We start from the raw sequence: 57,671 nt of genomic DNA, 5'->3' as shown, positions 1-57,671 counted from the left end.
ACCTGACGCAGGAGCGTTATCCTGACGTGGTGTTCCGCAAAACGCGCGAGCACTAATCCCTGATGAAGCGCGGCATAGCCCGCGCTTTTTTCTTTCCATGCTCGCGTTTCCCTCCTTCTGGAAAGTTCTTAAAACACCGCTAATTCGTCTGTTTTTTGTCCATATCATCCGCAACCCCTTCGTCTGTCTACTATATTTAATTCGTGATTTTAAAAATGCTGGCGTAATTCACTGCTTTCAGACGCCAGCGCTGGTGAAAAAACGAGGACATCACGATGACCAGACTAAAGAATGCCAATATGTTGCTGGCGCTCTTCTTAGGCTTAGCCGCGTTGAACGCCTCGGCAGAGACGGAAAAAACAACGGTAGACAGTGCGAAGTCGGCTGCCAGCAATGCGGGAGAGGCGGTAGACAATTCGATTAATAAAGTCGGCGATTTTATGGATGACAGCACCATTACCGCGCGGGTAAAAGCGGCGTTGATCGACCATAAAGATATTAACTCCGGCGATATTTCGGTGAAAACGGAGAATAAAGTGGTCACCCTCAGCGGCGACGTCACCAGTACTGAACAGAAAAGTCAGGCACTGAGCGTAGCGAAAGGGGTCGAAGGCGTCTCGCACGTTAACGACAAGCTGACGGTCCATCATAAATCATCGAGCGAGACGGCGACGCTGAAAGGCTATGCCGGGGATACCGCCATTACCAGCGAAGTGAAAGCCAAGCTGCTGGCGGATGACATTGTCCCTTCGCGCAATGTGAAAGTCGAAACCAACGCCGGCGCGGTGCATCTGACCGGTACGGTGGCTTCCGCGGCGCAGGCGGAGCGTGCGGCAGAGATTGCGAAAGCGGTCTCCGGCGTGAAAAGCGTCCGCAACGATCTTAGCGTTAAGTAAATCGAGTTATTAACAAAAGTGTTGTCTGGCCAAGGTTGCCGAACGAATAGCAGCATCCTCTGAGCGATGAGCTATACAGAAAGGGTGCGCAAACCGCTGTTCACCGTCCATTATGGTAAGGAGAAAAGTATGTTTCGATGGGGAATTATTTTTCTGGTCATTGCATTAATTGCTGCGGCCCTGGGCTTTGGTGGTCTGGCGGGTACTGCCGCTGGCGCCGCGAAAATCGTCTTTGTCGTCGGGATTATCCTGTTCCTGGTGAGCCTGTTTACAGGACGCAGACGTCCTTAGGTGGCCCGCGATGCGGGCGATGCTGAAGCCTGAGCATTTTTACTGACACGTCATCTTACACAAAGCCAGTCCTGCGGACTGGCTTTCGCGGTTTAAGCGATGGGCAAATTGCGTTACCTTGTCAGGAGAAGACCAATCGAACAGGAAAGCAGGGTGGGGCAACGCATTCCCGTCACGCTGGGCAATATCGCCCCGCTGGCGGTTAAACCCTTCCGACCAGGTAAGCTGGCGCTGGTATGCGAAGGCGGGGGACAGCGAGGGATTTTTACTGCCGGGGTGCTGGACGAATTTATGCGCGCCGGATTTAACCCCTTTGATCTGATGTTGGGGACCTCCGCCGGCGCGCAAAACCTCTCCGCCTACATGTGTAATCAGCAAGGCTATGCCCGCAAAGTTATCACCCGCTACACCACCTCACGCCAGTTTTTCGATCCGATGCGCTTTGTGCGCGGCGGCAACCTTATCGATCTCGACTGGCTGGTGGAGGCCACTTCGCAGCAGATGCCGCTGGCCATGAATTATGCTGAAGCGCAGTTCGCGTTGGGGAAAGAGCTGTGGCTGTGCGCCTGCCGCGGTGACGATTACTCTGCCAGCTATTTTTCGCCGACGCCGCAAACGTGGCTGGACCTGATCCGCGCCTCCAGCGCCATCCCCGGCTTTTATCGCAGCGGCGTGTTGCTCGACGGCGTCAGCTACCTTGACGGCGGCGTCAGCGATGCGATCCCGGTGCAGGAGGCGGCCCGCCGCGGCGCGCAGACCATCGTGGTGATCCGTACCGTCCCCTCGCAGATGTTTTATACCCCGCAGTGGTTTAAGCGGATGGAGCGCTGGCTGGGGGAGAGCAGCCTGCAGCCGCTGGTCAATCTGGTGCACCACCACGAAAACACTTACCGCGCTATCCAGCAGTTCATCGAGAAGCCACCCGGCAAGCTGCGGATCTTCGAAATCTACCCGCAGCGGCCATTGCGCAGTATGGCGCTTGGCAGTCGGCTGCCGGCGCTGCTGGAGGACTACAAAACCGGACGTCAGTGTGGCCGCTATTTCCTGGCGACGGTGGGTAAACTGCTGGCCGATCAGCCGCCGCTGCTGCGCCATGCGCCGCGTATTGCCCGGCCTGCGCCGGTGGTGGTGCCGCCCGTACCGGTGGCCAATGAAGCGCCTCAGGCGACTGTCATTCCTGCACCGCAGGCGAATGACGCCAGCTTTGATCATGAGGATCTGGCATGAGCCACCGTTTTATCGATACCCACTGCCACTTCGATTTTCCTCCCTTCGCCGAGGATGAAACCGCCAGCCTGGCGCGCGCGGCCCAGGCCGGTGTCGGGCAGATCATTGTCCCGGCCATCTCCGCTGCGCGTTTTAACCGGGTGCTGGCGCTGGCGGCGCAGCATGAGGCGCTGTACGCCGCGCTGGGCATGCATCCGATCGTCATTGAGCAGCATGCCGATGAGGGATTGGCGCAGCTGGAGAGGTGTCTGTCCCTGCGTCCGCCAAAACTGGTGGCGGTGGGGGAGATTGGCCTCGATCTCTATCGCGACGATCCGCAGTTTGACCGCCAGCAAGCGCTGCTGGAGGAGCAACTGAGGCTGGCGAAGCGTTACGATCTGCCGGTGATCCTCCACTCCCGACGTACCCACGATAAGCTGGCGATGCTACTGAAAAAACATGCCCTGCCGCGCACCGGCGTGGTACATGGCTTCGCCGGCAGCCTACAGCAGGCCGAGCGCTTCGTTCAGCTCGGCTATAAGATTGGCGTTGGCGGCACTATTACCTATCCGCGCGCCAGCAAAACCCGCGAAGTGATGGCGCGTCTGCCGCTTTCCGCGCTGCTGCTGGAGACCGATGCGCCGGATATGCCGCTGAATGGTTTTCAGGGTCAGCCGAACCGCCCTGAACAGGTGGCGCGCGTATTTGACGCGCTATGTGAACTGCGCGCGGAACCGGCACCGACGATTGAAGCCGCGGTGATGGCGAATACAAAAAGCCTCTTTTCCGCGCTCGCGGGCTAAGCCTCTCCTTTTCCGCCCGAGATGAAGCAGGCCTCGATTTTGGCCTGCTGTGATAATTCCATCATTTTTTGTCCATCTAAAATTCTTTATATCTCAATAATAAACTGTTGTTTATGGCGACGATGTGCACAAATTGTGCGCCATGGCGTCGAGAAACCTTAGTAGGATATGTTAGAATAATAACATCATCACTCACTGCGCTTTGCCGGTTATGCTTAAACAGGACGTAAAGGTAAGCGTCGCGATGATGGATGATTAATTGTGACTTACATCACATCACAGTAATGCAAATTAGTAAGTAGTTTTCATTAACTGTGATGAATGTCGAAGTGTAACAGCGAGTGGATGTTACAATAGTAACAGACTCGCAAGGTGAACAAACTATTGATCCGGCATGACGCCGGCGGAGTATGAAATGACTGATTTAAAAGCAAGCAGCCTGCGCGCGTTAAAACTGATGGACCTGACCACCCTGAATGACGACGACACCAATGAGAAAGTCATTGCCCTGTGTCATCAGGCGAAAACCCCGGTGGGTAACACTGCGGCGGTGTGTATCTACCCGCGCTTCATCCCGATTGCCCGTAAAACGCTGAACGAGCAAGGAACGCCGGATATTCGCATCGCCACGGTCACCAACTTCCCGCACGGTAATGACGATATCGACATTGCGCTGGCGGAAACCCGCGCAGCGATCGCTTACGGTGCCGATGAAGTGGACGTGGTCTTCCCGTACCGCGCGCTGATCGCCGGCAACGAGCAGGTCGGTTTCGAGCTGGTGAAAGCCTGTAAAGAGGCCTGCGCGGCGGCCAACGTGCTGCTGAAAGTGATCATCGAAACCGGTGAGCTGAAAGAAGAAGCGCTGATCCGCAAAGCGTCTGAAATCTCTATCAAGGCAGGCGCTGACTTTATCAAGACTTCGACCGGTAAAGTGCCGGTGAATGCCACGCCGGAAAGCGCGCGCATCATGATGGAAGTGATCCGCGATATGGGCGTTGAGAAAACCGTTGGCTTCAAGCCTGCCGGCGGCGTACGCAGCGCGGAAGATGCGCAGCAGTTCCTGGCGATCGCTGATGAACTGTTCGGCGCCGACTGGGCCGATTCTCGTCACTATCGTTTTGGCGCATCCAGCCTGCTGGCTAGCCTGTTGAAAGCGCTGGGTCACGGCGACGGCAAGAGCGCCAGCAGCTACTAATCCCTTGATTTGCCGGATGGCGCTGCGCTTATCCGGCCTACGAATGGATGCCTGTAGGCCGGATAAGGCGCTCGCGCCGTCATCCGGCAATTTATTCTCTTTGGGAGGTTACCGTGTTTCTCGCACAAGAAATTATTCGTAAAAAACGTGATGGTCATGCATTAAGCGATGAAGAGATCCGCTTTTTCATCAACGGCATCCGCGACAATACTATCTCAGAAGGGCAGATCGCCGCGCTGGCGATGACCATTTTCTTCCACGATATGTCCATGCCGGAGCGTGTTTCGCTGACCATGGCGATGCGGGATTCCGGCACCGTTCTCAACTGGAAAAGCCTTAACCTCAACGGCCCGATCGTCGATAAACACTCCACCGGCGGCGTGGGTGACGTGACCTCGCTGATGTTGGGGCCAATGGTGGCCGCCTGCGGCGGTTACGTACCGATGATCTCCGGGCGTGGCCTCGGCCATACCGGCGGTACGCTGGATAAACTGGAAGCGATCCCGGGTTTTGATATCTTCCCGGACGACGCGCGTTTCCGCGAAATTATTAAAGATGTCGGCGTGGCGATTATCGGGCAGACCAGCTCGCTCGCGCCGGCTGACAAACGTTTCTATGCCACCCGCGATATTACCGCGACGGTGGATTCCATCCCGCTGATTACCGCCTCGATTCTGGCCAAGAAACTGGCGGAAGGGCTGGACGCGCTGGTGATGGACGTCAAAGTCGGCAGCGGCGCCTTTATGCCGACTTATGAACTCTCTGCCGCGCTGGCCGAAGCGATCGTGGGTGTTGCCAACGGCGCCGGCGTGCGTACCACCGCGCTGCTGACCGATATGAATCAGGTGCTGGCATCCAGCGCCGGCAACGCCGTTGAAGTTCGCGAAGCGGTGCAGTTCCTGACCGGCGAATATCGCAACCCACGCCTGTTCGACGTGACGATGGCGCTGTGTGTGGAAATGCTGATCTCCGGCAAGCTGGCGGCGGATGACGCCGAGGCGCGCGCGAAGCTGCAGGCGGTGCTGGATAACGGTAAAGCGGCGGAAGTCTTTGGCCGCATGGTCGCGGCGCAGAAAGGGCCGACCGACTTTGTCGAGAATTATGATCATTATCTGCCGACGGCGATGCTGAGCAAAGCGGTCTATGCTGATACCGAAGGTTTTATCAGCGCGATGGATACTCGCGCGCTGGGAATGGCAGTGGTTTCTATGGGCGGCGGCCGCCGCCAGGCATCAGATACCATTGACTATAGCGTTGGCTTTACCGATATGGCGCGTCTGGGTGACCACGTTGACGGACAGCGTCCGCTGGCGGTGATCCATGCCAAAGACGAGAACAGCTGGCAGGAGGCCGCGAAAGCGGTCAAAGCGGCCATTAAACTGGACGATAAAGCCCCGGAAATTACACCGACAGTCTATCGCCGCATCACTGAATAGCGATATACTGATCTGATCGCTTTTTTGCAGCGCAAGATGTATGGAGAACAAGATGAAACGTGCATTTATCATGGTGCTGGACTCCTTTGGGATTGGTGCAACGGAAGACGCTGACCGCTTTGGCGACGTCGGCGCCGATACGCTGGGCCACATTGCGGAAGCCTGCGCCAAAGGCGAGGCTGACAATGGCCGCAAGGGCCCGCTGAATTTACCGAACCTGACCCGTCTGGGTCTGGTGAAAGCGCATGAAGGTTCTACCGGTAAAATTGCCGCCGGAATGGATGGCAATGCCGAAGTGATTGGTGCCTATGCCTGGGCGCATGAACTCTCTTCTGGTAAAGATACGCCGTCCGGTCACTGGGAAATCGCCGGTGTGCCGGTGCTGTTTGACTGGGGCTACTTTAGCGACCATGAAAACAGCTTCCCGCAGGAGCTGCTGGATAAGCTGGTGAAGCGTGCGAACCTGCCGGGCTACCTCGGCAACTGCCACTCCTCCGGGACGGTGATCCTCGATCAGCTCGGCGAAGAACATATGAAAACCGGGAAACCGATCTTCTATACCTCCGCTGACTCGGTGTTCCAGATCGCTTGTCACGAAGAGACCTTTGGCCTCGACAAGCTGTATGAGCTGTGCGAAATTGCGCGTGAAGAGCTGACCGAAGGCGGCTATAACATTGGCCGCGTCATCGCCCGTCCGTTTATCGGCGACAAAGCCGGTAACTTCCAGCGTACCGGCAACCGTCACGATCTGGCGGTCGAACCGCCGGCGCCGACCGTGCTGCAGAAGCTGGTTGACGAGAAGAACGGCCACGTGGTGTCCGTGGGTAAAATCGCCGACATCTACGCCAACTGCGGCATCACTAAGAAAGTGAAAGCCACCGGGCTGGACGCGCTGTTCGACGCGACCATCAAAGAGATGAAGGAAGCGGGCGACGAGACCATCGTCTTCACTAACTTCGTCGACTTTGACTCCTCCTGGGGCCACCGTCGCGATGTCGCCGGCTACGCGGCGGGTCTGGAGCTGTTTGACCGCCGTCTGCCGGAGCTGATGGAGCTGGTTGGCGAAGACGACATTCTGATCCTCACCGCCGACCACGGCTGTGACCCGACCTGGACCGGTACCGACCATACCCGCGAGCATATTCCGGTGCTGGTGTACGGCCCGAAAGTGAAACCGGGTTCGCTCGGTCACCGTGAAACCTTCGCGGATATCGGCCAGACTATTGCGAAATACTTTGGTACGTCTGACATGGAATATGGCAAAGCCATGTTCTGAGGTCATTGCCCGGTGGCGCACAGCGATCCGGGCCTACGATTTGTAGGCCGGGTAAGGCGTAGCCGCCACCCGGCAAAAACAACAATGTAAAAGGAACTGAAGATGGCAACTCCTCACATTAACGCAGAAATGGGCGATTTCGCTGACGTAGTTTTGATGCCGGGCGACCCGCTGCGCGCGAAGCACATTGCAGAAACCTTCCTTGAAGACGTGCGTGAAGTGAACAACGTGCGCGGCATGCTGGGCTTCACCGGTACTTATAAAGGCCGCAAAATCTCCGTGATGGGCCACGGGATGGGTATCCCGTCCTGCTCAATCTACACCAAAGAGCTGATCACCGATTTTGGCGTGAAGAAAATCATCCGCGTGGGCTCCTGCGGCGCGGTGCGTGAAGATGTCAAACTGCGTGACGTGGTGATCGGCATGGGCGCGTGTACCGACTCTAAAGTGAACCGTCTGCGTTTCAAAGACCATGATTTCGCGGCGATTGCCGATTTCGGCATGGTGCGTAACGCGGTAGACGCGGCGAAAGCGCTGGGCGTTGACGCGCGCGTGGGCAACATCTTCTCCGCTGACCTGTTCTACACGCCAGATCCGTCCATGTTCGACGTGATGGAAAAATACGGCATCCTGGGCGTGGAAATGGAAGCGGCCGGGATCTACGGCGTGGCGGCGGAGTTCGGCGCGAAAGCGCTGACCATCTGCACCGTCTCCGACCACATCCGTACCCACGAGCAGACCACTGCCGCTGAACGTCAGACGACCTTCAACGATATGATCAAAATCGCACTGGAATCGGTACTGCTGGGCGATAAAGAATAAGACCTGTTGTGCCGGGTGGCGGCTTCGCCTGACCCGGCCTACGGTTTTCCAGGCCCGCTAAGCGCAGCGGGCTTTTTTATTAGCGCACCGCGCCGGCTATCCACGCCGACAGTTCTTTGAGTTCCGCTTCCTGCTCCGGGAAATCGCCGACCAGCGCCTCACACTGCTGCTGCAAGACTTCCGCCCGATACTGACAGCCAACTAAGCGTGCCGCCAGGGCCTCCAGCGGCGCCGGGTTCAGGCTATCGGTAAAGGCTTGCGTGCGGGTGATATGGCCTTTCTCGACGTCAAAATGCAGCTCAACGCCGCCCCAGCGAAAGCGCTCGTCCAGCAGATGAGAGAAGGCCGGCGCCTGGCCGAAGTTCCACTCCCAACTGCTCTGGCGGGCGAAGGTCTCAGCAAAATTCGGCAGGTCCGGCGTGTTGTCCGGGGAGATCACCTCGGCGTCCACCCGTTCGCCGTAATGGTTGAAGAACGCCTCCTGAATCGCCTCGCAAATGTGCTGATGGGTAATGCCCGGCAGCAGCTCAACCAGGTTCGCCACGCGACCTCGCACCGAGGTAATGCCTTTGGCCTGTAGCTTTTTCTGGTCCGGGTTAAGGTAGTTAGCGAGGCGACTTAAATCGGCATTCAGCAGCAGGGTGCCGTGATGGAAACCGCGGTCGATGGTTTCGCGATAGGCGGAACCAGACACCTTGCGATCGCCGCTGTCGGTTTTGACCACCAGATCGTTGCGCCCGGAGGCTTCGGCGGTTACGCCGAGTGAATTGAGCGCCGCCAGCACGATAGCGGTGGAGACGGTTTTGTCGTACTCCGGTTTGCCTGCCATAAAGGTAAAGCAGGTATTGCCGAGGTCGTGGAACACCGCGCCGCCGCCGCTGCTGCGACGGGCCAGCCGCACGTGATCTTCCTCCATGCGGCGAGTATTACACTCCTTCCACGGATTCTGCGCGCGGCCGATGACCACGGTATCGGCATTGCGCCACAGGAACAGCACCCGCTGGGTGGCGGGCATCTGGCGGAAAATACACTCCTCGACCGCCAGGTTGAACCACGGGTCGTAAGAGTCAGAGAGCAGGAGGCGCAATGTGGACATTATAGATTTCCTTTCTTTTCATCGTCTTCATCCTCAACCGGCTTGTTGGCGGTGAGCAGGAAGGGCGATTGCTGCCAGCGGGTGCGTTTGCCCTGCAGCAGCGTGCGGGTTAGCACCACGCCGATAGCCAGGGACAGTAACAGCATCAGGCGTAATATATTGGTGGTATTATCCACCTGCTTCGCCTCGGTCGCCAGGGTATGAGTATCGAGGGTCAGACGCAGGTAGCCCAGCGGACCGTTTTTCCCTGGCACCGGCTCGACAATCTGTTGGTTGAAGTAGCCGCCGGCTTTTTTGCCGTCCAGCGCCAGCCGGTCGCGAACCTCGACGCTTTCGCCAGAGCGTGTCACCAGGTCGCCCTGTTCGTCATAAACGCCGGCGTCCAGTACGCGGCTGTTATGGGTCAGCTGCGTCAACAGTTGATTAATGCGCTTCTCGTCCGGTGTTTCGCTGCGCATCAGCGGCACGAGATTCAGTACCACCTGCTGCGCCAGCGTGCGGGCCAGCTCTTCCAGCTGCGGATTGCGTTGTTTCTGACTGTTCTGACTGAACCACGAGGCGCCCTGCATCAGTGCGACGAGCAGCGCCAGACAGATAAGGACAATGACCGCACGATGCAGCCGGAATTTCAGTTTTGCGCGAACCATATTCCACCTTTGAAAATTTGCAGCTTAATGTTGCCAGAAGCGCTGGTTACAAGGTAGCCTCATGCGTTATTTTCCTCGCCTGAATGAAGAGATGTGGAGCCGTAATGCCTAACAGTTTGACCTGGTGCGACCTGCCTGAAGACGTTTCCCTGTGGCCTGGGTTGCCGCTTTCCCTGAGCGGCGATGAGGTCATGCCGCTGGATTATCACGCCGGGCGCAGCGGCTGGCTGCTGTACGGGCGTGGGCTGAATAAGCGCCGTCTGACGGACTGGCAGCGCGAGCTGGGCGCCGCGTTAGTGATCGTTGCCTCCTGGGTGGTCGAGGATTACCAGGTGATCCGCCTGGCCGGTTCGCTGACTCCCCGTGCGACGCGACTGGCGCATGAGGCGGGGCTGGACGTCGCGCCATTGGGTAAAATCCCCCATCTGCGCACCCCGGGCCTGCTGGTGATGGACATGGACTCCACGGCGATCCAGATCGAATGCATCGATGAGATTGCGAAACTGGCTGGCACCGGCGAGCTGGTCTCGGAAGTGACCGAGCGGGCGATGCGTGGGGAGCTGGACTTCACCGCCAGCCTGCGCCAGCGCGTGGCGACGCTGAAAGATGCGGATGCCAGTATTTTGCTGCAGGTGCGCGACGCGCTGCCGCTGATGCCGGGCCTGGCACAGCTGGTGCTCAAGCTGGAAACGTTAGGCTGGAAAGTGGCGATCGCCTCCGGCGGCTTCACCTTCTTTGCCGAGTACCTGCGCGACAAGCTACATCTCGACGCGGTGTTCGCCAATGAACTGGAGATCCGCGACGGCAAGCTCACCGGCAACGTGCTCGGCGATATCGTCGATGCGAAATATAAAGCCAATACGCTGCGCAAGCTGGCGGAAAAGTATGAGATCCCAACGGCGCAAACCGTGGCTATCGGTGACGGCGCCAACGACCTGCCGATGATTAAGGCGGCAGGCCTCGGCATCGCCTATCACGCGAAGCCTAAAGTGAATGAACAGGCGGAAGTAACTATCCGCCACGCTGACCTGATGGGGGTATTCTGTATTCTCTCGGGCAGCATGAACCAAAAGTAAGAGGTAAACGTGGCGAAAGCTCCAAAACGCGCATTTGTCTGTAATGAATGTGGTGCGGATTATCCGCGCTGGCAGGGGCAGTGCAGCGCCTGCCATGCCTGGAACACCATCACCGAGATGCGCATCGCCGCGTCGCCGCAGGTGGCGAGAAACGAGCGTCTTTCAGGCTATGCCGGTAACGCCGGCGTGTCGAAGGTGCAGAAGCTGTCAGACATCAGCCTGGAGGCGCTGCCGCGTTTCTCCACCGGCTTTAAAGAGTTTGACCGCGTGCTGGGCGGCGGCGTAGTGCCGGGCAGCGCGATCCTGATTGGCGGCAACCCCGGCGCCGGGAAATCGACGCTGCTGCTGCAAACCCTCTGCAAACTTGCGGAGGGGATGAAAACCCTGTACGTCACCGGGGAGGAGTCCCTGCAACAGGTGGCGATGCGCGCCCATCGTCTCGGGTTGCCGACGGCCAACCTGAACATGCTCTCGGAAACCAGCATTGAGCAGATCTGTCAGATCGCCGATGAAGAAAAGCCGCAGCTGATGGTGATCGACTCCATCCAGGTGATGCATATGGCCGACGTGCAGTCGTCGCCGGGCAGTGTCGCCCAGGTACGTGAAACCGCGGCTTATTTGACGCGCTTTGCTAAAACTCGCGGCGTGGCGATTGTGATGGTCGGCCACGTCACCAAAGATGGCTCGCTGGCCGGTCCGAAGGTGCTGGAGCACTGTATCGACTGCTCGGTGCTGCTGGACGGCGATGCCGATTCCCGTTTCCGCACCCTGCGCAGCCACAAAAACCGCTTTGGCGCGGTCAATGAACTCGGCGTTTTCGCCATGACCGAGCAGGGCCTGCGCGAAGTCAGCAACCCCTCCGCTATCTTCCTTAGCCGGGGAGATGAAATCACCTCCGGCAGTTCGGTGATGGTGGTCTGGGAAGGGACCCGCCCGCTGCTGGTGGAGATCCAGGCGCTGGTGGATCACTCGATGATGTCCAACCCGCGCCGCGTGGCGGTGGGGCTGGAACAGAACCGTCTGGCGATCCTGCTGGCGGTGCTGCATCGTCACGGCGGCCTGCAGATGGCCGATCAGGACGTCTTCGTCAACGTGGTTGGCGGGGTGAAGGTCACCGAAACCAGCGCTGACCTGGCGCTGCTGCTGGCGATGGTTTCCAGCCTGCGCGATCGCCCGCTGCCGCAGGATCTGGTGGTCTTTGGCGAAGTCGGGCTGGCCGGGGAAATTCGCCCGGTGCCGAGCGGTCAGGAGCGTATATCCGAAGCGGCGAAGCATGGTTTCCGCCGCGCCATCGTCCCGGCGGCCAATGTGCCGAAAAAAGTACCGGAAGGTATGCAAATCTTTGGTGTGAAAAAGCTTTCAGACGCGCTAAGCGTTTTTGACGACTTATAATAAGTTAAAAGGAGATTAGCGATGTCGTCATTTGACTATTTAAAAAGCGCCATTAAGCAGAAAGGCTGTACCCTGCAGCAGGTGGCGGAAGCCAGCGGAATGACCAAGGGGTATCTCAGCCAGCTGCTGAATGCCAAAATCAAAAGCCCGAGCGCGCAGAAGCTTGAAGCGCTGCATCGTTTCCTCGGGCTGGAGTTTCCCCGCCGGCAGAAAAGCGTCGGGGTGGTGTTTGGTAAGTTTTACCCGCTGCATACCGGGCATATCTATCTGATACAGCGCGCCTGTAGCCAGGTCGATGAGCTGCATATCATCATGGGCTATGACGATACCCGCGACCGCGAGCTGTTTGAAGAGAGCGCCATGTCGCAGCAGCCGACGGTGCCTGACCGCCTGCGCTGGCTGCTGCAGACCTTTAAATATCAGAAGAATATTCGCATCCACGCCTTCAATGAAGAGGGGATGGAGCCCTATCCGCATGGCTGGGACGTCTGGAGCCATGGGATCCGCGCTTTTATGAGTGAAAAAGGGATCGAGCCGAACCGGATCTATACCTCGGAAGAGGCCGATGCGCCGCAGTACCTTGAGCATCTGGGGATCGAGACGGTGCTTATCGATCCTAAGCGGACCTTTATGAATATTAGCGGCGGGCAGATCCGCGAGAACCCGTTCCGCTACTGGGAATATATTCCGACGGAAGTGAAACCGTTCTTTGTGCGGACGGTGGCGATCCTCGGCGGCGAGTCGAGCGGTAAATCGACGCTGGTCAATAAGCTCGCCAATATCTTCAATACCACCAGCGCCTGGGAGTATGGTCGGGATTATGTCTTTTCGCATCTTGGCGGCGATGAGATGGCGCTCCAGTATTCGGATTACGATAAAATTGCCCTCGGACATGCGCAGTATATTGATTTTGCAGTGAAATACGCCAACAAGGTGGCGTTTATCGATACTGACTTCGTCAGCACTCAGGCCTTCTGCCTGAAGTACGAGGGGCGTGAGCACCCGTTCGTGCAGGCGCTGATTGATGAATACCGTTTCGACCTGGTGATCCTGCTGGAGAACAATACCCCGTGGGTGGCCGATGGGTTACGCAGCCTTGGGAGCTCGGTGGATCGTAAAGAGTTTCAGTCGCTGCTGGTGTCGCTGCTGAAAGAGAACGAGATCGAATTCGTCCATGTGAAGGAGTCGGACTACGATGCCCGGTTCCTGCGCTGCGTTGAGCTGGTGAAGCAGCTGATGGGCGAGCAGGGGTAGGTCCTCTGCGGGCTGTTGCCCTCACCCCAACCCTCTCCCGGTGGGAGAGGGAGCAAACCCTAAAAAAGGCAACTTGCGTTGCCTTTTTGCATTTACCTTGCCCTCACCCCAACCCTCTCCCAATGGGAGAGGGAGCAAACCCTAAAAAAGGCAACCGAAGTTGCCTTTTTGCGTTTTATTTCGCGATACGCTTGTACTTGATTCGCTTCGGCTCCAGCGCGTCGGCGCCGAGGGTGCGTTTCTTATACTCTTCGTATTCGGTAAAGTTACCTTCGAAGAACTCAACCTTACCTTCATCCTGGTAATCCAGAATGTGGGTGGCAATACGGTCAAGGAACCAGCGGTCGTGCGAGATAACCATCGCGCAGCCCGGGAACTCCAGCAGGGCGTTTTCCAGCGCGCGCAGGGTTTCGATATCCAGGTCGTTGGTTGGTTCATCGAGCAGCAGGACGTTACCGCCGACCTGCAGCAGTTTCGCCAGGTGCAGACGACCACGCTCACCGCCGGACAGCTCGCCAACGCGTTTACCCTGGTCGACGCCTTTGAAGTTAAAGCGGCCCACGTAGGCGCGGCTCGGCATCTCGGTGTTGCCGATCTTCATGATATCCAGGCCGCCGGATACTTCTTCCCACACGGTCTTGCTGTTGTCCATCGCGTCGCGGAACTGATCGACGGAGGCCAGCTTAACGGTTTCACCCAGGGTGATGGTGCCGGAATCTGGCTGCTCCTGGCCGGACATCATGCGGAACAGGGTGGATTTACCCGCGCCGTTCGGACCGATGATGCCGACGATAGCGCCTTTCGGTACCGAGAAGCTCAGATCGTCAATCAGCACGCGGTCGCCGTAGGATTTGCGCAGATGGCTGACTTCCAGAACTTTATCGCCCAGACGCGCGCCTGGCGGAATGAACAGTTCGTTAGTCTCGTTGCGTTTCTGGTATTCGACGTTGTTAAGCTCTTCAAAGCGCGCCAGACGGGCTTTGCCCTTAGACTGACGGCCTTTCGCGCCCTGGCGAACCCACTCGAGCTCTTTCTCGATGGATTTACGACGCGCCGCTTCCTGAGAAGCTTCCTGCGCCAGACGCTGATCTTTCTGCTCCAGCCAGGAGGAGTAGTTGCCTTCCCACGGAATACCTTCGCCGCGGTCAAGTTCGAGGATCCAGCCGGCGACATTGTCGAGGAAGTAACGGTCGTGGGTAATCGCCACCACGGTGCCTTCGAAATCGTGCAGGAAGCGTTCCAGCCAGGCGACGGACTCGGCGTCCAGGTGGTTAGTCGGTTCGTCGAGCAGCAGCATATCTGGTTTTTCCAGCAGCAGGCGGCACAGCGCGACGCGGCGGCGTTCACCACCGGAAAGATTCGCGATTTTCGCATCCCAGTCCGGCAGGCGCAGGGCATCGGCCGCGCGCTCCAGCTGCACGTTCAGGTTGTGGCCGTCGTGCGCCTGGATAATCTCTTCGAACTTGCCTTGCTGGGCGGCAAGCTTATCGAAGTCCGCATCCGGCTCAGCGTATTTGGCATACACTTCGTCCAGACCCTTCAGCGCGTTAACCACTTCGGCGACCGCTTCTTCAACGGACTCGCGCACGGTGTGCTCCGGGTTGAGCTGCGGCTCCTGCGGCAGGTAGCCGATTTTGATGCCAGGCTGCGGACGCGCTTCACCTTCGATCTCGGTGTCGATACCGGCCATGATGCGCAGCAGGGTAGACTTACCGGCGCCGTTCAGACCGAGCACACCGATTTTCGCGCCAGGGAAGAAGCTGAGGGAGATATTTTTCAAAATATGACGTTTCGGCGGAACCACTTTGCCGACACGATGCATGGTATAAACGAATTGAGCCACGTTGGACTTCGCCTCTTTCTATTTTGATAGATAGTTCAAAGCCGAAGTGTAGCCTTTTTCGCGCGCTAATCCCAGCGAGGCGACAGGATTCACAGAAGCGTAAAAAAATGTCCAGGACATGGCGCGTTTAGCGTTGTCTGATTAGCATAAGTAAAGCTGCCTGCCGAACCGGCGGGGGCTTTTAAGCGGCACGATGCTGCGAAAATGCACCGGAAAGAGGAAGAGCTTGTGGAAAAAGCCAAAAAAATGGCGTGGCGTCTTTTGGCTGCCAGCGTTGGTCTGTTGACGTTGAGTCAGCTGGCGCATGCGGATTCACTGGATGAACAGCGCAACCGCTACGCACAAATTAAGCAGGCGTGGGATAACCGGCAGATGGATGTAGTCGACCAGCTGATGCCCACGTTAAGCACCTATCCCCTGTACCCCTATTTGCAGTACCGGCAGATCACCGACGATCTGATGAACCAGCCGGCGCTGGTGGTGAAAAACTTTATTGACGCCAATCCGACGCTGCCCCCGGCGCGTTCCTTACGTTCGCGCTTCGTGAATGAGCTGGCCCGGCGCAGCGACTGGCGTGGCCTACTGGCGTTTAGTCCCGATAAGCCGACCAGCACCGAGGCACAGTGCAACTATTACTACGCCAAGCTGAGCGTGGGGCAGTCGCAGGAAGCCTGGAGCGGGGCGAAAGACCTGTGGCTGACGGGCAAGAACCAGCCTGGCGCCTGTGAGCCGCTGTTCAACGCCTGGCGCGACTCCGGACAGCAGGATCCGCTGGCCTATCTCGAACGGATCCGCCTGGCGATGAAGGCCGGCAATATCGGGCTGGTCAAATCGCTGGCTCAGCAAATGCCCGGCAACTATCAGAGCATCGCTTCCGCCGTCGTCGCCCTGGCTAACGATCCAAACAGTGTTCTGACCTTCGCCCGCACCACCGGGGCGACGGACTTTACCCGCCAGATGGCCGCCGTCGCCTTCGCCAGCGTCGCCCGTCAGGATGTGGAAAATGCCCGCCTGATGATCCCTTCGCTGGTGCAGGCTCAGCAGCTCAACGAGGATCAAACTCAGGAGCTACGTGATATTGTCGCCTGGCGCCTGATGGGTACCGATGTAACCGAAGAGCAGGCTATCTGGCGCGATGACGCGATTATGCGCTCACAGTCCACGCCGCTGGTGGAGCGGCGCGTGCGGATGGCGCTGGGAACGGGCGATCGCCATGGCCTGAACACCTGGTTGGCGCGCCTGCCGATGGAGGCGAAAGAGAAAGACGAATGGCGCTACTGGCAAGCGGATCTGCTGCTTGAGCGCGGCAGGGACGAGGAGGCGCAGGCGATCCTTCGCTCGTTGATGCAACAGCGAGGCTTCTATCCGATGGTCGCTGCGCAGCGACTTGGCGAGGAGTATACCTTCCGCATCGATAAAGCCTCGGGAACGATCGATCCGGCGCTGGCTTCCGGTCCGGAGATGGCGCGGGTACGCGAGCTGATGTACTGGAATATGGATAACACCGCGCGCACCGAATGGGCGAACCTCGTCACCAGCCGAACCAAATCCCAGCAGGCGCAGCTGGCGCGTTACGCTTTTGATCAGCACTGGTGGGATCTGAGCGTGCAGGCGACGATCGCCGGCAAACTGTGGGATCAGCTGGAGGAGCGCTTCCCGCTGGCGTATAACGATCTGTTCGCGCGTTACATCAGTGGCAAAGATATCCCGCAGAGCTATGCGATGGCGATTGCCCGTCAGGAGAGTGCCTGGAACCCGAAAGTGCGCTCGCCGGTTGGCGCCAGCGGACTGATGCAGATTATGCCGGGCACCGCGACGCATACCGTCAGCATGTTCAGCATTCCCGGCTACAGCGGCCCGTCGCAGCTGTTGGATCCGGAAACCAACATCAACATCGGCACCAGCTATCTGCAGTATGTCTACCAGCAGTTCGGCAATAACCGTATCTATGCCTCGGCGGCCTATAACGCCGGGCCGGGCCGGGTTCGTACCTGGCAGGGGAACAGCGCCGGACGGATCGATGCGGTGGCGTTTATCGAGAGTATTCCGTTCTCGGAAACCCGCGGCTACGTGAAGAATGTCCTCTCCTATGACGCCTACTATCGCTACTTTATGGGCCAGCAGGATAAGCTCTTCAGCGATGCGGAGTGGCGGCAGCGTTACTGATCGCCGGGAAGTATGTTATGCTTTGTACTCGTTGAAGAGTACATTCGACGGGCAGCGTAAGCTGCCCGTCTCAATATGGTGGCGCGATATGACCCAACAATCTCCTTATTCCGCGGCCGTTGCCGAACAACGTCATCAGGAGTGGCTGCGCTTTGTGGCGCTGTTACAACAGGCCTATGCTGAGGATCTGCATCTGCCATTGCTGCAGCTGATGCTGACGCCCGACGAGCGCGAAGCGCTGGGCACCCGGGTGCGCATTATTGAAGAGCTGCTGCGCGGCGAGATGAGCCAGCGCGAACTGAAAAATGAGCTCGGCGCCGGGATTGCGACCATTACCCGCGGGTCGAACAGCCTGAAATCAGCGCCGGCCGAACTGCGTCAGTGGCTGGAACAGACGCTGTTGGCTAGCGATAAATAGCGTTATGAAACGGGCTCAACGCCAGCACGACTGCCTGATGGTAAACGCTGCTGCGGGTTAATTTTCCACCGGTGAAAACCCCAATCGCTCCCTCTTTACGACCGATCTGGTCGATGCCGGTATACTGCGACATGACCGGTCCCAGGGCTTCACCAGCGCGAACCTGCTCAAGAATTACCTCAGGTAACGGCAGTGTGGCTGAGCGCGCTTCTCCGCGCCGATCAGCGCTTTCAATGACCACCCAGCTAAAGGTGCTGCCATCGTCGATACCGGCCTCAATGGCCACCCAGAAATCGGCACTGGGTTGGACAAGACGCGCATTGGCGACGCGATTTCGTGCGCCAGCGCGCGTTTCCTCGCTGCCGAAGGGCTGTTCCGGCACGCCGCTCTCGACGGAGACGGACTCAATATGGCAGGATCCTTCGCCGAAAATCTCGTTAAAAGCCTGCAGAATTGCCTGAATTTTGGCGGGATTAGTGGTCGCTGAGACAACATGGTGCATAATCAAAACAACTCAGAATAAACTAACGTCATCGCAGTATACTCTAAATCACCCTCAGGGCAGGCGGTAATGCCCAAACCCGGTTGATAACGAGTCCAGAACGGAAAAAAAGCATGTTACAGGTATACCTTGTTCGCCACGGTGAAACGCAGTGGAACGCCGAGCGACGTATTCAGGGTCAGTCCGATAGCCCGCTGACCGCACACGGTGAGCGCCAGGCCTGGCAGGTTGGCGAGCGCGCCAGAACGCTGGGGATCACCCATATTATTACCAGCGATCTGGGACGAACCCGCCGCACAGCAGAGATTATCGCCGAAGCCTGCGGCTGCAGCGTGATCGCCGATGCGCGTCTGCGCGAGCTGGATATGGGGGTGCTGGAGAAGCGCCATATCGACTCGCTCAGCGACGAAGAAGAGGGCTGGCGTCGCCAGCTGGTCAACGGCACGCCGGATGGCCGTATTCCGCAGGGCGAATCGATGCAGGAGCTTAGCGAGCGGATGCATGCGGCGCTGGCATCCTGTCTGGAATTACCGGCCGGTAGCCGACCGCTGCTGGTGAGTCATGGGATTGCGCTGGGCTGCCTGGTGAGCACGATTTTAGGGCTGCCGGCATACGCTGAGCGTCGTTTGCGACTGCGCAACTGCTCTATCTCGCGCGTTGACTATCAGCAAAGCCCGTGGCTGGCTTCCGGCTGGGTGGTGGAAACGGCGGGCGACGTCTCGCATCTTGACGCCCCCGCGATGGACGAGCTGCAGCGTTAACGACGAATCGGGATCAGATACTCGCAGCGTAACTGAATCGGCGTAGCCTGATCCCGGTTTTCATCTTCAGGGTAGAAGCGTTCAATATCCAGCCCCTTGCGACGGGTCAGGTTTAGCATCGGCATGCAGGTACCGTAGACCGTCAGGATGAATTCCTGCAGGCCGGTGCCCAGTCCTTCATACGTGAACATGACATACTCGCCGCCCTCCAGGGTGACCGGGTGGGCGTTCTGCAGATGACCATTAGCCATCTCCGGCGTCAACGCGGTGGTATAGAACACTTCCTGCTCATCGTCTTTCTCCAGGCTCGGACGCGGCTCATGCAGCCCGTAGAGCACCGGAGGGATCGACGGCGAATTGCCGAGGAAGTCCCGCCAGAACTGGACGCGCATCTGGTTGCGGAAATCGGAGATTTCCTCGAGCTTACAGGTATAGCTCTGGGTGACGCCGAGCAACTGAGTGGTGGGCAGGGCGACAAATTCATGTTTTGGCAGCGTGAATTCGCCAAGACGCAGCGGCGGACGCATACCGAACGAGCTCCAGTCCGGGGAGCGGCGGTAGAGCGCCGGCGTCAGCGAGAACTGCTTTTTAAATGCCCGGGTGAAGGTCTGCTGGGAGTCGAAACGGTATTGAAGCGCAATATCAAGGATTGGACGGGCGGTTAGACGTAATGCGACAGCAGATTTCGATAACCGGCGCGCGCGAATATAGGCACCGATGGCATGGCCGGTGACATCCTTAAACATTCGCTGTAAATGCCACTTGGAATAACCTGCCTTCGCCGCCACATTGTCCAGAGAAAGCGGCTGATCCAGGTGACCTTCCAGCCAGCTAAGGAGATCGCGAATAATCCCTGCTTGATCCATAAAATGTCCCCATCCTTAAACACAGGTGCCTGATATTAAAGTAGCGGATAATAGCATTTTTTGATGTTTTAGCATTCAGTGTTTTTTTTGCTTTTAAATGCGGAAGGTCAGTGGAGCTGAACGATAATTTTGTAAATCTGTGATCTATAAACCTTTTCTGCTAAGTGCGTGATAATCACTCAGCTATATTTTTTAATAATGGTAACAATATGAAATACAAGAAGTTTGCGATGGGCCTGCTGCTGCTGGCCGGCTGCCAGATGGCTCAGGCGGAGCAGATTGGTTCCGTGGATACGGTCTTCAAATGGTTAGGGCCGGATCACAAAATTGTCGTCGAAGCCTTTGACGATCCGGATGTGCAGAACGTGACCTGCTATATCAGCCGGGCGAAAACCGGCGGGATCAAAGGCGGGTTGGGGCTGGCGGAAGATACCTCCGACGCGGCCATCTCCTGCCAGCAGGTCGGGCCGATTGAGCTGACGGACAAAATCAAAAACGGCAAAAGCCAGGGCGACGTGGTGTTCCAGAAGCGCACCTCGCTGGTGTTTAAAAAACTGCAGGTCGTGCGTTTCTATGATGCGAAGCGCAATGCGCTGGTCTATCTGACCTACTCGGATAAAGTGGTTGATGGCTCGCCGAAGAACGCCATCAGCGCCGTGCCGATCATGCCATGGAATAAATAAACGGGAGCGCGCATGCAGCAGCCACGGATTTGGTTAGTTGAGGATGAACAGAGTATCGCTGATACCCTGGTTTACCCGCTGCAGCAGGAGGGCTTCCAGGTCACCGTCTTTGGCCGCGGGTTGCCCGCGCTGGAGGCGGCGGCGCATCAGGCGCCCGATGTCGCCATCCTTGACGTTGGCTTGCCGGATATCAGCGGCTTTGAGCTCTGTCGGCGCCTGCTGACGCGTTATCCGGCGCTGCCGGTGCTGTTTCTGACGGCGCGGAGCGACGAGGTCGATAAGCTGCTGGGGCTGGAAATCGGCGCTGACGATTATATCGCCAAGCCGTTTTCGCCGCGCGAAGTCTGCGCGCGGGTGCGAACCGTGCTGCGGCGACTGCAGAAGTTTGCTGCGCCTTCGCCGGTGGTGCGCGTCGGCGAGTTTGTGCTCGATGAGCAGGCGGCGTCGATAAGCTGGTTCGGCCAGCCGCTGAACCTGACGCGCTACGAATTCCTGCTGTTGAAAACCCTGCTTCACGCGCCTGGTCGCGTCTTCTCCCGTCAGCAATTGATGGAGCTGGTGTGGAGCGATGCCTGGGAAAGCCTCGACCGTACCGTCGATACCCATATCAAAACCCTGCGCGCCAAGCTGCGGGCCGTGAATCCCGAGGTTACGCCGATCAATACCCATCGCGGCATGGGCTACAGCCTGGGGCGTGGCTGATGCGTATCGGCATGCGCCTGCTGCTGGGCTATTTTCTTATCGTCGCTATCGCCGCGTGGTTTGTGCTGTCGATCTTTGTCCAGGAAGTGAAGCCGGGCGTGCGCCGGGCGACGGAGGGGACCCTCAACGATACCGCCACGCTGCTGGCGGCGCTGGCGCGTGAGGACCTGCTGGCGGCAAATCCGCAGCAGGGCAGGCTGGCTCAGGCCTTTCAACAGCTCAACCAGCAGCCGATCAACGCCCATATTGGCGGAATTAAAAAGGTGCGTAATGAGTACCGTGTCTATCTGACCGATGCCAGGGGCAAGGTAGTGTTTGACTCCAGCGGACAGGCGACAGGGCAGGACTATTCGCGCTGGAATGACGTCTGGCTCACCCTGCGCGGCCAGTACGGCGCGCGCAGTACGCGCAGCGATCCGCATGATGAAACCAGCTCAGTCATGTATATCGCCGCGCCAGTGATGGATAAGGGGCGGATTATCGGGGTGCTGAGCGTCGGTAAACCCAACCTGGCGATGACGCCGGTCATCAAGCGCAGCGAACGGCGGATCCTCTGGGCCGGCGGCGCCCTGCTGGGCATTGCGTTGTTGATTGGCGTCGGCGTCGTCTGGTGGATCAATTTCTCTATCGGCAAGCTGGTGCGCTATGCGGACTCGGTGACCGCTGAGCGCCCGCTGCCGCTGCCGGAGGTTGGCAGCAGCGAATTGCGCAAGCTGGCCCAGGCCCTGGAGAGCATGCGGGTAAAGCTCGAAGGTAAGAATGCCATCGAAAACTATGTCTATGACCTGACCCATGAACTGAAAAGCCCGCTGGCGGCCATCCGCGGCGCGGCGGAGATCCTGCGCGAAGGGCCGCCGCCTGAGGTAGCGGCGCGGTTTACTGATAATATCCTCGCGCAAAACACCCGGATGCAACTGCTGGTGGAGCGGCTGCTCCAGCAGGCGCGACTGGAAAGCCGGCTGGAGATAAAGCCGCAGCCGGTGTCGATAGATGCGCTATACCAACGGCTGACGGAGGAGCGTGACATCGCTCTGGCGGCGAAAGCTATCACCCTGCGCTGGCGGGAGAGTGGGATGCTGGTCAATGGCGATGGCGAGCTGCTGGCCCAGGCGCTGGGTAATCTGCTCGACAACGCGATTGACTTTACCCCCCCGGGGGGCGAGATCGCCCTGGCTGCGGAGAAGCGAAATGAAGAGGTGCAATTGAGCGTTATCGACAACGGGCGCGGTATTCCGGACTATGCCCTGGAACGAATCTTTGAGCGATTCTATTCGCTGCCGCGCGAAGACGGCCATAAGAGCAGCGGCCTGGGACTGGCGTTCGTTCGTGAAGTCGCGCGCCTGCATCACGGCGATATCAATCTGCACAATCGGCCCGAAGGCGGCGTGGTCGCCACGCTGCGACTTCACCGTCCCTTCACATAGCTTCAAATTCCCCCCACATAGCCGCTCTACAGTGAGGCCATCACGATAGGGAGAAAGGCTATGTTGAAATCACCGTTATTCTGGAAAATCACCACGTTAATCGGTTGTGTTGTGCTGTTATCTTTGCCGTTAATGATGGTCAGGGAGCTTATTAATGAGCGGGCGGATTATCGTAGCGAAGTGGTGGACGCCATTGAGCAAAGCACCAGTGGTTCGCAAAAACTTGCCGGGCCGCTGATCGCTATTCCGGTGACCGAGACCCTGACCCGCATGGAGAACCAAAAAGAGGTCAACTATCAGCGGAGCTGGGTGTATTACTGGCTGCCGGAGTCGCTGGCGGTCACCGGCAAACAGACCGTGGAGTCGAGGAGGGTGGGCATCTACAGCGGCCAGGTCTGGCATAACGCCTTGCAGATTAAGGCCTCGTTTGATCCGCTGCGTCTGGCGGCGCTGAGAAAAACGAATATCGTCTTAGGCCCGCCGCGGCTGGTGGTGAGCGTCGGCGATGCCCGCGGCATTGGCGCCATCCATGCCCCGGAGGTCAACGGTAACGTATTAAGCGTGGAGCCGGGGCTGGGGATAAGCGGCGATGGCGCAGGTATTCATATGCCAATGCCTGCGCTGGCGGAGGACAACAAGCCGCTTGAGATTGCCTTTTCACTCGATCTGAACGGGACGGGAGAGTTTTCACTGGTGCCGATCGGGCGTAACAGCGAGCTGCAGTTAACCAGTAACTGGCCGCATCCCGGCTTTCTCGGCAGCTTCCTGCCAACGCAACGGGAAGTGAGTGCTGCCGGCTATCGCGCCCACTGGCAAAGCAGCTGGTTCGCCAACGATATGGGGAGCTATTTTAAGGATGATATGGAGATCCCGTGGTCGCGACTGCCGGCGTTCAGTGCCGATGTGATGTCGCTTGCCGACCAGTACCAGCTAACCGATCGGGCGACAAAATATGCCATCCTGTTAATCGGGCTCACCTTTATGGCCTTTTTCGTGTTCGAGAGCCTGACCCGTCGTCCCCTGCATCCGATGCAGTATCTGCTGGTGGGCCTGTCGCTGGTGCTGTTTTACCTGGTGCTGCTGGCGCTCTCGGAGCATATTGGATTTACCGCCGCCTGGCTGGCGGCCAGCCTGTCCGGCGCGGTGATGAACGGGGTCTATTTACAGGCAGTGCTCAGGGGATGGCGTAACAGCCTGCTGTTTGTCGCCGCGCTGCTGCTGCTGGATGGTGTGATGTGGTTTCTGCTGCATTCCGAGGATAGCGCGCTACTGCTGGGTACCGGGGTACTGGTACTGGCGCTGAGCGTCCTGATGTTTTTGACCCGCCGGGTGGACTGGTATGCGTTATCGTTACCGAAAGGCAGTGCGCCCCCGCCGCCGGCTGCCGATGACGACAAACTGCGCCTCTGGAAAGAGTGACGACATAAAAAAACGGCGCCCTGAGGCGCCGTTTTCACATCATGGCTGCGGAATAAAACGCATTATTCCTGCAGATCGCCACAGAAACGGTAGCCTTCACCGTGAATGGTGGCGATGATTTCCGGGGTATCCGGAGTGGATTCGAAGTGTTTACGAATCCGACGAATGGTCACGTCAACGGTACGGTCATGCGGCTTCAGCTCGCGACCGGTCATTTTCTTCAGCAGCTCGGCGCGAGACTGAATTTTGCCCGGGTTTTCGCAGAAGTGCAGCATCGCGCGGAATTCACTGCGCGGCAGCTTGTACTGCTCGCCGTTCGGGCTCACCAGTGAGCGGCTGTTGATATCGAGTTCCCAACCATTGAACTTGTAGCTCTCCACGCTGCGGCGCTCTTCGCTCACGGTACCGAGATTCATGGTACGGGAGAGCAGGTTGCGCGCGCGGATGGTCAGCTCACGCGGGTTAAACGGTTTAGTGATATAGTCGTCAGCGCCGATTTCGAGGCCAAGGATCTTATCCACTTCGTTGTCGCGGCCGGTTAAGAACATCAGCGCGACGTCAGCCTGCTCACGCAACTCGCGCGCCAGCAGAAGACCATTTTTACCCGGCAGGTTGATATCCATGATTACCAGGTTGATATCATTTTCAGACAGGATCTGATGCATTTCCGCGCCATCGGTCGCTTCGAATACATCGTAACCTTCTGCTTCGAAAATACTTTTTAACGTGTTGCGTGTTACCAACTCGTCTTCAACGATAAGAATGTGCGGGGTCTGCATGTTTGCTACCTAAATTGCCAACTAAATCGAAACAGGAAGTACCAAAGTCCCTGACCTGCCTGCTGCATGTCGCAAATTAACATGCGCGGCGTAACATGACTAAAGTACGTAATTGCGTTCTTGATGCACTTTCCATCAACGTCAACAACATCATTAGCTTGGTCGTGGGTACTTTCCCTCTGGACCCGACGGTGTCAAAAACGGCTGTCATCCTAACCATTTTAACAGCAACATAACAGGCTAAGAGAGGCCGAACACCCAATAAAACTACGCTTCGTTGACATATATCAAGTTCAATTGTAGCACGTTAACAGTCTTGTGAAATCATTGCATCGTCATGCTCTTTATAGTCACAATCCTTACACAGCTCAACTAGTTGCGTGGATAAATTAATAAATACAGTGAATCCAATGCATGGAACGATGGCTCAGATGAAATTTCATTGCCCATCATATGGATAAATGGGTTCTGTTAACATACTCCTCGTCATGGCCTCCTGAGAACAGTTTAGATTTTTTTATGGGTAAGCAAACGCAATTTTAGTGATTTTTGTTGCAAATTTGTAAATTTTCACCGCGTAAAATGGTGGGGCCAGCGCTTCGCCAACGCCTGAGAGAGAGAAAGAAACCGCAATGCGTTTAACGATTATTTTAGTCGCCCCAGCCCGGGCAGAAAACGTCGGTGCCGCTGCCAGAGCAATGAAAACGATGGGATTTCGCGATCTCAGGATCGTGGACAGTGAAGCCCACCTGGCGCCAGCGGCACGCTGGGTGGCGCATGGTTCAGGTGATATCCTCGATGGCGTCACTACCTATCCAACCCTTGCTGCGGCGCTGCACGACGTCGATTTTACCGTCGCCACCACCGCCCGCAGTCGCGCGCGGTTTCATTACTACGCCACGCCGCAGCAACTGTTGCCGCTGCTGGAGGAGAAGGCGCAGTGGATGACGCACGCGGCGCTGGTTTTTGGCCGTGAAGACTCCGGGTTGAGCAATGAGGAGCTGGCCCTGGCCGATGTGCTCACCGGCGTGCCGATGGTAGCGGATTATCCATCGCTCAATCTCGGCCAGTCGGTGATGGTCTACTGTTATCAATTAGCATCGCTTATGCAACAAACGGCTCCCGCCGCCACCGCGGCAGATCATCATCAGCTGCAGGCGTTACGCATCCGCACCGAGGCATTGCTTTCGCGTTTAGGCGCGGAGGAGGATGCCAAACTGGCCGACTGGCTGGCGCAACGAATGGGGCTGCTGCAGCAGCGCGACACGGCAATGTTGCATCGATTGCTGCATGATATTGAAAAAAACCTACCAGAATAAAGCTCTATCATATTTTTTAGTTATAGTTATCTGTGCTGTTTTTGTGGGATAAATTCCGCCGAACTGGATGTTTTTTCTTGCCCTGACGGCGCAATACGTAAGCTGGCTGAAATGGGGTTAATTGAGAAATTCATTGACTTAAGAAGGCAGATACTTTAACCAATATAGGCAGGACACACAGACAGATAAAAATACAGAGTACACAACATCCATGAATCGCATCGGCATGATTACCACCATTATCACCACCACCATTACCACAGGTAACGGTGCGGGCTGACGCGTACAGGAAACACAGAAAAAAGCCCGCACCTGAACAGTGCGGGCTTTTTTTTTGACAAGAGATCAAGGGGTAAGAACCATGCGAGTGTTGAAGTTCGGCGGTACATCAGTGGCAAATGCGGAACGTTTTCTGCGGGTTGCCGATATTCTGGAGAGTAATGCCAGGCAGGGGCAGGTAGCGACCGTACTGTCTGCCCCGGCGAAGATCACCAACCACCTGGTGGCGATGATTGAAAAAACGATCGGTGGCCAGGATGCCCTCCCGAATATTGCCGACGCTGAACGCATTTTTGCCGAACTTCTCCAGGGCCTTGCCGATGCGCAGCCCGCTTTCCCGCTTGCCCAACTGAAAGCCTTCGTTGAGCAGGAATTTGCTCAGATTAAGCATGTCCTGCACGGCATCAGCCTGCTGGGCCAATGCCCGGATGGGGTTAATGCCGCGCTGATCTGCCGTGGCGAAAAGCTCTCCATCGCCATCATGGCGGGTCTGCTGGAAGCCCGTGGACATAAAGTCAGTGTGATTAACCCGGTCGAAAAACTGCTCGCCGTGGGCCACTATCTGGAATCCACCGTCGATATCGCCGAATCCACCCGCCGCATTGCCGCTAGCCAGATCCCGGCAGACCATATGATCCTGATGGCCGGATTTACCGCCGGCAATGAGAAGGGCGAACTGGTGGTGCTGGGGCGTAACGGCTCCGACTATTCGGCGGCGGTACTGGCCGCCTGCCTGCGCGCGGACTGTTGCGAAATCTGGACCGATGTCGACGGGGTGTATACCTGCGATCCGCGCCAGGTGCCAGATGCACGTCTGCTGAAATCAATGTCTTATCAGGAGGCGATGGAGCTCTCCTACTTTGGCGCGAAAGTGCTGCATCCGCGCACCATTGCCCCTATCGCTCAGTTTCAGATCCCATGCCTGATCAAAAATACCGGCAACCCGCAGGCGCCGGGAACGCTCATCGGCGCCAGTCGCGATGAAGACGACCTGCCGGTGAAAGGCATCTCTAACCTCAACAATATGGCGATGTTCAACGTCTCCGGTCCGGGGATGAAAGGTATGGTCGGCATGGCGGCACGCGTCTTCGCCACCATGTCCCGCGCTGGCATCTCGGTGGTATTGATCACCCAATCCTCTTCGGAGTACAGCATCAGTTTCTGCGTGCCGCAGAGCGATTGCGCGCGTGCCAAACGGGCGATGGAAGATGAGTTTTATCTCGAGCTGAAAGAGGGGCTGCTGGAGCCGCTGGCCATTATGGAGCGTCTGGCCATCATCTCCGTGGTGGGCGACGGGATGCGTACCCTGCGCGGTATCTCGGCGAAATTTTTTGCGGCGCTGGCCCGCGCCAATATCAATATCGTGGCGATTGCCCAGGGCTCTTCCGAGCGCTCTATTTCGGTGGTGGTCAGCAATGACGACGCCACCACCGGCGTGCGCGTGACCCATCAGATGCTGTTCAACACCGACCAGGTGATTGAAGTGTTTGTCATCGGCGTCGGCGGCGTCGGCGGCGCGCTGCTGGAGCAGATCAAGCGCCAGCAGGGATGGCTGAAGAACAAACATATCGATCTGCGCGTCTGCGGTGTAGCCAATTCTCAGGCGCTGCTGACCAGCGTTCATGGCCTGAATCTGGAGAACTGGAGTGAAGCGCTGGCGGAGGCGAAAGAGCCGTTTAATCTTGGCCGTCTGATCCGCCTGGTGAAAGAGTACCACCTGCTCAATCCGGTGATCGTCGACTGTACCTCCAGCCAGGCGGTCGCCGATCAGTACGCCGACTTCCTGCGCGAAGGTTTCCATGTGGTGACGCCGAACAAAAAGGCCAATACCTCTTCGCTGGATTACTATCACCAGCTGCGCCATGCGGCCAGCAGCTCGCGCCGTAAGTTCCTCTATGACACTAACGTTGGCGCTGGCCTGCCGGTGATTGAGAACCTGCAGAACCTGCTCAACGCCGGCGATGAGCTGCGCCACTTCTCCGGGATCCTTTCCGGCTCTCTGTCCTTTATCTTCGGCAAGCTGGACGAGGGGGTGAGTTTCTCAGCCGCGACGGCGCTGGCCCGTGAGATGGGGTATACCGAGCCGGATCCGCGCGACGATTTATCCGGGGTGGATGTCGCGCGTAAGCTGTTGATTCTGGCCCGTGAGACCGGGCGTGAACTGGAGCTGTCAGACATTATCGTGGAGTCGGCGCTGCCGGCGGACTTCGACGCCAGCGGCGACGTCGAAACCTTTATGGCCCGTCTGCCCTCGCTGGACGATGGGTTTGCCTCGCGGGTTGCTAAGGCACGTGATGAAGGTAAAGTCTTGCGCTACGTCGGTAACATCGAAGAGGATGGTACCTGCCGCGTGAAAATTGCCGCCGTTGACGGCAACGATCCATTATTCAAAGTCAAAAATGGTGAGAACGCGCTGGCCTTTTACAGCCACTATTATCAGCCACTGCCGCTGGTGCTGCGCGGCTATGGCGCCGGGAACGACGTCACGGCGGCCGGCGTATTTGCCGACCTGCTGCGCACCTTGTCCTGGAAGTTAGGAGTTTAAGATGGTCAAAGTATATGCCCCGGCTTCCAGTGCCAATATGAGCGTCGGGTTTGATGTGTTGGGCGCGGCGGTCACGCCGGTGGATGGCACGCTGCTGGGCGATAACGTCACTGTTGAAGCGGCAGAGCAATTCAGTCTGCACAATCTGGGACGCTTCGCCAGCAAACTGCCGACGGCGCCGCAGGAAAACATTGTTTATCAGTGCTGGGAAAGCTTTTGCCGGGAGATCGGTAAGACGGTACCGGTGACGATGACCCTGGAAAAAAACATGCCGATCGGCTCCGGGCTTGGCTCCAGCGCCTGCTCGGTGGTCGCCGCGCTGGTGGCCATGAACGAGTTCTGCGGTAAGCCGCTCAACGAGACGCGGATGCTGGCGCTGATGGGGGAGATGGAAGGGCGTATCTCCGGCAGCATTCACTACGATAACGTGGCGCCGTGCTATCTTGGCGGCATGCAGTTGATGATCGAAGAGAACGGGATTATCAGCCAGCAGGTGCCGGGGTTTGATGAGTGGCTGTGGGTGTTGGCCTATCCGGGGATTAAAGTATCCACCGCCGAAGCGCGGGCGATTCTGCCGGCACAATACCGCCGCCAGGATTGTATCGCCCATGGTCGCCACCTCGCGGGCTTTATTCATGCCTGCTACACCCGCCAGCCGCAGCTGGCGGCAAAATTGATGAAAGATGTCATTGCCGAACCGTACCGTACCAAACTGTTGCCGGGCTTTAGCGAAGCGCGCCAGGCGACAATGGAGATCGGTGCGCAGGCTTGCGGCATCTCCGGCTCTGGCCCGACGCTGTTTGCGTTGTGTGATAAACCGGACACCGCACAGCGCGTCGCCGACTGGCTTGGCGCGCACTATCTGCAGAATCAGGAAGGCTTTGTTCATATTTGCCGGCTGGACACGGCGGGCGCACGCGTAGTGGGATAACCAATGAAACTGTATAACTTAAAAGATCATAACGAGCAGGTCAGCTTTGCGCAGGCCGTCACCCAGGGACTTGGCAAGCATCAGGGTCTGTTCTTTCCGCACGATCTGCCGGAATTCAGCCTGACTGAAATCGACGACATGCTGGCGCAGGATTTTGTCACCCGCAGCGCCAAAATTTTATCGGCCTTTATCGGCGATGAGATCCCGCAGGATGTCCTGCAGCAGCGGGTGCGCGCAGCGTTTGCGTTCCCGGCGCCAGTAAGCAAGGTTCAGGACGATGTCGGCTGCCTGGAGCTGTTCCACGGCCCGACGCTGGCGTTTAAAGATTTTGGCGGCCGCTTTATGGCGCAGATGCTGACCCATATCGCCGGCGATAAGCCGGTCACCATTCTCACCGCAACCTCTGGCGACACCGGGGCGGCGGTGGCGCATGCCTTCTACGGTCTGCCGAACGTCAAGGTCGTGATCCTCTATCCGCGCGGTAAGATCAGCCCGCTGCAGGAGAAGCTGTTCTGTACCCTCGGCGGCAACATTGAAACCGTGGCGATTGATGGCGACTTTGATGCCTGCCAGGCGCTGGTGAAGCAGGCGTTTGACGATGAAGAGCTGAAGGCCACGCTGGGGCTCAACTCGGCTAACTCCATCAACATCAGCCGCCTGCTGGCGCAGATCTGCTACTACTTCGAAGCGGCGGCGCAGCTGCCGCAGGAAGCTCGCAATCAGCTGGTGATTTCCGTGCCAAGCGGCAACTTCGGCGATCTGACCGCTGGTCTGCTGGCCAAGTCGCTGGGTCTGCCGATTAAGCGCTTTATTGCCGCCACCAACGCGAACGACACCGTTCCCCGTTATCTGCAGGGCGGCGAGTGGGCGCCAAAAGCCACCCAGGCGACGCTGTCTAACGCCATGGACGTTAGCCAGCCGAACAACTGGCCGCGCGTCGAGGAGCTGTTCCGCCGTAAAATCTGGCGCCTGAGCGAGCTGGGTTACGCCGCGGTCGATGATGAGACCACCAAAGCGGCGATGCGCGAGCTGAAGGCCATCGGCTACATCTCTGAGCCGCACGCGGCGATTGCCTGGCGCGCGCTGCGCGATCAGCTGCAGCCGGGAGAGTACGGCCTGTTCCTCGGTACCGCGCATCCGGCGAAATTCAAAGAGAGCGTGGAAGAGATCCTGCAGGAAACCCTGCCGCTGCCGAAGGAGCTGGCTGACCGCGCCGACCTGCCGCTGCTGTCCCACAATCTGCCGGCGGATTTCGCCGCGCTGCGTAAGCTGATGATGGGCTAGTATTGTCGTTCATCCACCAGCTAAACCGGGCCTGGTGCCCGGTTTTTTTACGCTCGAAGATGGAGATATTGTGTACGAACGAGCAATAAATGCGGCGCACTCTAGATTCAGATTGCAGAGAATAATCAGAATAGTTTTGTGGCGTTAATATTTTGCTATCGGCCCATAACGGGGACGGATAGAAGAGGTCACTTATGACAACGCTGAAATCTGCTTTGCTGGCACTTTCTATATTGCTGGTCGCTCCTGCGTTGGTTCATGCCGACGAAATCACCCTGCTCCCGGCGGTGAAGCTGCAAATCGGCGATCGCGATGATTATGGGCACTACTGGGATGGCGATCATTGGCGCGATCGTGACTGGTGGGCTCACCATTATGACTGGCGTGACGATCGCTGGCGCCCGCATGATGATTATCGCCACCATGATCGCGACGATGATGACGATCAAGGCCATCATGGCCATGGGCACGAGCGGCATCACCACGACGACTGATCATCTTTGCCCCCGCTGAGAGGCCGGGGGCATCGAGGCCTACTGCTCGTGGCGTTTAAACACCAGCTCACCTTTCTCCGAAGCCTCCGCATCAAAGAAATAGCCTTCGCTATTAAAGGCTTTGAGCTGCTCCGGCTGGGTTAAGCGGTTTTCGATAATGTAGCGACTCATCAGACCGCGCGCCTTTTTCGCATAGAAGCTGATCACTTTGAATTTGCCGTTTTTCTCATCGAGGAAGACCGGCTTGATCAGCTGACCCTGCAATTTTTGCGTTTTCACCGATTTAAAATACTCATCGGAAGCCAGATTGATGACGATATCGTCGCCCTGAGCCTGCAGCGCCTGATTCAGCTTCTCGGTAATGGTCTCGCCCCAGAACTGGTACAGATCTTTGCCGCACGGGTTTTCCAGACGGATCCCCATCTCCAGGCGGTAGGGCTGCATCAGGTCCAGCGGGCGCAGCACGCCATACAGGCCGGAGAGCATGCGCAGGTGTCGCTGGGCGAAGTCAAAGTCGTCCTCGGTGAGCGTCTCTGCCTGCAGGCCGGTGTAGACATCGCCCTTAAAGGCAAGGATCGCCTGGCGGGCATTTTGCGGCGTAAAGTCAGGATGCCAGTCGTGGAAACGGGTGGCGTTCAGATCCGCCAGCTTGTCGCTAATGCTCATTAGCTTGCCGATTTGCGGCGCGGTCAGCTTACGAGCGATGCCGATAAGCTGTTGAGAGTACTCGAGGAGTTCGGGCTGGGTATAGCGAGTCGTTGCCAGCGGGCTTTGATAATCGAGCGTTTTAGCAGGTGAAATCAGAATCAGCATATCCAGTCCTTGCAGGTAATTTCGACGAATTTTAACAAAAAAAGTGCATGGTGGGATCGATAGCTGCGATTGCCGCGCTATTCGCGCGGCAGTTCATTCCAGGCACCCGGGGCCAGCTGCTGGTGAATATCCGGGTAGCGGGCGGCATCGAAAGTGGGCTGGATACCCAGCCGCCGCTGGCGCAGATAATCGCTGGCGATAATCCGCACCGTCGGGGAAAGCAGCAGGATGGCCGTCAGGTTGGTCATCGCCATCAGCGCCATGATGATATCCGCGCTCTGCCAGACGACAGGCAGGCTTACCAGGGTCCCCAGCAGCACCATCAGGACGGTGAGTATTCGCAGCCCCCAGATGTAGCGAGGCTTATCCAGACGCAGAAAGACCAGATTATTTTCCGCATACACGTAGTTGGCCACAATAGAGCTAAAGGCGAACAGCAGCACGATGAGGGCGATAAAATCGGCTCCCCAGCCGCCGACCAGCACGCTCATCGCGTGTTGCAAGTCCTGAATGCCATTGAGCGTATATTCATTGTCGGGGCGCGGCGCCAGCATGACGATAATCGCGCTGGCAGTACAGATCACGATGGTATCGATAAACACGCCAATCATCTGCACGATCCCCTGCGCTGCCGGGTGCGGCGGCCAGGAGGCGGCGGCCGCGGCGGCGTTAGGCGAAGAACCCATCCCTGCTTCATTGGAGAACATGCCGCGCTGGAAGCCACTGGTCAGTGCCTGGCTGATGGAGTAGCCCACCGCGCCGGCGGCGGCTTCCTGCCAGCCGAAGGCGCAGCGAAAGATGGTGGCAAAAATGGTCGGCAGGGCGGTGACGTGCCACAGGCCGATGAGCAGGCTGGTGGCGATCCACAGCAGCGCCATGATGGGCACCAGCCACTGCATCAGGCGCGCCACGCCGCGCAGGCCACGGAGAATGGCCAGGAAAACGAAAATGGCCAGCACGCCGCCGCTGACTGCCGCTGGCAGATCGAACGCATAGTGCAGGGCATGGGCCACCGAGTTGGCCTGCACGGTGTTAAAGATAAATCCATAGGCCAGCAGCAGGAGGATCGAAAACAGAACGCCCATCCAGCGCATGCCGAGACCGCGCGCCATATACCACGCCGGGCCACCGCGAAACTGTCCCTGGCTGTCGCGCTCTTTGTATAGTTGCGCAAGAGAACACTCAGCGAAGCTGCTGGCCATGCCGAGCAGGGCGGAAACCCACATCCAGAATACGGCCCCAGGCCCGCCGGCGGCGATCGCCAGCGTCACCCCGGCAAGGTTGCCGCTGCCGACCCGGGCGGCAAGACTGGTACAGAGCGCCTGGAAGGATGTTAAACCGCCCGGCTGCGGGTGCAGGCTTTTTTTCAGACTGCGGCCGAATTTGCGCACGTAACGGAACTGAATACCCCGGGTTTGCCAGCTAAACCAGATCCCCGCCCCCAGTAACAGATAAATCATCACTGAGCCCCAGAGTATTTCATTGATAAATGAGAGAAAATCAGGCATTAAACATCCTCTTGTCCATGCCGGTACGCTTGTGTAAGCGTTACCAATTAAGTGACAATCCTTTCGCTTTCAGCAAATTAAGCGGCACAGTTTATCACACTCTGCGCTCTTCTCTCGTCGGCGGTTGCGCTGACCCGGCAGCGTGTTATCATCTGGGCAGACCGGTTACATCCCCTTAACTGCTGTTTAAGAGAAATATATCATGACGGATAAATTAACTTCTCTGCGTCAGTACACCACTGTCGTCGCTGACACCGGAGATATTGCGGCAATGAAGCTGTATCAGCCTCAGGATGCCACCACCAACCCTTCCCTGATTCTCGGCGCGGCTCAGATCCCTGAGTACCGTAAGCTGATTGATGACGCTGTGGCCTGGGCACGTAGCCAGAGCAGCGATCGCGCGCAGCAGATCCTCGATGCTTCCGACAAGCTGGCGGTGAACATCGGTCTCGAAATCCTGAAACTGATCCCGGGCCGTATTTCCACTGAAGTGGATGCACGCCTCTCCTATGATACTGAAGCGTCTATCGCGAAAGCCAAGCGCATCATCAAGCTGTATAACGACGCGGGCATCAGCAACGATCGTATTCTTATCAAGCTGGCTTCCACCTGGCAGGGCATTCGCGCCGCTGAACAGCTGGAAAAAGAAGGCATCAACTGTAACCTGACGCTGCTGTTCTCCTTCGCTCAGGCTCGCGCTTGCGCCGAAGCGGGCGTCTTCCTGATTTCGCCGTTTGTTGGCCGTATCCTCGACTGGTACAAAGCTAACACCGACAAGAAAGAGTACGCGCCGGCAGAAGATCCGGGCGTGGTTTCCGTCAGCGAAATCTACGAATACTACAAGCAGCACGGCTATGAAACCGTGGTGATGGGCGCCAGCTTCCGTAATGTTGGCGAAATCCTGGAACTGGCCGGCTGTGACCGCCTGACCATCGCCCCGGCGCTGCTGAAAGAGCTGTCTGAAAGCGAAGGCGCCGTTGAGCGTAAACTGGTTTATACCGGCGAAGTGAAAGCGCGTCCGGAACGTATTACCGAATCTGAGTTCCTGTGGCAGCATAACCAGGATCCGATGGCGGTAGACAAACTGGCGGAAGGTATCCGTAAGTTTGCGATCGACCAGGAAAAACTGGAAAAAATGATCGGCGAACTGCTGTAATCCCGCAGGTGGCCGACGCCCGTCGGCCACATTACACTGTCTGTCCCGCCTCCGGCAGTGTATCATTTCGTTTAACGCCACAGTTTGAACGGAATAACCATGAATACCTTACGAATCGGCTTAGTTTCCATCTCCGATCGCGCCTCCAGCGGCGTCTATCAGGATAAAGGCATCCCGGCACTGGAAGAGTGGCTGGCGCGTGCCCTCACCACCCCTTTCGAACTGCAAACCCGCCTGATTCCGGATGAGCAGGTGATCATTGAGCAAACGCTGTGCGAACTGGTTGACGAGATGGGGTGCCATCTGGTGCTGACCACCGGCGGAACCGGCCCTGCACGTCGCGATGTGACGCCTGACGCAACGCTGGCGATTGCCGATCGCGAGATGCCGGGCTTCGGCGAGCAAATGCGCCAGGTTAGCCTACACTTTGTGCCGACGGCTATCCTTTCCCGGCAGGTCGGGGTGATCCGCAAGCAGGCGTTGATCCTCAACCTTCCCGGACAACCGAAAGCGATTCAGGAGACCCTGGAAGGGGTAAAAGATGCTGACGGCAAGGTACTGGTGCACGGTATTTTTGCAAGTGTACCTTATTGTGTACAGTTGCTGGAGGGGCCTTATGTGGAAACCGATGGCCGTGTGGTAGAAGCATTTCGTCCTAAGAGCGCCAGGCGCGAAACTTTATCCTGAATTTAATGCATTTGTGACATAACCTGCATCGCTGATGGTGTGCCGTTTTATTTACGATATAGTGCTGTTTACTTTACACGCTATAAATCACGCTGCACACCTCAGGATGAAATCGCGTTATGTCATATGCAAACCGACCGCTAAACCGCCAGGATTATAAAACGCTGACGCTGGCCGCCCTGGGCGGCGCGCTGGAGTTTTATGACTTTATCATTTTCGTTTTCTTTGCCGCCGTCGTCGGTGAGCTCTTCTTTCCCGCAGATATTCCCGAATGGCTCCGTCAGGTACAAACCTTTGGCATTTTCGCCGCCGGTTATCTGGCGCGCCCGCTGGGGGGGATCATCATGGCCCACTTTGGCGATCTGGTGGGACGCAAGAAAATGTTCACCCTCAGCATCCTGCTGATGGCGCTGCCGACCCTGGCGATTGGCCTGCTGCCAACCTATAGCTCGGTGGGCATCGTCGCGCCGTTGCTGTTACTGCTGATGCGTATTCTGCAGGGGGCGGCGATCGGCGGGGAAGTTCCTGGCGCCTGGGTGTTTGTCGCCGAGCATGTCCCGGAAAAACGCATTGGTATCGCCTGCGGTACGCTGACGGCCGGCCTGACGGTTGGCATTCTGTTGGGGTCGGTGGTGGCGACGCTTATCAACACCAGCCTGACGCCGCAGGGGATCCACGACGGCGGCTGGCGGATCCCCTTCCTGTTGGGCGGTGTATTTGGTCTGATTGCGATGTATCTGCGTCGCTGGCTGCAGGAGACGCCGATTTTTCTTGAGATGCAGCAGCGTAAAGCGCTGGCGCAGGAGCTGCCGGTAAAAGCGGTAGCGCTGAAGCACCAGAAGGCGGTGGTGATCTCTATGCTGCTGACCTGGCTGCTGTCGGCAGGCGTGGTGGTGGTGATCCTGATGTCGCCGGTCTGGCTGCAGAAACACTATGGCTTCGCGCCGGCGATTACCCTGCAGGCCAATAGCATCGCCACGATTATGTTGTGCATCGGCTGTCTGCTCGCCGGGCTGGCGGCGGATCGCTTTGGCGCCAGCCGGACTTTCATCGTCGGCAGCCTGCTGCTGGCGGTTGCCAGCTGGGCATTTTACCACCTGTCCGGCGCCAGCCCGCAGCGGCTGTTTCTGCTCTACGGCACGGTGGGGCTCTGCGTCGGGGTGGTAGGGGCGGTGCCTTATGTCATGGTGCGGGCCTTCCCGGCTGAAGTGCGCTTCACCGGCATCTCATTTTCCTACAACCTGTCGTACGCGATCTTTGGCGGCCTGACGCCGATTGCGGTCACCATGCTGATGGGCGTGTCGCCGATGGCGCCAGCCTGGTATGTGCTGGCCCTCTCGCTGATGGGGCTAGGATTAGGTATCTGGCTGCGTCAGGGGATGACGGCGTCGGCGGGATTGCCGGAAGGGGAACTGCAGCGTTGAGTCTGGTTTACCGATGATGACCTGCCGCCGCCCTGTGACAGGACGGCGGCGGACGATTAACGTGGTTCGCCGATCGGCAGCACGGTGCGGCCGAACTGCTCGTTCAGCACTTCACCCATCGCCAGGTAAATAGCGCTGGCGCCACAAACCAGGCCGACCCAGCCAGCGACTTTCACAATGCCTTCGTTATCCACCAGATGACCAATCGCCAGCAGCGCGAACAACACGGTCAGGCTCAGGAAGACAAACTGCAGCATGCGGGCTGCTTTCAGGGTGCCAAAGAACATAAACAGGGTAAAGACGCCCCACAGGCCGAGGTACATGCCGAGGAAGTGCGCGTTAGGCGCTTCCGCCAGACCCATTTTCGGCATCAGGAGGATAGCCACCAGCGTCAGCCAGAAGCTGCCGTAGGAGGTAAAAGCGGTTAAGCCAAAGGTGTTGCCTTTCTTGTATTCAAGCAGGCCGGCAAAAATTTGCGCAATGCCGCCGTAAAAAATGCCCATCGCCAGGATAGCTACATCGAATGCGAACAGGCCGCTATTCGCCAGGTTAAGCAGAATAGTGGTCATGCCGAAGCCCATAAGGCCCAGCGGTGCCGGATTAGCCAACTTAGTGTTGCCCATAATTCCTCAAAATTATCATTAAAAGGGAAGCATTACCCCGCGACTTGGCGGCGGGGCGCGGCATAATAATGAGGCGCTGAAGGGCTGTCTATGATCTGGCGGGGTATTTTTCACCAATTTCTGTTGCGCCCGACGGCGGCTGGATCATTTGCCGTAAACAGGCAATATGCAGGACCGCAGGGATGGTGACCCGGTAAGCGCTGCCGCTCACCGCTTTGACGCTGTTCAGCGCGGCGCCGAGCGGCCCGCCCAGCCCGGCGCCGCGCACCAGACCATGACCAATAACGCTTACGGCGGCATGGGTGCGCAGAATGGCGGTTAAGCGCTCGTCCAGCAACAGGGCGACCCCTTCGCTTAGCTTGCGGTGCCTCAGCAGATGGGGCAACAGATTTTCCAGCTCATGGCTCCGGCAATCCACCGCGGCAAGAAATTGTGCCTTTTGCTCCGCATCCAGCTTATTCCAGCTGTGCTGCAGGAAATGTTCCAGTAACTGCTGTTCGATCTGCGGCGTCGTCATCTGTTTGTCGACCTTCGCCTTCAGCCGTTTACACACATCCAGCAGGATCGCGCGATAAAATTTGCCGTGGCGGCGTAGGGTGTTGGCGATGCTGTCGCCGCCAAAATGCTGTAGCTCTCCGGCAATCAGCTGCCAGTTGCGGCGATAGCGTTCAGGGTGGCCCTCCATTGCTAAAAAGGTCTCGTTGCGCAGCAGCGTGCTGGAGAGGCGGGGTTTGCCGTTTTCGCCGTGGGTCAGAATACGGGTAAAAGCTTCCAGATGCGCCTCGCTGCACTCAGGAAGAAAGGCCAGATCGTCATCTGCCAGATAGTTAATATGCATAAATCATCCCTCCTCAGGATAACGAGGTTAGTCGTCGCCGATAATTTTTAATGAGGCCATATCTGAGGAGTGGACCGTGTGGCCGGAGAAGGCGATTTTCTTCACACAGCGTTTGCTGTCGTTATCGCTATTGATGTTGATCCAGCCGGAGGTGCTGCCCTCTTTTATCCCGGCGGGGACGTTCAGCGTATGGCTGGCGCCGCGGCTGGCCTTAAAGTAGACCGTCGCCCCGGAGAGCTGTACATCGCCGCGTTCGGCGCTGAGCTGAATGCGTTTGACGACCCGACAGACCGGGAGTTTCAGCGTCAGGTCGTTGGTTTCATTGCGCGGCATGGCTACCACACCGAGGATTTTATGGTCGTTGGCGGCCGCCGAGGTGATAAACGATAAGCCGAGGATAAGCCCCGCGGAAATCCGGAATAGTGGTTTCATCAATATGTCCCCTGAATAAGTAAAGTGCGACGGCGAGGGATATTATCACCAGGGGCGTGGGGCCATTAGCGCGCAAGTATTGCGGGTTATGTCAATGATATTATGAATATATTTTGTTTTCACATTCATCATTTATATATGTATTTCGCTGCCTCTTTTGGCGCCTGACAATGTCGCTCGGGACGCTTTTCACGACTCAGGTCGGGGCCCGGTGCAAAAAATTTTTAGGCTTGCCCCTTGATGCCGGGGTGGGCGACCCCATCTTGTAGTCAACCGCAGTGAAGAACCTGAAAAAAAATGATGTCTGGGCAGTTGAAACCGCACGTTTCGCCCTTATTACAGGTTCACAACCACATGTTGATCGAATTTTTAGTGGAGACGTTTAGATGGGTAAAATTATTGGTATCGACCTGGGTACTACCAACTCTTGTGTAGCGATTATGGATGGCACTACTGCACGCGTGCTGGAGAACGCCGAAGGCGATCGCACCACGCCTTCTATCATTGCCTATACCCAGGATGGTGAAACTCTGGTTGGTCAGCCGGCTAAACGTCAGGCAGTGACAAACCCGCAAAACACCCTGTTTGCGATTAAACGCCTGATTGGCCGCCGCTTCCAGGACGAAGAAGTTCAGCGTGACGTTTCTATCATGCCATACAAAATTGTTGCCGCAGACAATGGCGACGCATGGCTGGATGTGAAAGGCACCAAAACTGCACCGCCGCAGATCTCTGCTGAAGTGCTGAAAAAAATGAAGAAAACGGCTGAAGATTACCTGGGTGAACCGGTAACTGAAGCGGTTATCACCGTACCGGCTTACTTCAACGATGCGCAGCGTCAGGCAACCAAAGATGCCGGCCGTATCGCCGGTCTGGAAGTCAAACGTATCATCAACGAACCAACCGCGGCGGCGCTGGCTTACGGTCTGGATAAAGAAGTCGGTAACCGCACTATCGCGGTATACGACCTCGGTGGTGGTACTTTCGATATCTCTATTATCGAAATCGACGAAGTTGACGGCGAGAAAACCTTTGAAGTACTGGCGACCAACGGTGACACCCACCTGGGCGGTGAAGACTTCGATACGCGTCTGATCAACTACCTCGTTGATGAGTTCAAGAAAGATCAGGGCATTGACCTGCGTAACGACCCGCTGGCCATGCAGCGCCTGAAAGAAGCCGCTGAGAAAGCGAAGATTGAACTGTCTTCTGCTCAGCAGACCGACGTTAACCTGCCGTATATCACTGCAGATGCGACCGGTCCGAAACATATGAATATCAAAGTGACTCGCGCGAAACTGGAAAGCCTGGTAGAAGACCTGGTTAACCGTTCCATCGAGCCGCTGAAAGTGGCCCTGCAGGATGCCGGTCTGTCCGTTTCCGATATCAACGACGTGATCCTCGTTGGTGGTCAGACTCGTATGCCGATGGTGCAGAAAAAAGTCGCTGAGTTCTTCGGTAAAGAGCCGCGTAAAGACGTTAACCCGGATGAAGCTGTGGCGATCGGCGCAGCGGTTCAGGGTGGTGTACTGACGGGTGATGTGAAAGACGTTCTGCTGCTGGACGTAACCCCGCTGTCGCTGGGTATCGAAACCATGGGCGGCGTGATGACAGCGCTTATCAACAAAAACACCACTATCCCGACCAAGCACAGCCAGGTGTTCTCTACTGCAGAAGACAACCAGTCTGCGGTAACCATCCATGTGCTGCAGGGTGAGCGTAAACGCGCGTCTGATAACAAATCACTGGGTCAGTTCAACCTGGATGGTATTAACCCGGCGCCGCGCGGTATGCCGCAGATCGAAGTCACCTTCGACATCGATGCTGACGGTATCCTGCACGTTTCCGCGAAAGACAAAAACAGCGGTAAAGAGCAGAAGATCACCATCAAGGCGTCTTCCGGTCTGAATGAAGAAGAAATTCAGAAAATGGTTCGCGAAGCAGAAGCTAACGCCGAATCTGACCGTAAGTTCGAAGAGCTGGTACAGACCCGTAACCAGGGCGACCATCTGCTGCACAGCACTCGCAAGCAGGTTGAAGAAGCAGGCGATAAACTGCCGGCTGATGACAAAACCGCTATTGAGTCTGCGCTGACCGCGCTGGAAACTTCCCTGAAAGGCGAAGACAAAGCGGATATCGAAGCGAAAATGCAGGCGCTGGCGCAGGCTTCTCAGAAGCTGATGGAAATTGCTCAGCAGCAGCACGCTCAGCAGCAGGCGGGTTCCGCTGACGCTCAGGCGAGCAACGCGAAAGACGACGATGTTGTCGACGCTGAGTTCGAAGAAGTGAAAGATAAAAAATAATCGCCCTTTGAACGGGTAAAACACTGGCACGGGCGAAGAGGTTTCCTCTCCGCCCGTGCACGCATGTTAAGGGGCTGAAAAACACCGATGGCAAAGCAAGATTACTACGAGATTTTAGGCGTCTCCAAAACAGCGGAAGAGCGTGAAATCAAAAAGGCTTACAAGCGCCTGGCCATGAAGTATCACCCGGACCGCAACCAGGGTGATAAAGAGGCCGAAGCCAAATTTAAAGAAATCAAAGAAGCGTATGAAATCCTGACTGATGCCCAGAAGCGTGCGGCCTACGATCAGTACGGCCACGCGGCCTTCGAACAGGGCGGCATGGGCGGCGGCGGCGGTTTTGGCGGCGGTGCGGATTTCAGCGATATCTTTGGCGATGTTTTCGGCGATATCTTTGGCGGCGGACGTGGTCGTCAGCGCGCGGCGCGCGGCGCCGATCTCCGTTACAACATGGAGCTGACGCTGGAAGAAGCGGTGCGCGGCGTCACCAAAGAGATCCGTATTCCGACGCTGGAAGAGTGCGACGTCTGTCACGGCAGCGGCGCCAAGGCCGGCAGCAAGCCGCAGACCTGTCCGACCTGTCATGGCGCAGGCCAGGTGCAGATGCGTCAGGGCTTCTTTGCGGTACAGCAGACCTGTCCGCACTGTCAGGGACGCGGTACGCTGATTAAAGATCCATGCAACAAATGTCATGGTCATGGGCGTGTAGAGAAAACGAAAACCTTGTCGGTTAAAATTCCGGCAGGTGTGGACACCGGCGATCGGATCCGTCTGGCGGGCGAAGGCGAAGCTGGCGAGCATGGCGCACCGGCAGGCGATCTGTACGTACAGGTCCAGGTGAAGCAGCACGCTATCTTTGAGCGTGAAGGTAATAACCTGTACTGCGAAGTCCCGATCAACTTCACGATGGCGGCGCTGGGTGGTGAGATTGAAGTGCCGACGCTCGACGGTCGCGTCAGTCTGAAAGTGCCGGGTGAAACCCAGACCGGCAAGCTGTTCCGCATGCGCGGCAAAGGTGTGAAATCCGTTCGCGGCGGCGCCCAGGGCGATCTGCTGTGCCGCGTGGTGGTGGAGACGCCGGTAGGGCTGAATGAGAAGCAGAAGCAGCTGCTGAAAGAGCTGCAGGAGAGCTTCGGCGGCCCGACCGGGGAAAACAACAGCCCGCGTTCGAAAAGCTTCTTCGACGGTGTGAAGAAGTTCTTCGACGACCTGACCCGCTAATTCCGCTTTTCCTGATATCCGGCCCGGGCCTTGCTGCCCGGGCTTTTTTTGCCTTACGCCTCCTCTTTTATTCGTAAAAAACGAACTTTAAAGCAATTTAAATCTGATTTTTTCGAGTTATCAGTGTGTGTATTATGCTTTTATCGAGTTATTCACCAACAGGATGAAAGTAAAAGTGAAACATCTGCAACGATTCTTTAGTAGCGATGCTTCCGGCGGCATTGTCTTAATCATTGCCGCCGCGCTGGCGATGGTGATGGCCAATACCAGCGTGACCAGCGGTCTGTATCACTCCTTCCTGGAGACGCCAGTTCAGCTGCGAGTCGGGGCGCTGGAGATCAATAAAAACATGCTGTTATGGATCAATGATGCCCTGATGGCGGTGTTTTTTTTACTGATTGGCCTGGAGGTCAAACGTGAGCTGATTCAGGGGGCGCTGGCGAGCCGTCGTCAGGCGGTGTTTCCAGTGATTGCCGCGCTCGGCGGGATGATTGTACCGGCCCTGGTCTATCTGGCTTTTAACGCCCAGGATCCTGTCGCCAGAGAGGGGTGGGCGATCCCCGCGGCGACGGATATTGCCTTTGCGCTCGGTGTGCTGGCGCTGTTAGGTAGCCGGGTACCGACGGCGCTGAAGATTTTCCTGATGGCGCTGGCGATTATTGATGACCTCGGGGCTATCGTGATTATCGCGCTGTTTTATACCCACGACCTGTCCATGCTTTCGCTGGGCGTGGCGGCGGCGGCAATTGCGGTGCTGGTGGCCCTGAACCTCAGCGGCGTGCGGCGTACCGGGATCTATATTCTGGTTGGCGCGGTGCTGTGGACGGCGGTGCTGAAGTCTGGCGTTCATGCGACCCTTGCCGGGGTGATCGTCGGCTTTATGATCCCGCTCGAGGAAAAGCATGGCAAGTCACCGGCCAAAGCGCTTGAGCATGTCCTGCACCCGTGGGTCGCGTTTATGATCCTGCCGCTGTTCGCCTTCGCCAACGCTGGCGTTTCGCTGCAGGGAGTCACCCTGGCCGGACTGACGTCGCTTCTGCCGCTGGGCATTATGGCCGGGCTGTTTATCGGCAAGCCGCTGGGGATCAGCCTGTTCTGCTGGCTGGCGCTGAAGCTGAAGTGGGCCTCGCTGCCGGAGGGGACCACCTGCAAGCAGATCATGGCGGTGGGTATTCTGTGTGGGATTGGCTTTACGATGTCGATTTTCATCGCCACTCTGGCCTTCGGTAGCGTCGACCCCGCGTTGATCAACTGGGCCAAGCTTGGCATCCTGATTGGCTCAGTGCTATCAGCAGTCATCGGATATCTCATACTGCGTCAGCGCGTGACGGAGACTCGCCTCGCGGTATAACCTTTCTGCAGGAGAGCCTGCGTGGCTCTCCTGGACATTATCAGGGAGAGAAGCATGTCACATATCAACTACAACCATCTGTACTACTTCTGGCACGTGTATAAAGAAGGGTCCGTCGTTGGCGCGGCGGAGGCGCTGTTTCTGACGCCGCAGACGATTACCGGGCAGATCAAAGCCCTGGAAGAGCGCCTGCAGGGTAAGTTGTTTAAGCGAAAAGGAAGGGGACTGGAGCCGAGTGAGCTGGGCGAGCTGGTCTTCCGCTATGCCGACCGCATGTTTACCCTCAGCCAGGAGATGCTCGACATCGTCAACTACCGCAAAGAGTCGAATCTGCTGTTTGATGTCGGCGTCGCTGATGCGTTATCCAAGCGGCTGGTCAGCGGCGTGCTGGATGCCGCCGTCGTTGAGAGTGAGCAGATCCATCTGCGCTGTTTTGAATCCACCCATGAGCTGCTGCTGGAGCAACTGAGCCAGCATAAGCTCGATATGATTATCTCTGACTGTCCGATCGACTCGACACAGCAGGAAGGGCTATTTTCGGTGAAGATTGGCGAGTGCAGCGTCAGCTTCTGGTGCATGAATCCGGCGCCGACGAAGCCGTTTCCGGCCTGTCTGGAAGAGCGGCGGCTGCTGATCCCCGGTCGGCGTTCGATGCTGGGGCGTAAACTGCTGAACTGGATTAACGTGCAGGGCCTGAAGGTGGAGATCCTCGGCGAATTTGACGATGCGGCGCTCATGAAAGCCTTCGGCGCCGCGCATAATGCGATATTTGTCGCGCCGACGCTCTATGCGCATGATTTCTACTATGACGAATCGATTATCGAAATTGGCCGCATGGATAGCGTGATGGAGGAGTATCACGCTATTTTTGCCGAGCGAATGATTCAGCATCCCGCGGTTCAGCGCATCTGTAATCGCGATTACTCGTCACTGTTTACCGAACCCCGATAGCCTGCCGGCGTGGGCTGGCGTGGCGCTGGCCGCGCCAGCGTGCGTTAGCGGGGGAAGATGGCGGGCATAAAAAAACCCGCTTTCGCGGGTTTCTTTAACAAAGTTCAGCAAGCAGGCGATTAAGCCAGTTTGTTGATCTGTGCAGTCAGGTTTGCTTTATGACGCGCAGCTTTGTTTTTGTGGATCAGACCTTTAGCAGCCTGACGGTCCACGATTGGTTGCATTTCGTTAAATGCTTTCTGTGCAGCAGCTTTGTCGCCAGCTTCGATAGCTGCGTATACTTTCTTGATGAAAGTACGCATCATAGAGCGACGGCTTGCGTTGTGCTTGCGAGCCTTTTCAGACTGAACGGCGCGCTTCTTAGCTGATTTGATATTAGCCAAGGTCCAACTCCCAAATGTGTTCTATATGGACAATTCAAAGGCCGAGGAATATGCCCGTTTAGCCTTCTTTTGTCAATGGATTTGTGCAAATAAGCGCCGTTTAACACCACAGCGCTTCATTACGTAGTGATGGCGCAAGATTCTACCAGCTTGTTGCAGTCGAATACAGCTTTTCCACCATAAAAATCGCCGGGCGCGGCCAGTTTTCCCGCTTTCTCGCGCTGAGTGAATGAATTCCTGAGAACTTTCGTTGCCGAGGTGCAATCGCTGGTTAACGTTGACAGTTGTACAAGGTATACTCGGACGATTTTCACTGTTTTGAGCCAGACATGAAGCTGATACGCGGCATACATAATCTCAGTCAGGCCCCGCACGGGTGCGTGCTGACCATTGGTAATTTTGACGGCGTGCATCGTGGGCATCAGGCACTGCTGCAGCGGTTGCGCGAAGAGGGCCGCCAGCGCGGTTTACCGGTGGTGGTGATGATTTTCGAACCCCAGCCGCTGGAGCTCTTTGCCGCCGATAAAGCCCCGGCGCGGTTGACCCGCCTGCGTGAAAAGCTGGGCTATCTGGCTGAAAGCGGGGTCGACTATGTATTGTGCGTTCGCTTTGACCGCCGGTTCGCCGCGCTAACCGCGCAGGATTTTATCAGCGAACTGCTGGTGCGCCGCCTGGGTGTGCAGTTCCTTGCCGTCGGTGATGATTTCCGCTTTGGCGCTGGTCGCCAGGGGGATTTCTTGTTATTGCAAAAGGCCGGAGCGGAATACGGCTTCGACGTGACCAGCACCCAGACTTTCTGCGAAGGTGGGGTGCGTATCAGCAGTACGGCGGTGCGTCAGGCGCTGGCGGATGACGATCTCCTGCTGGCGGAGACGCTGCTGGGCCATCCGTTTAGCATCTCCGGACGCGTCGTTCATGGTGATGAACTGGGCCGTACCATAGGTTTTCCGACGGCGAACTTACCGCTGCGTCGTCAGGTTTCCCCGGTTAAAGGGGTCTATGCGGTAGAAGTGACAGGGCTGGGCGACAAACCCATAGCGGGCGTCGCCAATATTGGCACCCGTCCAACGGTCGCGGGCGTGCGTCAGCAGCTTGAAGTACATCTGTTGGACGTTGTAATGGACCTCTACGGTCGCCATATCAATGTAGTACTGCGTAAAAAGATACGTAACGAGCAGCGGTTTGCGTCGCTGGACGAGCTGAAGGCGCAAATCGCACGTGATGAGTTAACGGCCCGCGAATTATTTGGGCTGACCAGCCAGGCCTGAGCCGCTGGTGTTTATCAAACCGAAATACGGAACCGAGAATCTGATGAGTGACTATAAATCGACCCTGAATTTGCCGGAAACAGGGTTCCCTATGCGTGGCGACCTCGCCAAACGCGAACCGGGAATGCTGGCGCGTTGGACCGATGATGACCTGTACGGCATCATTCGTGCAGCCAAAAAAGGCAAAAAAACCTTCATTCTGCATGATGGCCCTCCTTATGCGAATGGCAGCATTCATATTGGTCACTCGGTTAACAAGATTCTGAAAGACATTATCGTTAAGTCCAAAGGACTGACGGGCTATGACTCGCCGTACGTTCCGGGCTGGGACTGCCACGGTCTGCCGATCGAACTGAAAGTCGAGCAGCAATACGGTAAGCCGGGTGAGAAATTCACCGCCGCTGAATTCCGCGCCAAGTGCCGCGAATATGCCGCGGAGCAGATCGACGGTCAGCGTAAAGACTTTATCCGCCTGGGCGTGCTGGGCGACTGGTCGCGTCCGTACCTGACCATGGACTTCAAAACCGAAGCCAACATCATCCGTGCGCTGGGTAAAATCATCGGCAACGGTCATCTGCATAAAGGCGCTAAGCCGGTGCACTGGTGCGTTGACTGCCGTTCCGCGCTGGCGGAAGCGGAAGTGGAGTATTACGACAAAACCTCTCCGTCTATCGATGTGGCGTTCCACGCGGTAGACAAAGCCGCGGTACTGGCGAAATTCGGCGTAGCCGACGTCAACGGCCCGGTTTCCCTGGTTATCTGGACCACCACGCCGTGGACCCTGCCGGCTAACCGTGCCATCTCTCTGTCGCCGGAATTCGACTACGCGCTGGTGCAGGTTGACGGTCAGGCGCTGATCCTGGCGAAAGACCTGGTTGAGAGCGTAATGAAGCGCGTTGGCGCGACGGACTACACTATTCTGGCGGCGGTACAAGGTTCTGAGCTTGAACTGATGCGCTTTAAGCATCCGTTCCTCGATTTCGACGTGCCGGCGATCCTTGGCGACCACGTGACGCTGGACGCGGGTACCGGTGCGGTGCATACCGCCGGCGGCCACGGTCCGGACGACTACACCATCAGCCAGAAATACGGTCTGGAAATCGCCAACCCGGTTGGCCCGGACGGTGCTTACCTGCCTGGTACCTATCCGTCTCTGGATGGCATCAACGTCTTCAAAGCCAACGACATCATCGTTGAGATGCTGCGTGACAGCGGCGCGCTGCTGCACGTGGAAAAAATGCAGCACAGCTATCCGTGCTGCTGGCGACACAAATCGCCGATCATCTTCCGCGCCACCCCGCAGTGGTTCGTCAGCATGGATCAGAAAGGCCTGCGCGCGCAATCGCTGAAAGAGATCAAAGGCGTGCAGTGGATCCCGGACTGGGGCCAGGCGCGTATCGAATCGATGGTCGCTAACCGCCCTGACTGGTGTATCTCCCGTCAGCGTACCTGGGGCGTGCCGATGTCGCTGTTCGTGCACAAAGAAACCCACGAACTGCACCCGCGTACCCTCGAACTGATGGAAGAAGTGGCGAAACGCGTTGAAGTTGACGGCATCCAGGCGTGGTGGGATCTCGATTCCCGCGACATCCTTGGCGATGACGCCGACAGCTACGAGAAAGTGCCGGATACCCTCGACGTGTGGTTTGACTCCGGGTCGACCCACTCTTCCGTGGTTGATGTGCGTCCGGAATTCGCCGGTCACGCCGCGGACATGTATCTGGAAGGCTCTGACCAGCATCGCGGCTGGTTCATGTCTTCACTGATGATCTCCACGGCGATGAAAGGCAAAGCGCCATATCGCCAGGTACTGACCCACGGCTTCACCGTCGATGGCCAGGGCCGCAAAATGTCCAAGTCTATCGGTAACACCGTTAGCCCGCAGGACGTGATGAACAAGCTGGGCGCCGATATCCTGCGTCTGTGGGTGGCTTCCACCGACTACACCGGCGAAATGGCGGTCTCCGATGAGATCCTCAAACGCGCCGCGGACAGCTATCGTCGTATCCGTAACACCGCGCGCTTCCTGCTGGCGAACCTGAACGGTTTCGATCCAGCGAAAGACATGGTTAAACCGGAAGAGATGGTGGTGCTGGACCGCTGGGCAGTCGGCTGCGCGCAGGCGGCACAGGAAGATATCCTGAAAGCCTACGAATCCTACGACTTCCATGAAGTGGTACAGCGCCTGATGCGCTTCTGCTCCATCGAAATGGGCTCGTTCTACCTCGACATCATCAAAGACCGCCAGTACACCGCGAAAGCGGACAGCGTGGCGCGTCGCAGCTGCCAGACCGCGCTGTTCCATATCGTGGAAGCGCTGGTGCGCTGGATGGCGCCGATCATGTCCTTCACCGCGGACGAAATCTGGGGCTACCTGCCGGGCGATCGTGAGAAATATGTCTTCACCGGCGAGTGGTATGAAGGTCTGTTCGGCCTGGCCGACGATGAAGCGATGAACGACGGTTTCTGGGATGAATTGCTCAAGGTGCGCGGCGAAGTCAACAAGGTGATCGAGCAAGCGCGTGCGGATAAGAAAGTCGGTGGCTCTCTGGAAGCAGCGGTCACGCTGTATGCCGATGCCGACCTGGCGGCCAAGCTCAACGCGCTGGGCGATGAATTACGATTTGTCCTGTTGACCTCCGGCGCCAACGTTGCCGATTATGCGCAGGCGCCGGCTGATGCCTGGCAGAGCGATCTGCTGAAAGGGCTGAAAGTGGTCCTGAGTAAAGCCGAGGGCGAGAAGTGCCCACGCTGCTGGCATTACACCAGTGACGTCGGCAAGGTAGCGGAACACGCAGAAATCTGCGGTCGCTGTGTGAGCAACGTCGCCGGTAACGGCGAGCAACGTAAATTCGCCTGATGAGTAAATCGATCTGTTCAACGGGGCTACGCTGGCTGTGGGTCGTCGTAGCCGTGCTGATTATCGATCTGGGTAGCAAATTCCTGATCCTCCAGAACTTCGCTCTGGGGGAGACGGTTCCGCTGTTCCCGTCGCTTAATCTGCATTATGCCCGCAACTATGGCGCGGCGTTTAGTTTCCTCGCCGACAGCGGCGGCTGGCAGCGCTGGTTCTTTTCCGGGATCGCGATCGGCATTTGTGTGGTGCTGACGGTACTGATGTACCGTTCGAAGGCGACGCAAAAGCTGAACAATATTGCCTACGCCCTGATTATCGGCGGTGCGCTGGGTAACTTGTTCGATCGCCTGTGGCACGGCTTCGTGGTCGATATGATCGACTTCTACGTCGGCGACTGGCATTTCGCCACCTTCAACCTCGCCGATAGTGCGATCTGCATCGGCGCAGCGCTGATTGTGCTGGAAGGTTTCTTGCCGAAACCGACCGCGAAAGAGCAGGCGTAAATGTCAATGCCGGGTGGCGCTACGCTTACCCGGCCTACAGAATTTGTGGCCGCCCGTCGGTCCGGTTAGCATAGCGCCACCGGGCAACCGGTGACCTAAAACAAGCGAGCAATTTGCATGTCTAAATCCGTACAGAGCAACAGCGCGGTACTGGTGCACTTCACACTGAAACTGGACGACGGCTCCACCGCCGAGTCCACCCGCAGCAACGGCAAACCGGCGCTGTTTCGCCTCGGCGACACCTCTCTGTCCGAAGGGCTGGAGCAACAGCTTCTCGGTCTGAAAGAGGGGGAGAAAAAGGCCTTTTCGCTGGAGCCTGACGCCGCCTTTGGCGTACCCAGCCCGGACCTGATTCAGTATTTCTCTCGCCGTGAATTTATCGACGCTGGCGAACCAGAGATCGGCGCGATTATGCTCTTTACTGCAATGGATGGCAGCGAAATGCCTGGCGTGATCCGCGAAGTGAACGGCGATTCCATCACCGTCGACTTCAACCATCCGCTGGCCGGGCGCACCGTTCATTTTGATATTGAAGTGCTGGAGATCGATCCGGCGCTGGAGGAGTAACATGCAGATCCTGTTGGCTAACCCGCGCGGTTTTTGCGCTGGTGTTGACCGCGCTATCAGCATTGTAGAAAACGCGCTGACGCTGTATGGCGCACCGATCTATGTTCGTCATGAAGTGGTGCACAACCGCTATGTGGTGGATAGCCTGCGCAAGCGCGGCGCCATTTTTATCGAACAGATCAGCGAAGTGCCGGACGGCGCGATCCTGATTTTCTCCGCTCACGGCGTATCGCAGGCGGTACGGAATGAAGCGAAGAGCCGCGACCTGACGGTGTTCGACGCCACCTGTCCGCTGGTGACCAAAGTCCATATGGAAGTCGCCCGCGCCAGCCGCCGCGGCGAAGAGTCGATTCTGATTGGCCATGCCGGCCACCCGGAAGTCGAAGGTACCATGGGACAGTACAACAACCCGCAAGGGGGCATGTACCTGGTCGAGTCGCCGGAAGACGTTCTCAAGCTGGAAGTCAAAAACGACGCCCGGCTGTCGTTTATGACCCAGACCACACTCTCCGTCGACGATACGTCTGACGTTATTGACGCCCTGCGCGCGCGTTTCCCGAAAATCGTCGGCCCGCGCAAAGACGACATTTGCTATGCCACCACTAACCGTCAGGAAGCCGTGCGCGCGCTGGCGGAGCAGGCTGACGTGGTGCTGGTGGTCGGGTCGAAAAACTCCTCCAACTCTAACCGCCTCGCCGAGCTGGCGCAGCGGATGGGCAAAGCGGCTTACCTGATTGACGACGCCTCCGATATCCAGGAAGCGTGGGTCAAGGATGCGGCCTGTGTCGGCGTGACGGCGGGCGCATCGGCGCCGGATATTCTGGTGCAGAACGTCATTACCCGCCTGCAGGAGCTGGGCGGCGGCGAAGCCGTGCCACTGGAAGGCCGGGAAGAGAATATCGTCTTTGAAGTGCCGAAAGAGCTGCGTGTGGATGTCCGTGAAGTAGAGTAAGTTCTTTCCTCCAGCAGTATGAGAAGATGCCAGACTTAACGTCTGGCATTTTTTTTAGGGAGAAACCATGCGCTTACCGATCATTCTTGATACTGACCCGGGCATCGACGATGCTGCCGCCATTGCCGCGGCGCTGTTCGCGCCCGAGCTGGAGCTGCAACTGATGACCACCGTGGCGGGCAACGTTTCGGTGGAGAAGACGACCCGTAACGCGCTGCAGCTGCTGCACTTCTGGAATGCCGATGTGCCGCTGGCGCAGGGGGCGTCGATGCCGCTGGTGCGTCCGTTGCGCGACGCCGCCTCGGTGCATGGCGAATCCGGCATGGAGGGGTATGACTTTGTTGAGCATCAACGTCAGCCGCTGGCGAAGCCGGCCTTCCAGGCGATCCGCGATACATTGATGCACGCTGCCGAGCCGATTACTCTGGTGGCGATTGGCCCGCTGACCAATATAGCGCTGCTGCTGACCCAGTACCCGGAATGCGTGTTCAACATTCGCCGGCTGGTGATCATGGGCGGCTCGGCGGGCCGCGGCAACTTCACGCCGAATGCGGAATTCAATATTGCTATCGACCCGGAAGCCGCCGCGAAAGTCTTCCACAGCGGGCTGGAGATTGTGATGTGCGGGCTGGACGTCACCAACCGGGCGCTGCTGGCGGCAGATTACCTGGCGACCCTACCGACGCTGAACCAGACCGGTAAAATGCTTCATGCTCTGTTTAGCCACTATCGCAGCGGCAGCATGAGCAGTGGTTTGCGAATGCACGATCTCTGCGCTATTGCGTGGCTGGCGCGCCCGGAACTGTTCACTCTCCAGCCGTGTTTTGTGGCGGTGGAGACGCAGGGGACCTGGACCGCCGGCACCACGGTGGTGGATATCGAAGGACGACTGGGTCAGCCGGCGAACGCCCTGGTGGCGCTCGATATCGACGTGGAAGGGTTTCAGCGCTGGGCAGCGGAGGTGATTGCCCTGGCGCCGTAACCGTTTATCCTTGCGGGTTTGTGTCGACAACGTTACACCACAGTTCGCTCGCTTCATCCGTCCACATCAGGAGTAACAGTGACGCGAAGCGTTCAGCTGCTGCGGAAAGCGGGCGGTTTTTTACGCGGATCATACCCAGTGTACGCCGGATGACGGGTTCCACTAGCGGCACGCTGACCACCGCGCTGTTGACGTGATGGGGCATGGCCAGACAGGGCAATGCCGATACGCCAAGCCCCGCCTCAACCAGGCCGAGAGAGGTGGATAAATGTCTGACTTCATAAAACCAGTTCAGCTTCCACGGTTTATCTGCCAGGCAACTTTCAATCAGTTGCCGATTGCCGCTCGATCGCCTTACGCCAATTAATCTCTGCGAGGCGAGCTCTCGCCATTCCACCAATTTCTTGCTGGCCAGTGGATGATCCTTTCTGCAGGCCAGGACGAAGGGTTCATTGACCAGTGGGCTAAATTCGATATCGGGATGTGTGATGAAGTTCATGTTTATTCCAAAATCGACTTCCCCCTTTCTCACCGAGGTCATGCAATTTTCTATACCTTGTTCATAAATTCGTACTTTGATATGCGGATAGCGCTGATTAAATTGAACGATAGCGCGAGGCAAAAAATAAAAGACGGCTGTGGGGATACAGGACAACGTTATCGTATCCTGGACATGAGAAGTGAGGCTGCTGACGTCGAAGATGGCGGCATCGAGGCTGGCAATCAGCGATTTTGCTTTCGGCAGCAGCATTGCTCCCGCCTGCGTGAGCTGAATTTTTCGGGTGGTACGTACGAATAGCGCGGTATTGAGATTACTTTCAATTTTTTTAATTTTTCGCGTCAGCGCGGGTTGTGTCAGATTAAGGACCTCGGCGGCTTTACTAAACGAGCCGAGCTCCGCCACGGTCACAAAGGCTTTCATACCGGATAGTTCATTGTTCATCATGACTCCCTGAGCGTAAATAGACTTTATGCCTATAATAGGGCCTAATTAATTATCATCGCGATGAAATCTGTAATTGATGTTCTGGGGGAATAAATCTTATTTTTTAATTTTATCAATCACCGACACCCTTGCAAGTAGAATCAGCGGGTAAACGGTATGGCGGCAATGAAATAATAAAGTTAATAAAAAACTTTAAATTCATTGAATGTATTTAATTCACGCCTGCCGCTTATTTGAGTTTTTCTTCTCTATTTGTAAGGAGCGTGTTATGAAAACTATTCCATGCGCACTTATGCGTGGCGGCACCTCAAAAGGGGCCTTTCTGTTAGCAGACGATCTCCCTGAAGATACGCAGAAACGTAATGAGGCGTTATTAACTATCATGGGTTCAGGCCATGAGCTGGAAATCGACGGGATTGGCGGCGGTAGCCCACAGACCAGCAAGGTGGCGATTGTCAGCCAATCGACCAGTCAACAAGCGGATGTGGATTACTTATTTGTTCAGGTCATTGTCAATGAACGCCGGGTAGATATCACGCCGAATTGCGGCAATATGCTCTGCGCCGTGGGTGGGTTTGCCATCGAAAAAGGACTCGTCGCGGCAACCTCTCCGGTGACACGGGTGCGCATCAGGAACGTGAATACCAATACCTTTGTTGACGCAGACATTCAGACCCCGAATGGGCAGGTGGTTTATGAAGGCGGCACGCATATTGACGGCGTTCCAGGCCAGGCCGCACCCGTTGGCTTGACGTTTTTGAACGCTGCAGGGGCGAAATCCGGCCAGCTATTCCCCACCGGCAACCGGGTCGATATCTTTGATAGTATTCGCGTGACCTGTATCGATATGGCGATGCCCATGGTCATTATTCCGGCGCAAAGCCTGGGCAAAACAGGATATGAGTCAGCGAGTGAATTAGATCAGGATAAAGGCTTTTTTCAACGCCTGGAATCCATCCGCAAACAAGCTGGCGCGGCAATGGGATTTGGCGACGTATCAAATATGGTGATCCCCAAACCCGTGCTGGTGGCGCCACCACAGCATGGTGGAACACTGACTGTTCGCTATTTCATGCCGCATAGCTGTCATAAATCGTTGGCGATCACCGGCGCCATCGGCCTGGCGAGTTCATGCATTATTGCTGATACCGTGGTTAACGAAATGACCCGCATGGCGGGGGATGGCCTCATTAACGTTGAGCATCCCAGCGGAAGCATTGATGTGAGTCTGAGCAATACTCATGGGCAGCCAGAAAACATTCGCGCATCGGTTATTCGCACCGCGCGTAAAATTCTCTCGGGAATGGTTTACCTGCCAGATTAATCATCTCACCAGACAATTTATAAATTATTCGAAACAGAGTGCCCGATTTTTATTTTGGGTCATTCCTGAGCGTTTTTATATGATTAATCTAGGCAAGGAATCAAAATGGATAAAAAATCGTTATGGAAACTATTGGTTATTATAGCCATACCAATACTGATAAGTGTATTTCCCGCACCTGAAGGGTTGACTAAGCTAGCATGGGTGTTGTCAGGTATTTATCTGGCGGCCATCGTTGGTTTAGTGATCAAACCCTTTTCCGAACCGGTTGTCTTGTTAATCGCCGTCGCTGCCTCTATGGTGGTGATCGGTAATTTAGGCGACGGCACCATAAAGTCATCGAGCGTCTTAAGCGGTTATGCTTCCGGCACCACCTGGCTGGTGTTCTCTGCATTCACCCTCAGTGCCGCTTTTGTCATTACCGGCTTAGGTAAACGTATTGCTTATATTCTTATTGGCAAGATAGGCAGTACGACGCTGGGATTAGGCTATGTCACCGCTTTTTTGGATCTGATCCTGTCACCCGCTACGCCGTCGAATACCGCGCGCGCTGGCGGTATCGTTTTACCGATTATCAATAGCGTGGCTGTGGCCCTGGGCTCGGAACCTGAACATAGCGCAAAACGCGTTGGTCATTACCTGATGATGAACGTCTATATGGTGACCAAAACCACCAGCTATATGTTTTTTACGGCGATGGCCGGCAATATTCTGGCGCTCAAGATGATTGAGGATATTTGTCATATCAAATTGAGCTGGGGCGGATGGGCGCTGGCCGGCGTGTTGCCAGGCATCATTATGCTGCTACTGACGCCGTTGATTATTTATAAGCTTTATCCCCCTGAGCTGAAGAAGGTGGATAACAAAGCGATAGCCAAAGCCGGTATTGAATCCTTAGGACCGATGACGTTACGGGAAAAGATGCTCTCCTGCCTGTTTATCATGGCGCTGGGCGGTTGGGTATTCAGTAAATCGCTGGGCGTGAACGAATCAACGGTCGCCATTTGTGTGATGGCATTGATGCTGGTATTAAAAATCGTCAGCTGGGATGATGTGATTAAGAACAAAGGTGGCTGGAACACACTGATTTGGTATGGCGGCATCATCGGTTTGAGCTCATTGCTGTCCAGCGTGGGTTTTTTCATGTGGCTGGCTGACTTGCTCAAAAATAACATTTCTTTTGGCACTCATAGTACGCTCGCCTTCATCATTATCGTGGCGTTAAGTATTTTAGTCCGTTACTTCTTTGCTTCGGGCAGCGCCTATATTGTGGCGATGGTTCCAGTTTTTGCCATGCTGGCCAATGTGTCTGGGGCGCCGGTGATGCTGACTGCATTAGCTCTGCTGTTTAGTAATTCCTATGGCGGAATGGTCACTCACTATGGCGGTGCGGCGGGCCCCGTTATATTTGGTGTGGGATACAACGATATTAAGTCCTGGTGGATTGTGGGCGGTATATTGGCACTGTTGACTTTCATCTTACACATTACCGTAGGGGTATGGTGGTGGGAGTTATTAATGTACTGGAAAGTGATTTGATGTAGCTTTGAGAGTGTCAATACGCCCGCATTTTATTTTGCATCACCTGCTGTTATTAAAAATATTATTTTTATTTGCTGAACGAGGGATTATCTATTTATGTCACCAGTTGCCATTACCTTGTCACTATTACTATTTTCAATCGTGATGTTTGTTTGGGAAAAAATCCCTCTGGCTGCCACGGCAATGCTTGTCTGCATTGTTTTAGTCGTAACCGGAATTTTCGATGTGAAAACGGCTTTTGCCGGATTTATTAACCAAAATGTCATTTTATTTGTGGCGATGTTCGTGGTTGGCGGCGCTCTGTTTGAAACCGGCGTCACCGATAAGATTGGCGGCATAGTGACGCGTTACGCCAGATCAGAGAAGCAGCTTATCGTTATTATTATGCTGGTGTGCGGCCTGCTATCCGGGTTTTTATCCAATACCGGAACGGCTGCGGTGCTGATACCCGTGGTTATCGGCGCTGCTATCAAGTCTGGCTATGCGCAATCTCGCCTGCTGATGCCGCTGGCGTTTGCTTCGGCGCTGGGGGGAAACTTATCTCTCATTGGCTCCCCAGGCAACCTGATCGCCCAGTCGGCGCTTGAGCAAGTCGGGCAACGTTTTGGTTTTTTCGAGTATGCCAAACTTGGTATTCCCATGCTGCTCTGCGGGATCCTCTACTTTTTGACCATAGGCTATAAACTGTTGCCGGCAAAATCGGCAAGCAGCAAAGCAAATGTGGACAATGGTAGAAAAATTTCTTGCCCAAAATATAAGCAAGTGATTGCTGTTATGGTATTGGTATTTACCGTCCTGGGAATGATTTTCGAGAATATTATTGGTTTACCCATTGCCATTATTGGTTCCATTGGCGCTTTATTCTTAGTCATTACTGGCGTTATTACGGAAAAGCAGGCATACCAGTCAATTGACTCACAGACTATTTTTCTGTTCGGCGGAACCCTAGCGTTAGCGAAAGCGCTTGAAACCACCGGGGCCGGGGAAATCATGGCTCGCTCTGTTATCGATCTGCTTGGTCAACAGGCTTCACCATTTTTACTGCTCAGCTCAGTGTTGGTCATGTCCTGTGCATTAACCAATTTTATGTCAAATACGGCAACGGCCGCCTTACTGATGCCAATCGGTTTGTCTATTGCCAATTCGATGGGGGCTGACCCTCGGGCGGTGCTGATGGCTATTGTGGTGGGTTGTTCGTGTGCCTATGCGACGCCAGTGGGAACCCCGGCGAATAT

Annotated in this window: 55 protein-coding genes, 1 pseudogene and 1 other annotated feature (2 of these 57 only partly in view); of the genes and pseudogenes, 43 read left to right on the top strand and 13 right to left on the bottom strand. The window is 56.7% G+C overall.

All coding sequences use genetic code 11. From position 1 onward, the window contains the following. From prfC to deoD, 9 genes are all read left to right on the top strand, one after another. Window positions 1-56, top strand: the end of a protein-coding gene (gene prfC, locus FHW76_RS19515; RefSeq protein WP_008807529.1) for a peptide chain release factor 3. 1,534 nt of this gene lie to the left of the window's left edge; the window shows 56 of its 1,590 coding nt (coding positions 1,535-1,590); its start codon lies beyond the left edge, outside the window; it ends in the stop codon at window positions 54-56. A gap of 219 nt (window positions 57-275) precedes the next feature. Continuing rightward, complete coding sequence (gene osmY / locus FHW76_RS19510; RefSeq protein ID WP_008807528.1) at window positions 276-896, top strand: molecular chaperone OsmY; 621 nt, start codon at window positions 276-278, stop codon at window positions 894-896. Window positions 897-1,025: 129 nt separating this feature from the next. Then, a complete protein-coding gene (locus FHW76_RS19505; protein ID WP_002887716.1) occupies window positions 1,026-1,187 on the top strand; it encodes a DUF1328 domain-containing protein in 162 nt (53 codons plus the stop codon). A gap of 153 nt (window positions 1,188-1,340) precedes the next feature. Then, the gene (locus FHW76_RS19500; protein WP_008807527.1) at window positions 1,341-2,414 is read left to right on the top strand and encodes a patatin family protein; all 1,074 of its coding nucleotides are present in this window, start codon (window positions 1,341-1,343) and stop codon (window positions 2,412-2,414) included. Further along, the gene (locus FHW76_RS19495) at window positions 2,411-3,196 is read left to right on the top strand and encodes a TatD family hydrolase (RefSeq protein ID WP_022065753.1); all 786 of its coding nucleotides are present in this window, start codon (window positions 2,411-2,413) and stop codon (window positions 3,194-3,196) included. The genes FHW76_RS19500 and FHW76_RS19495 overlap by 4 nt, the downstream gene beginning before the upstream one ends. A gap of 415 nt (window positions 3,197-3,611) precedes the next feature. After that, window positions 3,612-4,391: a deoxyribose-phosphate aldolase gene (gene deoC, locus FHW76_RS19490; protein ID WP_002887784.1), complete on the top strand. Its 780-nt coding sequence runs from the start codon at window positions 3,612-3,614 to the stop codon at window positions 4,389-4,391. Window positions 4,392-4,504: 113 nt separating this feature from the next. Further along, a complete protein-coding gene (gene deoA / locus FHW76_RS19485; RefSeq protein WP_048267431.1) occupies window positions 4,505-5,827 on the top strand; it encodes a thymidine phosphorylase in 1,323 nt (440 codons plus the stop codon). A gap of 52 nt (window positions 5,828-5,879) precedes the next feature. Next, window positions 5,880-7,103, top strand: a complete 1,224-nt coding sequence (deoB, locus tag FHW76_RS19480) for a phosphopentomutase (RefSeq protein WP_016160264.1) — start codon at window positions 5,880-5,882, stop codon at window positions 7,101-7,103. Window positions 7,104-7,205: 102 nt separating this feature from the next. Then, entirely contained in the window at window positions 7,206-7,925 is a 720-nt protein-coding gene (deoD, locus tag FHW76_RS19475) for a purine-nucleoside phosphorylase (protein ID WP_002887789.1), read from the top strand. A 79-nt stretch (window positions 7,926-8,004) separates the two neighbouring features. Here deoD and lplA read toward each other — a convergent pair whose 3' ends face one another. Continuing rightward, the gene (gene lplA / locus FHW76_RS19470) at window positions 8,005-9,021 is read right to left on the bottom strand and encodes a lipoate--protein ligase LplA (RefSeq protein ID WP_040972809.1); all 1,017 of its coding nucleotides are present in this window, start codon (window positions 9,019-9,021) and stop codon (window positions 8,005-8,007) included. Next, the gene (locus tag FHW76_RS19465; RefSeq protein WP_032732481.1) at window positions 9,021-9,668 is read right to left on the bottom strand and encodes a YtjB family periplasmic protein; all 648 of its coding nucleotides are present in this window, start codon (window positions 9,666-9,668) and stop codon (window positions 9,021-9,023) included. Before FHW76_RS19465 ends, lplA begins: the two co-directional genes overlap by 1 nt. 104 nt (window positions 9,669-9,772) lie before the next feature. Here FHW76_RS19465 and serB point away from each other — a divergent pair, with 104 nt between their 5' ends. The 3 genes from serB to nadR are packed head-to-tail and all read left to right on the top strand — an operon-like array spanning window position 9,773 to window position 13,390. Continuing rightward, complete coding sequence (gene serB / locus FHW76_RS19460; RefSeq protein WP_016160266.1) at window positions 9,773-10,744, top strand: phosphoserine phosphatase; 972 nt, start codon at window positions 9,773-9,775, stop codon at window positions 10,742-10,744. A 9-nt stretch (window positions 10,745-10,753) separates the two neighbouring features. Beyond that, window positions 10,754-12,136, top strand: a complete 1,383-nt coding sequence (gene radA, locus FHW76_RS19455; RefSeq protein ID WP_002887800.1) for a DNA repair protein RadA — start codon at window positions 10,754-10,756, stop codon at window positions 12,134-12,136. A gap of 21 nt (window positions 12,137-12,157) precedes the next feature. Next, on the top strand, window positions 12,158-13,390 hold the full coding sequence (gene nadR, locus FHW76_RS19450) for a multifunctional transcriptional regulator/nicotinamide-nucleotide adenylyltransferase/ribosylnicotinamide kinase NadR (protein WP_002887802.1): 1,233 nt from the start codon (window positions 12,158-12,160) through the stop codon (window positions 13,388-13,390). A gap of 175 nt (window positions 13,391-13,565) precedes the next feature. Here nadR and ettA read toward each other — a convergent pair whose 3' ends face one another. After that, on the bottom strand, window positions 13,566-15,233 hold the full coding sequence (ettA, locus tag FHW76_RS19445) for an energy-dependent translational throttle protein EttA (RefSeq protein WP_012968984.1): 1,668 nt from the start codon (window positions 15,231-15,233) through the stop codon (window positions 13,566-13,568). Window positions 15,234-15,461: 228 nt separating this feature from the next. Between ettA and sltY the strand changes: the two genes are divergently transcribed. Continuing rightward, complete coding sequence (gene sltY / locus FHW76_RS19440; protein ID WP_032740415.1) at window positions 15,462-17,399, top strand: murein transglycosylase; 1,938 nt, start codon at window positions 15,462-15,464, stop codon at window positions 17,397-17,399. A gap of 88 nt (window positions 17,400-17,487) precedes the next feature. Further along, complete coding sequence (trpR, locus tag FHW76_RS19435) at window positions 17,488-17,817, top strand: trp operon repressor (protein WP_008807518.1); 330 nt, start codon at window positions 17,488-17,490, stop codon at window positions 17,815-17,817. Here the strand turns inward: trpR and yjjX are convergent. Then, entirely contained in the window at window positions 17,804-18,319 is a 516-nt protein-coding gene (yjjX, locus tag FHW76_RS19430) for an inosine/xanthosine triphosphatase (RefSeq protein ID WP_008807517.1), read from the bottom strand. The genes trpR and yjjX overlap by 14 nt on opposite strands. A 113-nt stretch (window positions 18,320-18,432) precedes the next feature. Between yjjX and gpmB the strand changes: the two genes are divergently transcribed. Further along, window positions 18,433-19,080 carry a 2,3-diphosphoglycerate-dependent phosphoglycerate mutase GpmB gene (gene gpmB, locus FHW76_RS19425; RefSeq protein ID WP_008807516.1) on the top strand — a complete coding sequence of 216 codons (648 nt, stop codon included), beginning with the start codon at window positions 18,433-18,435 and terminating at the stop codon, window positions 19,078-19,080. Here the strand turns inward: gpmB and robA are convergent. Then, window positions 19,077-19,946 carry an MDR efflux pump AcrAB transcriptional activator RobA gene (gene robA, locus FHW76_RS19420; RefSeq protein WP_008807515.1) on the bottom strand — a complete coding sequence of 290 codons (870 nt, stop codon included), beginning with the start codon at window positions 19,944-19,946 and terminating at the stop codon, window positions 19,077-19,079. The two genes, gpmB and robA, sit on opposite strands and share 4 nt — an antisense overlap. A 209-nt stretch (window positions 19,947-20,155) precedes the next feature. On the opposite strand from robA, the gene creA reads away from it, so the two are divergent. The 4 genes from creA to creD are packed head-to-tail and all read left to right on the top strand — an operon-like array spanning window position 20,156 to window position 24,174. Then, on the top strand, window positions 20,156-20,629 hold the full coding sequence (creA, locus tag FHW76_RS19415) for a protein CreA (protein WP_012542917.1): 474 nt from the start codon (window positions 20,156-20,158) through the stop codon (window positions 20,627-20,629). Window positions 20,630-20,641: 12 nt separating this feature from the next. Beyond that, window positions 20,642-21,331, top strand: a complete 690-nt coding sequence (gene creB, locus FHW76_RS19410) for a two-component system response regulator CreB (RefSeq protein ID WP_023339559.1) — start codon at window positions 20,642-20,644, stop codon at window positions 21,329-21,331. Beyond that, window positions 21,331-22,755, top strand: coding sequence for a two-component system sensor histidine kinase CreC (creC, locus tag FHW76_RS19405; RefSeq protein WP_180234055.1), 1,425 nt, complete (start codon window positions 21,331-21,333; stop codon window positions 22,753-22,755). Before creB ends, creC begins: the two co-directional genes overlap by 1 nt. Window positions 22,756-22,815: 60 nt before the next feature. Next, window positions 22,816-24,174, top strand: a complete 1,359-nt coding sequence (creD, locus tag FHW76_RS19400) for a cell envelope integrity protein CreD (RefSeq protein ID WP_181013556.1) — start codon at window positions 22,816-22,818, stop codon at window positions 24,172-24,174. 62 nt (window positions 24,175-24,236) lie between these two features. Here the strand turns inward: creD and arcA are convergent, their stop codons facing one another. Then, window positions 24,237-24,953, bottom strand: coding sequence for a two-component system response regulator ArcA (gene arcA, locus FHW76_RS19395; protein WP_002887843.1), 717 nt, complete (start codon window positions 24,951-24,953; stop codon window positions 24,237-24,239). 95 nt (window positions 24,954-25,048) lie between these two features. Between arcA and yjjY the strand changes: the two genes are divergently transcribed. From yjjY to FHW76_RS19360, 7 genes are all read left to right on the top strand, one after another. Beyond that, window positions 25,049-25,189: a protein YjjY gene (gene yjjY / locus FHW76_RS19390; RefSeq protein WP_001541509.1), complete on the top strand. Its 141-nt coding sequence runs from the start codon at window positions 25,049-25,051 to the stop codon at window positions 25,187-25,189. Window positions 25,190-25,585: 396 nt separating this feature from the next. Next, entirely contained in the window at window positions 25,586-26,272 is a 687-nt protein-coding gene (locus FHW76_RS19385; protein ID WP_022065748.1) for a tRNA/rRNA methyltransferase, read from the top strand. Window positions 26,273-26,483: 211 nt separating this feature from the next. Beyond that, on the top strand, window positions 26,484-26,552 hold the full coding sequence (gene thrL, locus FHW76_RS19380; protein WP_004222578.1) for a thr operon leader peptide: 69 nt from the start codon (window positions 26,484-26,486) through the stop codon (window positions 26,550-26,552). Next, window positions 26,491-26,608, top strand: a sequence feature (Thr leader region). (Overlaps the previous gene by 62 nt.) Window positions 26,609-26,633: 25 nt before the next feature. Further along, entirely contained in the window at window positions 26,634-29,096 is a 2,463-nt protein-coding gene (gene thrA / locus FHW76_RS19375) for a bifunctional aspartate kinase/homoserine dehydrogenase I (RefSeq protein WP_008807509.1), read from the top strand. Window position 29,097: 1 nt separating this feature from the next. Next, window positions 29,098-30,027 carry a homoserine kinase gene (thrB, locus tag FHW76_RS19370; protein WP_008807508.1) on the top strand — a complete coding sequence of 310 codons (930 nt, stop codon included), beginning with the start codon at window positions 29,098-29,100 and terminating at the stop codon, window positions 30,025-30,027. 3 nt (window positions 30,028-30,030) lie between these two features. Then, a complete protein-coding gene (gene thrC / locus FHW76_RS19365) occupies window positions 30,031-31,311 on the top strand; it encodes a threonine synthase (RefSeq protein WP_008807507.1) in 1,281 nt (426 codons plus the stop codon). 194 nt (window positions 31,312-31,505) lie between these two features. Further along, window positions 31,506-31,805, top strand: coding sequence for a DUF2502 domain-containing protein (locus tag FHW76_RS19360; protein WP_012968980.1), 300 nt, complete (start codon window positions 31,506-31,508; stop codon window positions 31,803-31,805). 39 nt (window positions 31,806-31,844) lie between these two features. Here FHW76_RS19360 and yaaA read toward each other — a convergent pair whose 3' ends face one another. Both yaaA and FHW76_RS19350 read right to left on the bottom strand, forming a co-directional pair. Then, entirely contained in the window at window positions 31,845-32,618 is a 774-nt protein-coding gene (gene yaaA, locus FHW76_RS19355; protein WP_012968979.1) for a peroxide stress protein YaaA, read from the bottom strand. A gap of 77 nt (window positions 32,619-32,695) precedes the next feature. Then, window positions 32,696-34,126, bottom strand: coding sequence for a sodium:alanine symporter family protein (locus tag FHW76_RS19350; protein WP_016160272.1), 1,431 nt, complete (start codon window positions 34,124-34,126; stop codon window positions 32,696-32,698). A gap of 202 nt (window positions 34,127-34,328) precedes the next feature. Between FHW76_RS19350 and tal the strand changes: the two genes are divergently transcribed. From tal to FHW76_RS19335, 3 genes are all read left to right on the top strand, one after another. Then, window positions 34,329-35,282 carry a transaldolase gene (tal, locus tag FHW76_RS19345; RefSeq protein WP_004204228.1) on the top strand — a complete coding sequence of 318 codons (954 nt, stop codon included), beginning with the start codon at window positions 34,329-34,331 and terminating at the stop codon, window positions 35,280-35,282. Window positions 35,283-35,381: 99 nt separating this feature from the next. Further along, a complete protein-coding gene (mog, locus tag FHW76_RS19340; protein ID WP_008807503.1) occupies window positions 35,382-35,969 on the top strand; it encodes a molybdopterin adenylyltransferase in 588 nt (195 codons plus the stop codon). A 119-nt stretch (window positions 35,970-36,088) separates the two neighbouring features. Continuing rightward, the gene (locus tag FHW76_RS19335; protein ID WP_016160273.1) at window positions 36,089-37,393 is read left to right on the top strand and encodes an MFS transporter; all 1,305 of its coding nucleotides are present in this window, start codon (window positions 36,089-36,091) and stop codon (window positions 37,391-37,393) included. Between the two features lie 56 nt (window positions 37,394-37,449). Here the strand turns inward: FHW76_RS19335 and satP are convergent, their stop codons facing one another. The 3 genes from satP to FHW76_RS19320 all read right to left on the bottom strand — a co-directional run bounded on the left by satP (window position 37,450) and on the right by FHW76_RS19320 (window position 39,286). Next, a complete protein-coding gene (satP, locus tag FHW76_RS19330; protein WP_012542907.1) occupies window positions 37,450-38,016 on the bottom strand; it encodes an acetate uptake transporter in 567 nt (188 codons plus the stop codon). Between the two features lie 88 nt (window positions 38,017-38,104). Continuing rightward, window positions 38,105-38,854, bottom strand: coding sequence for an acidic protein MsyB (msyB, locus tag FHW76_RS19325; RefSeq protein WP_008807500.1), 750 nt, complete (start codon window positions 38,852-38,854; stop codon window positions 38,105-38,107). Window positions 38,855-38,881: 27 nt separating this feature from the next. After that, window positions 38,882-39,286 (bottom strand): DUF2541 family protein, encoded by a 405-nt coding sequence (locus tag FHW76_RS19320; protein WP_008807499.1) that lies wholly within the window; start codon window positions 39,284-39,286, stop codon window positions 38,882-38,884. A gap of 386 nt (window positions 39,287-39,672) precedes the next feature. On the opposite strand from FHW76_RS19320, the gene dnaK reads away from it, so the two are divergent. The 4 genes from dnaK to nhaR all read left to right on the top strand — a co-directional run bounded on the left by dnaK (window position 39,673) and on the right by nhaR (window position 45,112). After that, the gene (gene dnaK / locus FHW76_RS19315; protein WP_008807498.1) at window positions 39,673-41,589 is read left to right on the top strand and encodes a molecular chaperone DnaK; all 1,917 of its coding nucleotides are present in this window, start codon (window positions 39,673-39,675) and stop codon (window positions 41,587-41,589) included. A gap of 87 nt (window positions 41,590-41,676) precedes the next feature. Beyond that, complete coding sequence (gene dnaJ, locus FHW76_RS19310) at window positions 41,677-42,810, top strand: molecular chaperone DnaJ (protein ID WP_008807497.1); 1,134 nt, start codon at window positions 41,677-41,679, stop codon at window positions 42,808-42,810. A 175-nt stretch (window positions 42,811-42,985) separates the two neighbouring features. Beyond that, window positions 42,986-44,161: a Na+/H+ antiporter NhaA gene (nhaA, locus tag FHW76_RS19305; protein WP_047667525.1), complete on the top strand. Its 1,176-nt coding sequence runs from the start codon at window positions 42,986-42,988 to the stop codon at window positions 44,159-44,161. 54 nt (window positions 44,162-44,215) lie between these two features. Continuing rightward, window positions 44,216-45,112, top strand: coding sequence for a transcriptional activator NhaR (gene nhaR, locus FHW76_RS19300; protein WP_008807495.1), 897 nt, complete (start codon window positions 44,216-44,218; stop codon window positions 45,110-45,112). 119 nt (window positions 45,113-45,231) lie between these two features. Here nhaR and rpsT read toward each other — a convergent pair whose 3' ends face one another. After that, window positions 45,232-45,495, bottom strand: a complete 264-nt coding sequence (gene rpsT, locus FHW76_RS19295; protein WP_002887965.1) for a 30S ribosomal protein S20 — start codon at window positions 45,493-45,495, stop codon at window positions 45,232-45,234. Between the two features lie 116 nt (window positions 45,496-45,611). Here rpsT and FHW76_RS26690 point away from each other — a divergent pair. From FHW76_RS26690 to rihC, 7 genes and pseudogenes are all read left to right on the top strand, one after another. Next, window positions 45,612-45,817, top strand: a pseudogene (locus FHW76_RS26690) (DUF2575 domain-containing protein); the annotation flags it as partial. 7 nt (window positions 45,818-45,824) lie between these two features. Next, window positions 45,825-46,763 carry a bifunctional riboflavin kinase/FAD synthetase gene (ribF, locus tag FHW76_RS19290; RefSeq protein WP_008807494.1) on the top strand — a complete coding sequence of 313 codons (939 nt, stop codon included), beginning with the start codon at window positions 45,825-45,827 and terminating at the stop codon, window positions 46,761-46,763. A gap of 43 nt (window positions 46,764-46,806) precedes the next feature. After that, window positions 46,807-49,623: an isoleucine--tRNA ligase gene (gene ileS / locus FHW76_RS19285; protein WP_012968972.1), complete on the top strand. Its 2,817-nt coding sequence runs from the start codon at window positions 46,807-46,809 to the stop codon at window positions 49,621-49,623. Next, window positions 49,623-50,123 (top strand): signal peptidase II, encoded by a 501-nt coding sequence (lspA, locus tag FHW76_RS19280; protein WP_008807492.1) that lies wholly within the window; start codon window positions 49,623-49,625, stop codon window positions 50,121-50,123. Before ileS ends, lspA begins: the two co-directional genes overlap by 1 nt. 117 nt (window positions 50,124-50,240) lie before the next feature. Then, the gene (gene fkpB / locus FHW76_RS19275; protein WP_002887976.1) at window positions 50,241-50,690 is read left to right on the top strand and encodes an FKBP-type peptidyl-prolyl cis-trans isomerase; all 450 of its coding nucleotides are present in this window, start codon (window positions 50,241-50,243) and stop codon (window positions 50,688-50,690) included. A 1-nt stretch (window position 50,691) separates the two neighbouring features. Continuing rightward, window positions 50,692-51,642 (top strand): 4-hydroxy-3-methylbut-2-enyl diphosphate reductase, encoded by a 951-nt coding sequence (ispH, locus tag FHW76_RS19270; protein ID WP_002887979.1) that lies wholly within the window; start codon window positions 50,692-50,694, stop codon window positions 51,640-51,642. A gap of 67 nt (window positions 51,643-51,709) precedes the next feature. Next, window positions 51,710-52,624: a ribonucleoside hydrolase RihC gene (gene rihC, locus FHW76_RS19265; RefSeq protein WP_183476902.1), complete on the top strand. Its 915-nt coding sequence runs from the start codon at window positions 51,710-51,712 to the stop codon at window positions 52,622-52,624. A gap of 4 nt (window positions 52,625-52,628) precedes the next feature. Here the strand turns inward: rihC and FHW76_RS19260 are convergent, their stop codons facing one another. Then, window positions 52,629-53,567: a LysR family transcriptional regulator gene (locus FHW76_RS19260; RefSeq protein ID WP_012968969.1), complete on the bottom strand. Its 939-nt coding sequence runs from the start codon at window positions 53,565-53,567 to the stop codon at window positions 52,629-52,631. 271 nt (window positions 53,568-53,838) lie between these two features. Between FHW76_RS19260 and FHW76_RS19255 the strand changes: the two genes are divergently transcribed. The 3 genes from FHW76_RS19255 to FHW76_RS19245 all read left to right on the top strand — a co-directional run. Then, window positions 53,839-54,894, top strand: a complete 1,056-nt coding sequence (locus tag FHW76_RS19255; RefSeq protein ID WP_183476900.1) for a 4-oxalomesaconate tautomerase — start codon at window positions 53,839-53,841, stop codon at window positions 54,892-54,894. Between the two features lie 105 nt (window positions 54,895-54,999). Continuing rightward, window positions 55,000-56,433 carry an anion permease gene (locus FHW76_RS19250; protein ID WP_012542900.1) on the top strand — a complete coding sequence of 478 codons (1,434 nt, stop codon included), beginning with the start codon at window positions 55,000-55,002 and terminating at the stop codon, window positions 56,431-56,433. Between the two features lie 99 nt (window positions 56,434-56,532). Further along, on the top strand, window positions 56,533-57,671 hold the 5' portion of the coding sequence (locus FHW76_RS19245) for an SLC13 family permease (RefSeq protein WP_072123508.1). Its footprint extends 124 nt past the window's final position; the window shows 1,139 of its 1,263 coding nt (coding positions 1-1,139); the start codon lies at window positions 56,533-56,535; the stop codon falls past the right edge of the window.

Origin of the sequence: Klebsiella sp. RC2, from assembly GCF_014192815.1 — a bacterium.
GTDB classification, from domain to species: Bacteria; Pseudomonadota; Gammaproteobacteria; order Enterobacterales; family Enterobacteriaceae; genus Klebsiella; species Klebsiella variicola.
Note: the sequence above shows the minus strand (reverse complement) of the source record. Positions and strands in the feature narration are given on the sequence as shown.

Coding starts and splice junctions, on each gene's coding strand:
- osmY (WP_008807528.1), top strand. CDS start 276: ATGACCAGACTAAAGAATGCCAATATGTTGCTGGCGCTCTTCTTAGGC.
- FHW76_RS19505 (WP_002887716.1), top strand. CDS start 1,026: ATGTTTCGATGGGGAATTATTTTTCTGGTCATTGCATTAATTGCTGCG.
- FHW76_RS19495 (WP_022065753.1), top strand. CDS start 2,411: ATGAGCCACCGTTTTATCGATACCCACTGCCACTTCGATTTTCCTCCC.
- deoC (WP_002887784.1), top strand. CDS start 3,612: ATGACTGATTTAAAAGCAAGCAGCCTGCGCGCGTTAAAACTGATGGAC.
- deoB (WP_016160264.1), top strand. CDS start 5,880: ATGAAACGTGCATTTATCATGGTGCTGGACTCCTTTGGGATTGGTGCA.
- deoD (WP_002887789.1), top strand. CDS start 7,206: ATGGCAACTCCTCACATTAACGCAGAAATGGGCGATTTCGCTGACGTA.
- lplA (WP_040972809.1), bottom strand. CDS start 9,021: ATGTCCACATTGCGCCTCCTGCTCTCTGACTCTTACGACCCGTGGTTC.
- FHW76_RS19465 (WP_032732481.1), bottom strand. CDS start 9,668: ATGGTTCGCGCAAAACTGAAATTCCGGCTGCATCGTGCGGTCATTGTC.
- serB (WP_016160266.1), top strand. CDS start 9,773: ATGCCTAACAGTTTGACCTGGTGCGACCTGCCTGAAGACGTTTCCCTG.
- nadR (WP_002887802.1), top strand. CDS start 12,158: ATGTCGTCATTTGACTATTTAAAAAGCGCCATTAAGCAGAAAGGCTGT.
- trpR (WP_008807518.1), top strand. CDS start 17,488: ATGACCCAACAATCTCCTTATTCCGCGGCCGTTGCCGAACAACGTCAT.
- yjjX (WP_008807517.1), bottom strand. CDS start 18,319: ATGCACCATGTTGTCTCAGCGACCACTAATCCCGCCAAAATTCAGGCA.
- gpmB (WP_008807516.1), top strand. CDS start 18,433: ATGTTACAGGTATACCTTGTTCGCCACGGTGAAACGCAGTGGAACGCC.
- robA (WP_008807515.1), bottom strand. CDS start 19,946: ATGGATCAAGCAGGGATTATTCGCGATCTCCTTAGCTGGCTGGAAGGT.
- creA (WP_012542917.1), top strand. CDS start 20,156: ATGAAATACAAGAAGTTTGCGATGGGCCTGCTGCTGCTGGCCGGCTGC.
- creB (WP_023339559.1), top strand. CDS start 20,642: ATGCAGCAGCCACGGATTTGGTTAGTTGAGGATGAACAGAGTATCGCT.
- creC (WP_180234055.1), top strand. CDS start 21,331: ATGCGTATCGGCATGCGCCTGCTGCTGGGCTATTTTCTTATCGTCGCT.
- creD (WP_181013556.1), top strand. CDS start 22,816: ATGTTGAAATCACCGTTATTCTGGAAAATCACCACGTTAATCGGTTGT.
- arcA (WP_002887843.1), bottom strand. CDS start 24,953: ATGCAGACCCCGCACATTCTTATCGTTGAAGACGAGTTGGTAACACGC.
- yjjY (WP_001541509.1), top strand. CDS start 25,049: ATGACTAAAGTACGTAATTGCGTTCTTGATGCACTTTCCATCAACGTC.
- FHW76_RS19385 (WP_022065748.1), top strand. CDS start 25,586: ATGCGTTTAACGATTATTTTAGTCGCCCCAGCCCGGGCAGAAAACGTC.
- thrA (WP_008807509.1), top strand. CDS start 26,634: ATGCGAGTGTTGAAGTTCGGCGGTACATCAGTGGCAAATGCGGAACGT.
- thrB (WP_008807508.1), top strand. CDS start 29,098: ATGGTCAAAGTATATGCCCCGGCTTCCAGTGCCAATATGAGCGTCGGG.
- thrC (WP_008807507.1), top strand. CDS start 30,031: ATGAAACTGTATAACTTAAAAGATCATAACGAGCAGGTCAGCTTTGCG.
- FHW76_RS19360 (WP_012968980.1), top strand. CDS start 31,506: ATGACAACGCTGAAATCTGCTTTGCTGGCACTTTCTATATTGCTGGTC.
- yaaA (WP_012968979.1), bottom strand. CDS start 32,618: ATGCTGATTCTGATTTCACCTGCTAAAACGCTCGATTATCAAAGCCCG.
- FHW76_RS19350 (WP_016160272.1), bottom strand. CDS start 34,126: ATGCCTGATTTTCTCTCATTTATCAATGAAATACTCTGGGGCTCAGTG.
- tal (WP_004204228.1), top strand. CDS start 34,329: ATGACGGATAAATTAACTTCTCTGCGTCAGTACACCACTGTCGTCGCT.
- mog (WP_008807503.1), top strand. CDS start 35,382: ATGAATACCTTACGAATCGGCTTAGTTTCCATCTCCGATCGCGCCTCC.
- FHW76_RS19335 (WP_016160273.1), top strand. CDS start 36,089: ATGTCATATGCAAACCGACCGCTAAACCGCCAGGATTATAAAACGCTG.
- satP (WP_012542907.1), bottom strand. CDS start 38,016: ATGGGCAACACTAAGTTGGCTAATCCGGCACCGCTGGGCCTTATGGGC.
- msyB (WP_008807500.1), bottom strand. CDS start 38,854: ATGCATATTAACTATCTGGCAGATGACGATCTGGCCTTTCTTCCTGAG.
- FHW76_RS19320 (WP_008807499.1), bottom strand. CDS start 39,286: ATGAAACCACTATTCCGGATTTCCGCGGGGCTTATCCTCGGCTTATCG.
- dnaK (WP_008807498.1), top strand. CDS start 39,673: ATGGGTAAAATTATTGGTATCGACCTGGGTACTACCAACTCTTGTGTA.
- dnaJ (WP_008807497.1), top strand. CDS start 41,677: ATGGCAAAGCAAGATTACTACGAGATTTTAGGCGTCTCCAAAACAGCG.
- nhaR (WP_008807495.1), top strand. CDS start 44,216: ATGTCACATATCAACTACAACCATCTGTACTACTTCTGGCACGTGTAT.
- ribF (WP_008807494.1), top strand. CDS start 45,825: ATGAAGCTGATACGCGGCATACATAATCTCAGTCAGGCCCCGCACGGG.
- ileS (WP_012968972.1), top strand. CDS start 46,807: ATGAGTGACTATAAATCGACCCTGAATTTGCCGGAAACAGGGTTCCCT.
- lspA (WP_008807492.1), top strand. CDS start 49,623: ATGAGTAAATCGATCTGTTCAACGGGGCTACGCTGGCTGTGGGTCGTC.
- fkpB (WP_002887976.1), top strand. CDS start 50,241: ATGTCTAAATCCGTACAGAGCAACAGCGCGGTACTGGTGCACTTCACA.
- ispH (WP_002887979.1), top strand. CDS start 50,692: ATGCAGATCCTGTTGGCTAACCCGCGCGGTTTTTGCGCTGGTGTTGAC.
- rihC (WP_183476902.1), top strand. CDS start 51,710: ATGCGCTTACCGATCATTCTTGATACTGACCCGGGCATCGACGATGCT.
- FHW76_RS19260 (WP_012968969.1), bottom strand. CDS start 53,567: ATGAACAATGAACTATCCGGTATGAAAGCCTTTGTGACCGTGGCGGAG.
- FHW76_RS19255 (WP_183476900.1), top strand. CDS start 53,839: ATGAAAACTATTCCATGCGCACTTATGCGTGGCGGCACCTCAAAAGGG.
- FHW76_RS19250 (WP_012542900.1), top strand. CDS start 55,000: ATGGATAAAAAATCGTTATGGAAACTATTGGTTATTATAGCCATACCA.